The organism is Planotetraspora sp. A-T 1434, from assembly GCF_025420585.1.
Taxonomy (GTDB): domain Bacteria; phylum Actinomycetota; class Actinomycetes; order Streptosporangiales; family Streptosporangiaceae; genus JAOEGB01.
Genome location: NZ_JAOEGB010000013.1, coordinates 57,672 through 115,342 on the forward strand (window position 1 = coordinate 57,672; position 57,671 = coordinate 115,342).

General features: G+C 71.8%; 35 protein-coding genes (2 of these 35 cut by a window edge). 7 read left to right on the forward strand and 28 right to left on the reverse strand.

The genetic code is table 11. From position 1 onward, the window contains the following. Positions 1-611, forward strand: partial view of a hypothetical protein gene (locus tag N5079_RS18355; RefSeq protein WP_261585137.1) — the 3' portion only. The gene continues 274 nt to the left of window position 1, outside the view; the window shows 611 of its 885 coding nt (coding positions 275-885); its start codon lies beyond the left edge, outside the window; the stop codon is at positions 609-611. 55 nt (positions 612-666) lie between these two features. Here N5079_RS18355 and N5079_RS18360 read toward each other — a convergent pair whose 3' ends face one another. From N5079_RS18360 to N5079_RS18375, 4 genes are all read right to left on the reverse strand, one after another. Next, positions 667-1,695, reverse strand: a complete 1,029-nt coding sequence (locus N5079_RS18360; protein ID WP_261585138.1) for a universal stress protein — start codon at positions 1,693-1,695, stop codon at positions 667-669. Positions 1,696-1,994: 299 nt separating this feature from the next. After that, on the reverse strand, positions 1,995-4,520 hold the full coding sequence (locus tag N5079_RS18365) for a cation-translocating P-type ATPase (protein WP_261585139.1): 2,526 nt from the start codon (positions 4,518-4,520) through the stop codon (positions 1,995-1,997). A 104-nt stretch (positions 4,521-4,624) separates the two neighbouring features. Next, entirely contained in the window at positions 4,625-7,006 is a 2,382-nt protein-coding gene (locus N5079_RS18370; protein WP_410007806.1) for a phosphoketolase, read from the reverse strand. A gap of 47 nt (positions 7,007-7,053) precedes the next feature. After that, positions 7,054-8,853 carry a GAF domain-containing protein gene (locus N5079_RS18375; RefSeq protein WP_261585141.1) on the reverse strand — a complete coding sequence of 600 codons (1,800 nt, stop codon included), beginning with the start codon at positions 8,851-8,853 and terminating at the stop codon, positions 7,054-7,056. Between the two features lie 181 nt (positions 8,854-9,034). On the opposite strand from N5079_RS18375, the gene N5079_RS18380 reads away from it, so the two are divergent. Then, the gene (locus N5079_RS18380; RefSeq protein ID WP_261585142.1) at positions 9,035-9,952 is read left to right on the forward strand and encodes a hypothetical protein; all 918 of its coding nucleotides are present in this window, start codon (positions 9,035-9,037) and stop codon (positions 9,950-9,952) included. A gap of 36 nt (positions 9,953-9,988) precedes the next feature. Here the strand turns inward: N5079_RS18380 and N5079_RS18385 are convergent, their stop codons facing one another. The 3 genes from N5079_RS18385 to N5079_RS18395 form a co-directional block, all read right to left on the reverse strand. Further along, positions 9,989-10,987 carry an Acg family FMN-binding oxidoreductase gene (locus N5079_RS18385; RefSeq protein WP_261585143.1) on the reverse strand — a complete coding sequence of 333 codons (999 nt, stop codon included), beginning with the start codon at positions 10,985-10,987 and terminating at the stop codon, positions 9,989-9,991. 97 nt (positions 10,988-11,084) lie between these two features. Beyond that, on the reverse strand, positions 11,085-11,744 hold the full coding sequence (locus N5079_RS18390; protein ID WP_261585144.1) for a CBS domain-containing protein: 660 nt from the start codon (positions 11,742-11,744) through the stop codon (positions 11,085-11,087). Positions 11,745-12,318: 574 nt separating this feature from the next. Beyond that, entirely contained in the window at positions 12,319-12,777 is a 459-nt protein-coding gene (locus tag N5079_RS18395; protein ID WP_261585145.1) for a hypothetical protein, read from the reverse strand. Between the two features lie 789 nt (positions 12,778-13,566). On the opposite strand from N5079_RS18395, the gene N5079_RS18400 reads away from it, so the two are divergent. Further along, positions 13,567-13,818 carry a hypothetical protein gene (locus tag N5079_RS18400; protein WP_261585146.1) on the forward strand — a complete coding sequence of 84 codons (252 nt, stop codon included), beginning with the start codon at positions 13,567-13,569 and terminating at the stop codon, positions 13,816-13,818. Positions 13,819-14,163: 345 nt separating this feature from the next. On the opposite strand, the gene N5079_RS18405 is transcribed toward N5079_RS18400, so the two are convergent. The 8 genes from N5079_RS18405 to N5079_RS18445 form a co-directional block, all read right to left on the reverse strand. After that, the gene (locus N5079_RS18405) at positions 14,164-14,658 is read right to left on the reverse strand and encodes an HPP family protein (RefSeq protein WP_261585147.1); all 495 of its coding nucleotides are present in this window, start codon (positions 14,656-14,658) and stop codon (positions 14,164-14,166) included. Positions 14,659-14,788: 130 nt separating this feature from the next. Further along, on the reverse strand, positions 14,789-15,217 hold the full coding sequence (locus tag N5079_RS18410; protein ID WP_261585148.1) for a DUF4342 domain-containing protein: 429 nt from the start codon (positions 15,215-15,217) through the stop codon (positions 14,789-14,791). Positions 15,218-15,738: 521 nt separating this feature from the next. After that, the gene (locus tag N5079_RS18420; RefSeq protein ID WP_261585149.1) at positions 15,739-16,134 is read right to left on the reverse strand and encodes a DUF2809 domain-containing protein; all 396 of its coding nucleotides are present in this window, start codon (positions 16,132-16,134) and stop codon (positions 15,739-15,741) included. 177 nt (positions 16,135-16,311) lie between these two features. Then, complete coding sequence (locus N5079_RS18425) at positions 16,312-16,605, reverse strand: antibiotic biosynthesis monooxygenase family protein (protein ID WP_261585150.1); 294 nt, start codon at positions 16,603-16,605, stop codon at positions 16,312-16,314. Positions 16,606-16,895: 290 nt separating this feature from the next. Then, complete coding sequence (locus tag N5079_RS18430; RefSeq protein WP_261585151.1) at positions 16,896-18,650, reverse strand: NAD-dependent malic enzyme; 1,755 nt, start codon at positions 18,648-18,650, stop codon at positions 16,896-16,898. 77 nt (positions 18,651-18,727) lie between these two features. Continuing rightward, positions 18,728-19,003 carry a YciI family protein gene (locus tag N5079_RS18435; protein ID WP_261585152.1) on the reverse strand — a complete coding sequence of 92 codons (276 nt, stop codon included), beginning with the start codon at positions 19,001-19,003 and terminating at the stop codon, positions 18,728-18,730. Positions 19,004-19,088: 85 nt separating this feature from the next. Next, entirely contained in the window at positions 19,089-20,363 is a 1,275-nt protein-coding gene (locus tag N5079_RS18440; RefSeq protein WP_261585153.1) for an alpha/beta hydrolase, read from the reverse strand. Between the two features lie 36 nt (positions 20,364-20,399). Then, positions 20,400-21,560 (reverse strand): homogentisate 1,2-dioxygenase, encoded by a 1,161-nt coding sequence (locus N5079_RS18445; RefSeq protein WP_261585154.1) that lies wholly within the window; start codon positions 21,558-21,560, stop codon positions 20,400-20,402. Positions 21,561-22,086: 526 nt separating this feature from the next. On the opposite strand from N5079_RS18445, the gene N5079_RS18450 reads away from it, so the two are divergent. Both N5079_RS18450 and N5079_RS18455 read left to right on the forward strand, forming a co-directional pair. Then, positions 22,087-22,830 (forward strand): Asp/Glu racemase, encoded by a 744-nt coding sequence (locus N5079_RS18450; protein ID WP_315967862.1) that lies wholly within the window; start codon positions 22,087-22,089, stop codon positions 22,828-22,830. 342 nt (positions 22,831-23,172) lie between these two features. Then, the gene (locus N5079_RS18455; protein WP_261585155.1) at positions 23,173-24,111 is read left to right on the forward strand and encodes an alpha/beta hydrolase; all 939 of its coding nucleotides are present in this window, start codon (positions 23,173-23,175) and stop codon (positions 24,109-24,111) included. On the opposite strand, the gene N5079_RS18460 is transcribed toward N5079_RS18455, so the two are convergent. The 8 genes from N5079_RS18460 to N5079_RS18495 all read right to left on the reverse strand — a co-directional run bounded on the left by N5079_RS18460 (position 24,096) and on the right by N5079_RS18495 (position 46,815). Next, a complete protein-coding gene (locus tag N5079_RS18460) occupies positions 24,096-25,013 on the reverse strand; it encodes a helix-turn-helix transcriptional regulator (RefSeq protein WP_315967863.1) in 918 nt (305 codons plus the stop codon). The genes N5079_RS18455 and N5079_RS18460 overlap by 16 nt on opposite strands. A gap of 441 nt (positions 25,014-25,454) precedes the next feature. Further along, a complete protein-coding gene (locus N5079_RS18465) occupies positions 25,455-26,744 on the reverse strand; it encodes a diaminobutyrate--2-oxoglutarate transaminase (RefSeq protein WP_261585157.1) in 1,290 nt (429 codons plus the stop codon). A 20-nt stretch (positions 26,745-26,764) separates the two neighbouring features. Continuing rightward, the gene (locus N5079_RS18470) at positions 26,765-32,872 is read right to left on the reverse strand and encodes a non-ribosomal peptide synthetase (RefSeq protein ID WP_261585158.1); all 6,108 of its coding nucleotides are present in this window, start codon (positions 32,870-32,872) and stop codon (positions 26,765-26,767) included. After that, positions 32,869-39,429 (reverse strand): non-ribosomal peptide synthetase, encoded by a 6,561-nt coding sequence (locus N5079_RS18475; protein ID WP_261585160.1) that lies wholly within the window; start codon positions 39,427-39,429, stop codon positions 32,869-32,871. Before N5079_RS18475 ends, N5079_RS18470 begins: the two co-directional genes overlap by 4 nt. Positions 39,430-39,432: 3 nt before the next feature. Then, positions 39,433-40,185 (reverse strand): thioesterase II family protein, encoded by a 753-nt coding sequence (locus tag N5079_RS18480; protein WP_261585161.1) that lies wholly within the window; start codon positions 40,183-40,185, stop codon positions 39,433-39,435. Further along, the gene (locus N5079_RS18485) at positions 40,182-41,210 is read right to left on the reverse strand and encodes an LLM class flavin-dependent oxidoreductase (RefSeq protein WP_261585162.1); all 1,029 of its coding nucleotides are present in this window, start codon (positions 41,208-41,210) and stop codon (positions 40,182-40,184) included. The genes N5079_RS18480 and N5079_RS18485 overlap by 4 nt, the downstream gene beginning before the upstream one ends. After that, complete coding sequence (locus N5079_RS18490; RefSeq protein ID WP_261585163.1) at positions 41,207-41,413, reverse strand: MbtH family protein; 207 nt, start codon at positions 41,411-41,413, stop codon at positions 41,207-41,209. The genes N5079_RS18485 and N5079_RS18490 overlap by 4 nt, the downstream gene beginning before the upstream one ends. Beyond that, the gene (locus tag N5079_RS18495; protein ID WP_261585164.1) at positions 41,413-46,815 is read right to left on the reverse strand and encodes a type I polyketide synthase; all 5,403 of its coding nucleotides are present in this window, start codon (positions 46,813-46,815) and stop codon (positions 41,413-41,415) included. The genes N5079_RS18490 and N5079_RS18495 overlap by 1 nt, the downstream gene beginning before the upstream one ends. Before the next feature lie 101 nt (positions 46,816-46,916). Between N5079_RS18495 and N5079_RS18500 the strand changes: the two genes are divergently transcribed. Further along, positions 46,917-48,020, forward strand: coding sequence for a cysteine synthase family protein (locus N5079_RS18500; RefSeq protein WP_261585165.1), 1,104 nt, complete (start codon positions 46,917-46,919; stop codon positions 48,018-48,020). Positions 48,021-48,088: 68 nt separating this feature from the next. After that, the gene (locus tag N5079_RS18505; RefSeq protein ID WP_261585167.1) at positions 48,089-49,165 is read left to right on the forward strand and encodes an ornithine cyclodeaminase; all 1,077 of its coding nucleotides are present in this window, start codon (positions 48,089-48,091) and stop codon (positions 49,163-49,165) included. 21 nt (positions 49,166-49,186) lie between these two features. Here N5079_RS18505 and N5079_RS18510 read toward each other — a convergent pair whose 3' ends face one another. The 5 genes in view from N5079_RS18510 to N5079_RS18530 are tightly spaced (at most 56 nt apart) and all read right to left on the reverse strand, a layout consistent with a single transcriptional unit that may run on beyond the window. Further along, positions 49,187-49,990, reverse strand: coding sequence for an ABC transporter permease (locus tag N5079_RS18510; protein WP_261585168.1), 804 nt, complete (start codon positions 49,988-49,990; stop codon positions 49,187-49,189). Then, positions 49,987-50,754 carry an ABC transporter permease gene (locus N5079_RS18515; protein WP_261585169.1) on the reverse strand — a complete coding sequence of 256 codons (768 nt, stop codon included), beginning with the start codon at positions 50,752-50,754 and terminating at the stop codon, positions 49,987-49,989. Before N5079_RS18515 ends, N5079_RS18510 begins: the two co-directional genes overlap by 4 nt. Next, a complete protein-coding gene (locus tag N5079_RS18520) occupies positions 50,751-51,734 on the reverse strand; it encodes an ABC transporter ATP-binding protein (protein ID WP_261585170.1) in 984 nt (327 codons plus the stop codon). The genes N5079_RS18515 and N5079_RS18520 overlap by 4 nt, the downstream gene beginning before the upstream one ends. Beyond that, positions 51,731-53,965 carry a lantibiotic dehydratase family protein gene (locus N5079_RS18525; RefSeq protein WP_261585171.1) on the reverse strand — a complete coding sequence of 745 codons (2,235 nt, stop codon included), beginning with the start codon at positions 53,963-53,965 and terminating at the stop codon, positions 51,731-51,733. The genes N5079_RS18520 and N5079_RS18525 overlap by 4 nt, the downstream gene beginning before the upstream one ends. A gap of 56 nt (positions 53,966-54,021) precedes the next feature. Continuing rightward, on the reverse strand, positions 54,022-57,671 hold the 3' portion of the coding sequence (locus tag N5079_RS18530) for a type I polyketide synthase (RefSeq protein ID WP_261585173.1). 1,999 nt of this gene lie beyond the right edge of the window; the window shows 3,650 of its 5,649 coding nt (coding positions 2,000-5,649); its start codon lies off the right edge, out of view — the gene reads right to left on this strand; its stop codon occupies positions 54,022-54,024.

Here is a 57,671-nt window from a genome sequence, read left to right on the forward strand (position 1 = left end):
TGTGGCTCGGCGGCCTGGCCTTCACGACGTACAACTACGTCATCTACACGATGTCGGTGCACGTCGGGCCGCTGTTCCTGGTCTGGATCGCCGTCCTCGGGCTGTCGGCGTTCTCCCTCATCGGCGGCCTGGCCGCGCTCGACGCCGGGGCGGTCGGGGACCGCTTCGGCCATGCGCCGCAGCGGCTGGCGGGATGGTTTCTCATCGCCGTCGCCGCGCTGTTCACGCTGCTGTGGCTGAAGGACATCGTGCCGGCGATTCTGGACGGCCGCGCACCCCAGAGCGTGAGCGAACTGGCGCTGCCGTCGAGCCCGGTGCACGTGCTGGACCTATCGTTCTTCCTCCCCGCCGCCTTCGCCACCGGGGTGCTCCTGCTCCGGGGACGGCCCTGGTCCTACACCACCGCTCCCGGCCTGCTCGTCTTCCTGGCTCTGACCGGGCTGCCGATCATCGTCACGCCGTTCGTCGCCGAGGCGCGCGGCGACGAACCCGCGTGGGCCGTGCTCCCGCCGATCGGGGTGATCACCATCGCCTGCCTCGCCGTACTGGCCCGCTTGACGCATGGCGCCACACCGCCGAGGCGGTCAGACGAAGTCCGTACGCCTGCCTAATGCCCGACTGTCTAATGGCCGACGTCAAATGGCCGACTGTCTAATGGCCGACTGTCTAATGGCCCGTCGCCGTGACCGGTGGCTTCACCACGGCGACGGAGCAGGCGGCGTGATGCAGCAGGCCCTGGCTGACCGAGCCGAGCAGCCGGGCGCGGACGCCCCCGGCCCCGCGTGACCCAACGACGATCAGCCGTGCCTCGCCCCTATAAGAGAGCAGGGCGGGCAGCGGCCGTTCCCTGACGACACACGCCGTGATGGCGATGCGCGACCGGCGACCGGCCCCCCGCGATGCGGCAAGGCCCGGTACGGCCGGCCCCGGTAGGGCAGGCCGCGATTCGGCAGGCCATGATTCGGCCAGCCACGGCTCGACGAGCTCCGCCAGCATCCGCTCCGCTTCGGCGACGCGGTCAGCGCAGGCCCCGTCAGCACGGGCCCCGTCAGCACGGGCCCGGTCCGCATCGAGCCGGTCGGCGTCCCGCCGGTGAGCATGAAGAAGGGCGGCCTCGGGGCGGTCGGCGGTGGGGGCGCCGGTTGCCTCCCCCAAGGCGTGCACCACTCGCAAGGGCAGGCCGCGTCCAGCGGCGGTCCGGGCGGCGAACTCCATGGCGGCGCGCGAAGAGGGGGACGAGTCGACCCCCACCACCACGCCGCCCCGTGGGTCGTCCACGCCTCCACCGGCCCGCACGACGACGACCGGGCAGCTCGCGTGCGCGGCGGCGTGGGCGCTCACCGATCCGAGCACCAGCCCGGCGACTCCGCCCAGCCCCCGGTGGCCGACCACCAGCGCCGAGGCGTCCCGGCTCAGCGAGATGAGCTCCTCTCTGGGGTCTCCACGGAGCAGGACAGGGCGAATCTCCCTGCCGGGTAGCAGCCGCTCGGCCAGTGCGACGCCCTCGGCCAGGCAACGGCTCGCCAGGCGGCGTTCCCCGATGGCGGTCGCTTCCGCCCACGACGCGTAGGGCCCGGCCCATATCTGGCAGATGGTCAGCCGGGTCCGCTCGGCCCTGCACTGCTCGGCCGCCCACTCCACGGCGGCACGGCCTGGTGGCGATCCGTCGTAGCCGACGATGACTTCCCGATTCATGCCGCGACTTCCCGATCTATGCCGCTCACGTGCCCAGGCACCGGATCACCTGCCCGGCGCGCTTTCCCCGGCACGACGTCCCCCGGTCGGTTCCGGCACCACATCGACATACTGTATGCGCCGCCACCAGGCGCGACGGTCGCCCGTGCCACTCTGCGTCACGCCATGTCAGCCCGTGTCACAACCTGTCACCTGCTATTACCCCTCGTCGCCGTCCCGCCTGGTGGCGTCAAGAAAGTGCGCATGATCACGTGCGGCAAAGCCGGAGGCATCCCGGGTTTCCGGGAAAGTGCGCATGATCACGGCACGAGAGGGGCAGGGCGGGCCGTACGGAGCCGGAGCAGGTCGCTCACCAGGACGGTGAACAGGGCCGCGCCGAGTGCCATCGCCCAGCCGAGCGGCGGCACCGGCACGAGGGCGAGCAGGGCGCCGAGCGGGGGGACCGTCGTCACAAGAGCCTGCAGGGCGGCCGTGGCTGTGACCGCCACGAGTACGGCACGCCCGCGCCACCAGCCGGGCTCGAACGTCCAGCGGCGGGCCCTGACCACATACGCCAGGGTCAGGCGGGCGAAGACGAGGGCGAGCACGGCCTCGCTCCGCACCTGCTCCTCGCTCCAGCCGAGGCGGCGGGCCACCTCGACCGCGGCGAAGACGAGCACGCCCACGACGAGCGCGCGGAGCGCGACCCGGCGCAGCACCCGCCAGGACAGCAGGCCGTCCCGGCGCGGGCTGACGGAGAGGGGATCGCCCAGGGGACTGTCGACGCCGAGCGCGATGGCGGGGATGCCGTCCAGCACCAGGTTGATCCAGAGCAGGTGCACGGGAAGCAGCGGAACGACCAGGTCCGGCCACAGAAGCAGGCCGGCGAGAACGATGAGGATCTCCGCGAGGTTGCCGGTGAGCAGGTAGCCGATCATCGAGGCCACGTTGTGGTGCAGGCGGCGGCCCTCGCGGACGCCGGTGACGATCGTGCCGAGTTCGCCGTTCGTGACGACGACGGCGGCGGCCTCCCGGGCGACGTCGGTGCCCTCGTCTCCGGCCATGGCGACGCCCACGTCGGCGTGGCGCAGCGCCGGGGCGTCGTTGACACCGTCGCCGGTCATCGCCACCACCTCGCCGTTTCCCCGCAAGGCGTGGACCAGATCGAGCTTGGTCGCCGGATCCACCCGGGCCAGGACGGCGGCCTCGCGCAGCCGGGCCGCCCTGTCGGGGCCGTCGAGCGCGGAGCCGGTCACCACAGGTTCGGGGTGGATGCCCACCTCCTCGGCGACCGCGCGGGCGGTGTCGGCGTGGTCGCCGGTGACCATGACGACGCGGATGCCGGCGGCGCGGCAGTCGGCGACCGCCCGGCGGGCGGAGGCGCGGATCTCGTCCCGCAGCGCGACGAGGCCGACCGGTCGGAGCCCGTCCGCGTCGAGGTCGCCGGTGTCCTTCTCGGCGAGCGCCAGCACCCGCAGACCCCTCCGGGCGAGGTCCGGTACGGCTCCCGCCAGCCGGTCGGCCTCCTCTCCGGGGGCGCATCGGGCCAGCACCACCTCGGGGGCGCCCTTGAGCGTGAGCAGCGGCACCGTGCTCATTTCTGCGCTTGTTTCCCCGCCGCTCACTTCTCCGCCGGCCCCGTCCAGGGCGGCCGTCGTGATCACCGCCATCGAACGGGTGTCGGCGTCGAAAGGGCGCAGGGCCAGCCGCGACTCGCCGGGTGCGAGCCGTACGCCGTGGTTCTCGGCGGCGGTGGCGAGCGCCACGTCGACCGCGTCGCCGAGCCCGTCGCGGGCGTCGTTGCAGCGCAGCGCGGCCCGCCACAGGTCGGCCCCGGGCACGGCCACCTGGTCGATCACCGTCAGATGTCCCGTGGTGAGCGTGCCGGTCTTGTCGGTGGCGATGACCGTGGTCGCCCCGAGGGCCTGGATGGCGGACAGCCGCCGGACGATCACGCCGAGCTTGGCCATGCGCTGCGACCCCAGGGCCAGGGCCGTGGTGACCGCCGCGGCCATGCTCTCCGGAACGGCGGCGATGGCCAGCGCGACTCCCGCCAGGATGATGTCGGCAAGCGCGGCCTCGTCCCGGCTGACCCGGGTCAGGCCTATCAGGATCATCACGCATCCCGCGGCGACGGCCAGGACGCCGATGCGCCGCGACACCTTGGCCAGCTCCAGCTCCAGTGGCCCCTTGACGCCGCCATGCAGGGCGGTGGCGATCCGGCCCATCTCGGTGCGGGCGCCGGTCCGCTCGACCTCGGCCACGCCGGAGCCCCGGACGACCAGCGTCCCGGAGAACAGCTCTCCCCTGCGATCCCCCAGAGGCGTGCCGGGGTCGGCGGGGCCGGTGACCCGCTTGTCGGCGGACAGCGACTCCCCGGTGAGCATCGCCTCGTCGACGGCCAGCGCGCTCGCCTCGACCACGCGGGCGTCGGCCGGGACGCGGTCTCCGGCCGCGATCTCGATGACGTCCCCCGGGACGATCTCGGCCGCGGGCACTCTCCGCACGACGCCGTCCCGGCGGACCTTGGCCATGGGCGCGGTGAGGGTCCGCAACGCCCGCACGGCCCGGTCCGCCCTGGACTCCTGGCTCACCCCGATGACCACGTTGACCAGCAGGATGGCCAGGATCGCGGCTCCTTCGGGAACCTCTCCGAGCACGACCAGGGTGACCAGGCCCGCGATGAGCAACAGGATGGACATGGGGTCGGCGAGCTGACGCGCGGCCCGTGCCCGCAGGCTCGGCGGCGCGGGCTGCGGAAGCTCGTTGGGGCCGTGTCGGCCCAGTAGCCGCGAGGCGGTCTCCTCCGAGAGACCGGGCAGGGTCGGCACAGCGGTGGTGTCCATGCCGTCAGCAGATCATGTGATAGATGGGCGGATCTTCGGGCGAAGGCCCCGCCTCGACGGGACCTTCGGCGCGACCGATTGAGGGACCTTCGGTCCTGCGCGGCCTACCACGGCCACTTCCAGTCGCGGATCTCGGCGGGGTCCTCGCCGTGCTCGCGGGTGTGCGCCCGGGCGCGGAGGCGGGCGTCGGCCATGTGCTGCCGGAGCCCCGCCGCCCTGGTCGCCAGGCCGGGGACGCGGTCGATGACGTCCATGACGAGGTGGAACCGGTCGATGTCGTTGAGCATCGCCATGTCGAAGGGCGTGGTGGTGGTGCCCTCCTCCTTGTAACCCCGCACATGGAGGTTGTCGTGGCCGTTCCGCCGATAGGTCAGCCGGTGGATCAGCCAGGGGTAGCCGTGGAAGTTGAAGATCACCGGCCGATCCGTAGTGAACACCATGTCGTATTCGGTGTCACTCATCCCGTGCGGGTGCTCCGACGGCGGCTGGAGCCGCATCAGGTCGACGACGTTGACCACGCGGACCTTCAACTCGGGCAGATGCTCACGCAGCAGCGCGGCGGCGGCGAGCGTCTCCAGGGCCGGCACGTCACCCGCGCACGCCAGAACGACGTCCGGCTCCTGACCCTCGTCGGTGGAGGCCCAGCCGATGATGCCCAGACCACGCGTGCAGTGGGCGATCGCCTCGTCCATCGTGAACAGATCGAGCACCGGCTGCTTGCCCGCCACCACCACGTTGACGTAGTCACGGGAGCGCAGGCAGTGGTCGGCCACCGACAGCAGCGTGTTCGCGTCCGGCGGCAGATAGACCCGCACGACCTCGGCCTTCTTGTTCACCACCACATCCAGGAAACCCGGATCCTGATGGCTGAAACCGTTGTGATCCTGCCGCCACACATGCGAGGACAACAGATAGTTCAGCGACGCCACCGGCCGCCGCCACGCGATCCTCCGGCTGGCCTCCAGCCACTTGGCGTGCTGGTTGAACATCGCATCCACGATATGGATGAACGCCTCGTAACAGTTGAACAACCCGTGGCGGCCGGTCAGCAGATAACCCTCCAGCCACCCCTGGCACAGGTGCTCACTCAGCACCTCCATCACCCGGCCACCCCGGGCCAGGTTCTCGTCGGTAGGCTCGATCCCGGCGTTCCAGGCGCGATCGGTGACCTCGAACACCGCCGAAAGCCGATTCGACGCGGTCTCATCCGGGCCCATCAACCGAAAAATACCCGGATTGGCCGCGATCACATCCCGCAGGAAACCGCCCAGCACACGCGTCGGCTCCGTGAACGCCGACGCCGGCGACTTGACCTCCACCGCATGATCACGAAAGTTCGGCAACTCGAGCGGCCGCAGCAACTCACCACCATTGGCATGCGGGTTCGCGCTCATCCGCCGCCGACCCTCCGGCACCGTACCCAGGATCTCGCCCTTCGGCCTCCCGCCGGCGTCGAACAACTCCTGCGGCCGGTAGGACCGCATCCACTCCTCCAGCGTCACCCGATGCCCCGCATCGTCCCGGACCCCCGCCAACGGCACCTGATGCGCCCGCCACGTCCCCTCCACCGGCACACCGTCCACCTCACGCGGCCCGGTCCACCCCTTCGGCGTACGAAGAACAACCATAGGAAGACGACGCTCCCCGCCCCGCTTGTACTCGGCGATCTCATCGAAGACCCCGTCCAGGGTCTCGGCCATCAACCGGTGCATCACCCCGGGATCGTCCCCGGCCACGATATGCGGGCGATACCCGTACCCCTCGATGAGCTTGACCAACTCCTCCTCCGGGATCCTGGCAAGGACCGCCGGGTTGGCGATCTTGTACCCATTCAGGTGCAGGATCGGCAGCACGACACCATCCCGCCCCGGATCGAGGAACTTGTTCGAATGCCAGCTCGCGGCCAGCGGGCCCGTCTCCGCCTCACCGTCACCGATGACACACGCCACCACAAGACCCGGATTGTCATAGGCCGCGCCGTAGGCGTGGGCGAGCGCGTACCCCAACTCCCCGCCCTCATGGATCGACCCCGGCGTCTCCGGAGCCACATGACTCGGAATGCCGCCCGGGAAGGAGAACTGCCGAAACAGCCGCCGCATCCCCTCGGCGTCCTGGCTGACGTGGGGATAGCGCTCGGAGTAGGTCCCCTCCAGCCAGGCGTGCGCGACCGCCGCCGGACCGCCGTGCCCCGGACCACAGACGTAGATCATTTCCTGGTCGCGCTCCCGGATCACCCGGTTCAGATGCGCGAAGCAGAAGTTGAGGCCGGGGGTGGTCCCCCAGTGGCCGAGCAGCCGCGGCTTGATGTGCTCCGGCCGCAGCGGCTCACCCAGCAGCGGGTTGTCCAGCAGATAGATCTGCCCGACCGCCAGATAGTTCGCGGCCCGCCAGTACGCGTCGACGCTCTTGAGTTCATCCATGGAGCTGAGCCTTCCCCCTGATGCGCTTCGTCGGCTAGGGACCTTCGTCCCCGGCGGGCGGGTCACAAGGTGCTCGGCGGGATCCGCCCCAGCGGCCGCTACGAGGGGAACGGCTAGCGGACCGGCACGCTCCACCGCAGCCGGGTGCCCCCGGACTCGGGAGAGGCGAGCTCGAAGGAGCCGCCGAGCCGCTCCGCGCGCTCTTCGAGGTTGCGCAGGCCGCTGCGCCGTCCCTCGTCCGGAATCCCGACCCCGTTGTCCGTCACGATCAGGGTGAGCCACCCGTCCTCGATGCGCGCCGTCACATCGGCCCGCGACGCCTTGGCATGGCGGACCAGGTTGGACAGTGCCTCGCGGAGTACGGCCAGCAGTTGCTCGGCGACCTCCTGGGGGACGTCGTTGTCGAGCTGCCCCTCCATGCTGAGCCCCGGCATGAACCCCAGGTGACCCCGGGCGCCCTCCACCAGGTCGACCACCTGCGCCCGCAGGCTGGGCGCGCTGGCCTCCTGCGGCGCCTGGAGGGCGAAGATGGTCGAGCGGATCTGCCGGATGGTGCCGTCCAGCTCGTCGATGGCGCTCTGCAGCCTCGACGAGGCCTCCGGCCGCTCCACGAGGCGGACCGCGCTCATGAGGGTCATGGCCACGGCGAACAGGCGCTGGATGACGACGTCGTGCAGGTCCTTGGCGATGCGGTCGCGGTCCTCCAGCAGGCCGAGCCGCTCCGCGTCCTTGCGGGTCTCGGCCAGTTCGAGCGCGACCGCGGCCTGCCCGGCGAACGCGTGCAGGGTGCGCAGTTCCGAGTTGCTGAACGGCACGCGTCCCGAGCGCTTTCCCAGTGACAGCACGCCGCGTACGGCCCCCGCCGCGCCGAGCGGAACGACGGCCAGCGGACCGACCGGGAAGTGCTCGGCGAAGACCTGCGGTCCGTCGCTCTCGGCGGGGTCGTTGACCATCAGCGGGTCGCCGCTCAGGAAGGCCCGGCCCGCGAGCGAGTCGGTGACGGGCACCTCGGTCCCGGTGAGATGCTCGTCCCCCAGCCCGTCCTCGATCACGACCCGGAGAGTCCCACCGGCATCACCGGAACCACTGGGCTTGCCGGAACCACTGGGCTTGCCGGAACCACTGGGCTTATCGGAACCACTGGGCTTATCGGAACCACTGGGCTTATCGGAACCACTGGGGAGCAGGATCGCCACGACGTCGGCGTCGGCCATCTCCCGGGCCCGCCGCGCCATCAGCGTGAGCACCTCGAACGGCTCGGCTCCGGACAGCAGGCGGGTGGTGATGTCCGACGACGCCTGGAGCCAGGTCTCACGGCGCCGGGTGTCCTCGTACAGCCGGGCGTTCTCGATGGCGACACCGGCCGCGGTGGCCAGGGCGACGACGATCGCCTCGTCCTCCTCGTCGAACTCTCCTCCCCCGCGCTTCTCGGTGAGGTAGAGGTTGCCGAAGACCTCGTCCCGGACCCGGACCGGCACCCCGAGGAAGCTCCCCATGGGCGGGTGGCCGGGCGGGAAGCCGTACGACTCCGGATGCTGGGAGATGTGCGCCAGCCGCAGCGTCTGGGGCTCCTTGATGAGCAGCCCGAGCAGGCCGAGGCCGTGCGGCCAGTGCTCGATCTTGGCGATCTCCTCCTCGGTCAGCCCCACGGGGACGAACTGGACGAGCGTGTTCTCCTCGCCGATCAGGCCCATGGCGCCGTAGCTGGCGTCGACCAGGGTGGTCGCGGTCCCGACGATCCGGCGGAGCACGGTCTCCAGGTCCAGGTCGCTGCCGACCGAGACGACCGCCTCCAGCAGCGCGTGCACGCGGTCACGGGTGGCCAGCACGGTTTCCAGCCGCGTCTGCAGCTCCGACAGCAGGTCGTCGAGGCGCATCTGGGGGATCAGCGGACGGGGCTCGTTCTCGCTCATAGCGGGAGTTTCGCATTGCGGCCGCCCACACGCCCACCCCGCCCCGGGGACGTGACTCCGGGACGAACGACTCTGCCCACTTGGGGACAGGGACACCCTGCTCTCCCCCGGCACCCGGCCGGGCCGCCGGCCCGGTCGAGCGTCACCGGGAAGGGACAAACAAGGTCTATGCTCGTGCCCCGTGATTAATCAGGAAATAGCCCCAGAAGATACCTACAGTCCCCCTGTCCCCCAGGTTGCGCCTCCTACGGAGGAAGAAGAAGACCGCGGAAGTGTCCTGGCTCTGATCGAGCGCATCGGCTCGGTTGTCGTCCCGATCGGAGTCGCGCTCTACGCCGTGCTCTACATCGGCGTCGAGCAGATTTACGGGACCTTCGGCATCAGCCCACAGCAGGCGGGGATCGACCAGTCGGTCCTTCTGGGCAGGCTCATGGGCACGCTGGTCTTGCTGATAATGGCGATCATCCCGGCCGTCGGGCTGGTCGTCGGGATCTGCTGGCTGATCAATAAGATCACTTTTGGCGCGCTCGGCAGACTGGTGCAGGCCGTCCGGCGGCGGCCCTGGATAGCCGCTTCGATCGCCGCACTCTGGTGTGGCGCCACCTATTGGGGCTTCTTCAACCTCGGTGTCGACCTGAACGCCGCGGTCATGGTCGTCATCGCCGTGGGGCTGGGCGTGGTGACCTTCCTGGTGCCGTTCCGTCTGCTGCGCCGCAAGCCGGTCGGTCGCGCGGGATTGAAGGTGCTGGTCGCCGCCCTGACGGGGCTTGGCCTCGGATTCCTCCTGATCCTGCAACTCGCCGACGGAGCGGCCGAGGTGCAGAAGACCGGACAGTCCAGCGACCTGCTCAGCTACGTCGGCTTCCAGGACCAGTGGGCCATACTGAGAAACGCCGACGACGACAAGCCTCTCTATGACAGCCGCTGGATGATGCTGCTGGGCGAGAGCGACGGCACGTACATCTTCTACGACTGCGACAAGCACGAGACTTTCCGCCGTCCGATGGACCACACCAATCTCTGGGACATCCAGCTCGCCCCTGAGCGGGAAAAGGGCTTCGCCTGCGGCAGCCTCGCCGGCGACAAGTCCGCCAAGTGACGATTCCCGACATCGGCGAGCAGGGCGGGAAGGTGGTCAGTCCTCCTCCAGCACGTCCGAGGATGGGCGGCGGATGCTACCGGTCTCGTCCAGGGCGAAGCCCAGCCTCATGATCATCTGAGGGTGGGCGCCCGCGCACAGGTTCCGCCTGATGAACTCCCTCAGGTCGTGCATCTCCAGCGCCTGAGTGTGGAACGCCGCGCTCAGGCCGTACGCGGAGGCGTGGAGGAGGACGCGCTGCAGCGCCTGACCCGCCGCCAGCCAGTCCTCTCGGCAGTCGCCGAGCGTGGTCAGCACGGCGACGAGGCCCGTGGCGGTGGACACCGGCAGGTCATCGGCCTGGCTGCCCCACGCCTGGCCCCGGGCGTAGTCCCGCTGCGCGAAGTGCTGCGGGGAGGTGCGCCTCGGGGCGGCCGGGTAGCTGCGGGCCGGCACGCCGTCGCGCCGGGCGCTGCCGGGAGGCCTGCTCCAGCGCATCACCTCCAGGGCGAACGCGCGGTCCTGGGACTGAACGTCCTGCGCCGCGTTGGTGAGCGCCGCGAGCACGCGCACACCGGCCTCGGACTCGATCGTCACGAGATCGGCCCGCTCGGCGCCGGCCTGCGCGGTCAGCGCCTCGATCACGTGCTCCGGCGCGGGCAGGGCAGCGAAGCCGGCCCGATGGGTGCGGCGGCGCTCGACCTCGGCGTGCAGCAGCCGGGTGTGCTCGCCGGGCTCCACTCGCGCTCCCGGCCGGATGGTGGCGAGCAGCAGCGGACGGTCGGCGTCCGGTAGCGCCCGGACCTCGGGTTCGTATCCCAGCGCGCTCAGCGTGAGCCGTACGTTGAAGAGGGCCGCGCCACAGCTGATCAGCATCTGCCGGCCCTCGGGGTCGGCGACGTGCAATCGCCTGTCGGGATCCGCGCGCAGGGCGATCTCGTCGCCGGACACGGCGAAGGACCAGGGCTGGGTGTTGTGCACGGAAGGGGCCCAGACGGCGGCCTCGACGGCGGTGTGCACCGCGTCGGCGACCGCTCCGGATACGCGAGTGTTCATTGTCTTCCCTCTCCGTGAACATCCCGGCTGCGTGGGATTGCGGACCGTGCATGACCGTGATGGGCGCCCAGCCCGTCCAGGCCGCCGTGTGTACGGCTCACAGCAGCGGCGGCGGGACGAGCAGGTCGTCGACCACGGAGCCCAGATCCGCCTCGACCTCGACGACGCCGTCCACGCCCCGGACGGCATGGAGGAACGGCCTGACCTGCGAACGCCGCGGGACCCAGCCCCGGAGCGTGACCACGCCCCCCTCGACGGCGACCCGGAGCTGGGCCATGTCGACGCCGAACCGCTCCGCGGTCTCCTCGATCTCGTTCCGGATGTCCGCGGCGGGCCGCGTGAAGACCCTCAGCAGGTCGCCCTGGTGGACGGACCCGATGATGCGGCCCGTCGCGGGGTCGATCACGGGGAGCTGCTTGACCCTGTTCCGGTGCATGAGCCTGGCCGCGTCCCTCACCGGGGTGGCCCCGGTCACGGTGATCGCGGGAGTGGTCATGATCTCGCCTGCGGTAGTGCCCGCCGCCTTGCGGTGCTCCTCCCGCTTTCTCCGGCTCTCAAAGATGCGCTTGCCGGCGTCCGTCTCCCTGAGGAGCATGTCGTCCTCGGACACCACTCCCACCGGCCGCCGGTCGGCGTCGATCACGGTGACCGCGCCCACCTTGAACCGCCGCATGATGTCGACGAGGTCGGCGAACGACGCGTCCATCCGGGCCGCGATGGCCACCTTCCCCATGACATCCTTCACCTGCGTCGCCATGACGACCCTCCTGTCTGCCTCGACACCAGCGTGCCTGGTGGCCGTCTTGCCTGGTCAGCGGTGAAGGTCCTGACTGCCGGGGGACTTTCGGCCGGAACTTTCCCGCCGATGGGCGGGCCGGGAGGACGCGAAGCGCGCTCGCCCACGCCGGCGGCTCTCGTCGCCCTCTTGCCGGGCCTGCCGGCTCTTTCGGCCTCTCATCGGCGCGACGACAAAGAGCCGGTAATCGTCTTCGCCGGGGATGACCGGGAATGGGAGCCACCCCCGATCGCTGGGTATAGAGGCCGACGTCGGTTATGTCAGCAAACGCAAGTGCCGCCACCGAATGAGCCGAAGGGCGGGTGCGCAACCAAATGTTTCGCCACTGTGCGGAGAATCCGCACGTCAGTACGGTCGCCACCATGCGCCGGCTGGCACTGATCACGCTCGCGATCGTCATATCGGGGGCGATCGCGTCGCTTCCGTCGAGCGCGAACGCGACGGTAATTCACCCGGGATCGTGGGTGCGCGCGGGCCACGGTGGCGACCACGGACATAACGTCTTGAAGGGAAACAATAACAAAAAGGTTGGAAACTACGCGCCGTCGAACATCGTAGACAGCCCCACCATCATCAAGGGCACCCAGCACGTGAACAGCGTCAGCCAGAACACGAGCACGCAGTCGGCTTCCTGCAAGAAGAAGCGCATCTGCAAGATTTCCCAGAACATGTGGGCAAAGACCGACAACTGACATGAACCGAAGAGCAGGTGCGTGAACCAGTGTTTCATCAACGTGAGGAGAGTCCGGGGGCCGGTGTGGTCGTCACCATGCGACAGCTGGCACTGGTGACGCTCGCGATCACCCTGTCCGGGTCGATCGCGTCGCACCCGTCGAGCGCCAATGCGGCGGGAACGGTCCGCCAGGGAGCGAGGGCGCCCGCCGGGCACGGTGGGCACGGTGGGCACGGTGCCGATGACGGAGAGAGCGCCCACAGTGCCCAGGGCAGCGAGGGTGGCCAGGGTGGCCCGGGTGGGGGCGGTGACGGTGCTCATGGAGGGCATGTTGACCATGGCGGGCATGGCGGGCATGGCGGGCATGGCGGGCATGGCGGGCATGGTCACCACGACGGCCACGGCCACAACGTTCTGGTACTGAACAACAACAAGAAGATCGGGAGCTACTCGCCGGTCAACATCGTGGACAGCGCCACCGTCGTCGAGGGCATGTGGCACGTCAACGCCGTAAGCCAGAACACAAGCACGCAGTCAGGCGTCTGCAAGAACAAGCATGTTTGCGGGGTCTCCCAGAACATGCGGGCGGATACCCACAACTGACCCTGACTACCGAAAAGGCGACGTTCTCACCGATTTGCCTGAATTATCGTGGGATTGGCACTCTTAGTCGACAACCAACGGCAATGATGTGGCAATGACGTGCGCCACGCCGACCGCGAACCCGATCACCGCCCTGATGGAAACTATTCTGACAAAGGGGTCCGGATAGGGGACCTTCTGCCCGGAGATCGATCCAGCAGGGGGCGGCAGAGTATGATTTGTCAGCATGACGGAATAGCGGTGAGTGCAAAGAGCCTGGCCGTGTGCTTTCTCGTCGGCACTTCCGCTTCGGCCGTGTTCTTCGGGGCCGTCACACCATCCGCGGCAAGCGCCACGGAGCGCCCCCAGACGCACCGGAAGGAATTGAGCCTCGGTCATTCGGCTGACCGGGATCCCGCCCCTGGCGGAAAAGGTGCACGTGACCGGACGACATACGTCGGAGGGGGCAGCACCGACAATCACGGCTATCAGCACACCTCTACTACCTCCGAGGACGGCGCGACCAGCGTGCAGAACGCGCTGTGCAGGCGTACCAGGGTGTGCAACATCACCCAGAAGGTCACGGTCGTGATGGCGGACAAGCCCGCTCAGCAGACGGCGAGCACCCCGCAGAAGGCCGATGCTCCCGCACCGGTAGCGAGTGCGACGCCCGCCGCCTCCCCCACCCCGACAGCCTGTGCCGTCCCCACGCTGGGCCTGGGTGCGTTCCTGGATCTGAACGCGACCGTCAACGCGGGTGCCGGCCTTCTCGGGGGATAAACGCCCCAACCTCCTCCGCGCTTCCGCTAGGGGCCGGTGCCGATCTGCCGGCAGTTGTCCCGGCCGCCGGGTTCGAAGGCCCACCGGAGAGCTTCGCGGCCTTCAGCGCTACTGCCGTCATCGGCCACACCTCCATGCGGGGATACGTGGCCGAGCACGATGGCGTACCCGTGGCCACCTCCTTCGGCGTTCAAATCGCTGTCCCTCCGCTGCACCGGCGGCGTGGGTACGGCCGGCAGGGCGGCGACGACCGCCGTCCTGCGCGACGCCTACGCGGACGGGAGCGCGTACCGCTTTCCTGCACGGCAGCGCGATGGGCATGCGGCGTCCGCGACGGGTGCCTGCTCAGGCGTCGTCGAAGGGGCGGGACGGCTTCGGCGGGAGGACCGGCTCCAGCCGGAAGAGCCCCGTCGCCACCTCGGTGTCCCCGGTCGACGGCATGCAACGCCCGGCCACCGCGCGAAGCACATCGGTGGCGGTGACGAGGCCTTGCAGCATCTTGGAAGGGCCGATGACCGGGACCACGTCGACATCGGAGTCGATCATCACGGCGGCGATGCCGGCGACCGGCATGTCAGCGGCCACATGCGGGCATCTCCGCCCGCCCAGCAGCTTCTGGACCTCTCCGCTGGACTGATCGGCGGGCCCGCCAGACCAGTGCACGGCGACGTCCTCGCGCCTCAGGACACCGAGCACGCGGGACTTGTCGTCGACCACCGGGAGGTGATGGACGCCTCCCCGCCGCATGAGCTCCCAGGCCATGAGAGGCGACTCGTCCGGCTTCACGGTGACGATCACCCGCGTCATGACGTCGGCCGCGGTCAGAGTCTCGATATTCATGGTCTCTCCTGTGGTTCTCGCCCGACCTCCATGAGACGGGTGACAACGGACGGCGGGGCGGACGGCGGCACCGGCCGGGACGCGGGCATGAGTACGGCTCGGCGGAGACCGGTCACCGCTGTCACAAGAGTCATCCGGCGGGAGGAGCCTGCTGCCCGTCTTCGGCGCTGGGCAGCGCTTCGGGCCGCACCGCTTCAGCGCCGGGCACCTCTTCAGCACTGGCCACCTCTCCAGCGCCGGCCGCCGCTGCGGCCGTGGGCACCTCTTCGGCGCCGCGCAGCACCTCGATGCCGTCCAGTGCCGCGGGGCCGGCCTGCGGCTCTTCGCGCTCGACCTGGATCGACCACTCCGCGGCCAGGGCGGCAAGGGCGGCCGCGGCGGTGGCGACGGGTGCCGCGATGAACGCGACCACGCCCAGTGTCACAGGGATCTCCATCACGGTGTGCCCGTGGGAGTTCTTGACGATGATCCGGCGGACATTGCCCTCGTGGATGATCTGCTTGATCCTGTCGGCGAGCTCGGTCCCGTGAACCCGCACTTCTTCCCTGGTGACGGCCATCTCGCTGGTCCCTTCTCTGATCGTGCTTCCAGCATGCCGGGCCCTCGCTCGGGAAGGGCCCGCCGAAGGTCCCGCCGTACGCCGCAGAAGACCCTTTTCCGTCGCGCGCCGCCGGGCGGTGACCGTCCGGCCGGCGTCGGACGTTCCGCCGGAAGCGACCTTCCTGGGTGACAACCTGATGGCCCCGGGCGCGCTCGATGAGATCCGGAAGCGGGGTTCCGGATCCCTGACGACATCGCCCTGGCCTCGTTCGACGACGTGCCGTGGTTCGCCCACGTCAACCCGCCGATCATGGCGATCATGGCGATCACGGCGATCACGTCGGCCAGGTCGTCGATGGCGCACCGCCCGCCTGCCGAGCTCGGCCGTCGGCTTCGCGGTCAGGGGCGGCGCGGCGACCGTGCGGAAGCTCAAGGGACCGCCTCGGAGACCTGGCCTACGTCCCCCACGAGCGTCTCAAGCGGCGGAGCCACTCCGTAGGCTGATCGCCCGCACCGGCGAGGCCCGGCCGTACGCCAACGTCATCCTCCGCTGCGGCGTCCCGTTCTGAGGTACGGCGAAGCCGCGCGGTGCACGGCCCACCCGACGCAGGCCCCCACGGCGTACCAGAGCAGATCGGGCGCGTTGAAGGTCGATCCGAGCACCAGCCGGGCCACCGTACTCCGGGCGGACAACTCCGCCGGGATCGGCGTGAGCTGGGCGAACTCGACGAGCCAGCTGAGACCGAGCGCGACGGCCGCGGCCGTGACCGGACGCGTCCGCGGCGCCACCACGATGATCAGGGCGTAGACGAGAACCGTGTAGAGCAGGTCCCCCGCGTATTTGGCCACCGGCCCCTCGAACGCCGCCCGGACCCCCAGCCCCACGGCGACCACGATCACGGCGGCGACGACCGCCGTAAACCGGTAACGCGACATCCGGAGACCTTACCGCGCGACTGACGGCCCGGCATCCGGCGCCCTACAGTACGACCGACTACGATCTGCCCTGTCCACCGTCATGCAATTGTCCGGTCAGCGACTCCGAGACATCCATTGCGGTCCGCTCATGATTCCTCCCGCAACGGCTGGCCTGCGCTGCTTACTCAGAAACCGTCAAATCACGGTGCTCACGTGGAACACCTCAGGAGGCGCGACGAAGAAGGGCCCCACGGCGCTGGACAACTTGATGAACGCCTCGGTCTTGACGAACACCTCGGTGTGGTGCTCCAACGTCTCCCACAGGGCGCACATCAGGAACACGCCCTCCTTGTCAATGGCTCGGAACAGCTTCACGTCCAAACAGCCATCGGCCTTCGTGAGGAGCGACAGATTCGACCGGACAACGGATTCGAACTCATCTTGCTTGCCCTTGGCGACCACTAGCTGAGCCACTTCCCAAACAGCCATGTTCTTACCTCCTGAGTTGAATTTCTCTCTCGACTCGAACGCCGCCGTCTGCTTCTCCGACGGAAGGGGCAAGGGCAGACTGTGCTTCACCTGCTGGGCCGTGAACAGCCAGCGTCCCTCGATCCCGCGAGGATTCGTGGCGCCCGATCATTTGTCACTCCTGGACTCTGTCTCTTTCTGCTCTGTTCGACCGCTCGCCATGAAGGTATGCGCCACGTACCCGGCGGTGGAACGCCGTGCGGATACTCCGTACTCACGGGGAGAGGCTGCCGCTCCTTTGGGGCAGGCGATCAGATCGGCCGCACCTCCTGGTAGTCGGGCTGCCACATGGCGGCCCTGACGCGGTCGTCGATGTCGTCGCCGATGGGGGCCCTGGCCACCTCGTCACGTTGCGCCGCTCGGGCGACCGCGACGGCGACGGCGGCCGAGGTGTCCCGCAGATCTTCGATCCTGGGCAGGATGGACGCGCCCGGGACGGCCGGCTCGGCAAGCGCCGCGATCTGCTCGGCCGCGGCCTGGAGCATGCCGTCCGTGATCCTGCGCGCGCCGGCCACCACGGCTCCCAGCCCCAGGCCGGGAAAGACGAGCGCGTTGTTGGCCTGCCCGATCGTGTACGTGATCCCGTCGTGCAGGACTGGGGGAAAGGGACTGCCGGTGGCCACGAGCGCCCTGCCGTCGGTCCACCGGATCAGGTCGCCGGGCTGGGCCTCCGACAAGTGCGTGGGGTTGGACATGGGCAGGATGACAGGCCGTTCGGTGTGTGCCGCCATCTCCCGCACGATCTCTTCCGTGAAGGCGCCGCCGCGGCCGGAGGTTCCGATCAGGACGGTGGGGTGGATGCGGCGCACCACCTCGTCCAGGCCGATTCCGCCGAGTTCACGGTCGTGGTGCCATCCGGCGACCTCGTCGGCCGGCCGGGCATAGGGCGTCTGGTAGTCGCGCAGGGCGGCCGAGGTGTCCGTCAGCAGGCCGTTACGCCCCAGAGCCCAGAACCGCCGCCCTGCCGTCCGCGGATCGAGTCCGCGCGAGATCATCGCGCTGCGCAACTGGTCGGCGATGCCGACGCCGGCCGTTCCCGCACCGAAGACGACCACGCGTTGCTCGTGCAGTGGCGTGCCGGTGGCGCGCAGGGCGGACAGCACGGCGGCGAGGTTCACCGCACCTGTTCCCTGGATGTCGTCATTGAACGTGAGCACCGTGTCGCCGTAGCGGCCCATGATGCGGCGGGCGTTGTCGGCCGCGAAGTCCTCCCAGTGCAGCAGCGCGTTGGGAAAGACGTCGGCCACCGCGACGACGAACCTGTCGATGAACGCGTCGTAGGTCGCCCGGTCCACGCGAGTATGCCGGTTTCCCAAGTAGAGGGGATCGTTGATCAGGCTCTGCCGGTTCGTGCCGACGTCGAGAGCGACGGGGATGACGCGGGCCGGGTCGATTCCGGCGGCGGCGGTGTAAACGGCCAGCTTGCCGATGGATATCTCCATTCCGCCGACGCCCCAGTCGCCGATGCCCAGGATCGCTTCACCGTCGGTGGCGACGATCAGGTCAACGTCATCGGCTCCGAGACCGCTCGCGCGCAGGGACCGTTCGATGTCGCCGGGGGCGTCCACGGACAGGTAGATTCCCCTCGGCCGCCGGTATTGGTGGCTGTAGTGCTCGATCGCCGTCCCGACCGTGGGTGTGTAGACGATGGGGAGCATCTCACTGAGATGCTCGCCCAGCAGCCGGTAGAAGAGCACCTCGTTGCGATCCTGCAAGGAGCGCAGATAGACGTTCTTGTCCAGGTCGGTCGGTTTCGCCGAGTACTGGGCGTAGGCGCGCGACACCTGTTGCGGAAGCGACAACACCTGCGAGGGGACCAGCCCCGTCAGACCCAGACCGGATCGCTCCTCCTGGGTGAAGGCCGTGCCCTTGTTGAGCCGTGGATCGGCCAGAACCGAGCGCCCCCGGGCGAGCGTCTCCCACACTCCGGTCGCCGGATTCCACCGGCTCGTCACCGCCGGTCCGGGCGACGGCAGGACTGCGTCGCCGTGCGTGTTCGCCTTCATCAACGTTTCCTTCCGGCTCCGCGAGAGATCGCGAGCCCTTGATTCGATCAAGCACCGGAACGACCAGCGGTGGAGGCTTACCGCTGGATCGACCCGATCAGGACGTTCCATTCGCGCAGCTCGAAGGTCACGTGGCCGGAGCGGACGATGGGACTCTCCCGATAGATCTCCCGCGCCTGCTCGAGAGAGTCAAAGCGCAGGAGGGCCATACCACCGGCGCCGTCGTTGAATGGGCCCGAGGCGATTAGGGCACCTTCGCCGTACAGCTTGTCCAGGAACGCTTTCTGCGCCGCACTGACCTCCTGGTCCGGTAGTCCGTTGACGAATGCGAGCGTCACAACGTATGCCTTCACACCGTTCTCCTCATTGAAAGTCCCTTTATGCCGCTTGGCCGGTGTGGTGATGGCGCGCCGGCACCACACCGGCCAAGTGAATCGATCAGCGGTTCTTCGCCGCGGGGAAGCGCGGAGCGAGCCACTCGACGATGTACTGCAGGGCCTTCTCCCGCTCGGGAAGGGGGTAGCCGAAGTGCTCGGCGTCGAGGAACCGCAGCGTCTTGTCTTCGGACGGGGCGGCGTCGAAGTGGGCCTTGCTCTCGTCGCTGAAGGCGAGGCTGTCCGCGGTGAAGTTGATCACGAGGAGCGGCTCGTGAACGGACTTCACCGACTTGAGCAGGTCGGCCCGGGTCGACAGTCCCGACCAGGTGCTCAGCCATGCTCGCGGTGTGACGAGCCGTCCGAATCCAGCGGGGGCGTAGTTGGTCTGATCCGGCCGGGGTCCGAGAATCGAGGCAGGCTTCCGGGTGGACTTCAAGGCGTGCAGGCTCAGGTCCAGGTACGCCGGGTCGGCCTCGGTCCGGTGGACGACCATGTAGTTTCCGACCACCGCGCGGCGGGTGATGTAGGCGCGCTCCTCCAGCGGCAGGTCCGCGAACCACGGCTCCTGCGTCTTCTGCTTGTAGCGCCGCTGCTCGGCGATCAACGCGCGGGCCTTGGCGTCCAGCCGGGCCACCCGGGCCCGCTGCGCCGCCCGGTACCGCTCCAGAAACTCCGCGGAGTACGTGCTGGGCTCCGGGGGCTCGCGGAATCCGTTGGCCGGGTGGTACATGTCCAGCTCCGGATCCACCGACAGCGGGTCGTCTTCGTCGATGACCGACGGGTCGATGGCGGTCAGCATGAACGTTCCCTGGCCGGGATGCGCGGCGAGCAGGACGACGCCGTCCGCGCTGGGCATGTCAACCGCGTTGAGGTCCAGCGGATCCCCGGACGCGGTGTCCGTCAGCCTGCCCGGCGGTGTCGTCGTCGCCTGCTGCTGGTAAAACGCGAGCAACGACCCGCCGCCGCTGTTGCCCAGCAAGACGATCTTTTCGAAGCCATGCTCGTTCTTCAGATGGCTCAGCCCCGCCGCGAGATCGAGCAGCAGTCTCTCGTGCTCGCAGTCGACGTCGTTGTTCAGGCTCCGGGGCTGGTGGGCGTAGAACGCGTACCCCGCCTCCAGGAGCGCCGGAGCGGCGTAATGGCGGCTCATGTCGCCTCGGGGATGCGACACCACCACGACCGTACGCTCGTCGCCCCGGGTGTAGAGCACACCGCGGGAGGCGCCGCCGTCGGAGGCGCTGACCGGGATGACCGTCGTCTCGGTCCCCGGCGGCAGCTCCGCGAAATCGATGATGCCGACGCCCGCGGTGCTGACCTTCGGTCGCTGCTCAGCCATTGTCCGTCAACCTCGATTCACCCTCGTTCCTGACTGTCACTGGGCCGCGACCCCCTCGCGCAGCTGGTCCCCCGCACGCTTCTGGGCCAGGGCCTCGGGCGTGGCAACCAGCGAGTGCGCCCAGTCCACGAAGATGAACTCGAAGTCGGCGACGGTGCCCGGCTTGATGCCCTTGCGAAGCTCCTCCTCGACCTTGGCCGGAAGGCCGTGGTGCAGACCCCGCGGAGTGAGCGCGAAGCTCGCCGGGGGCATGGGCACACCGAGAGCCGTCCCGGCGTGAGTGAACAGGAACTCGTCGTAGTCCATGTTGCGGTGGATCGGCGGGAACGGCTCCGCGTCCGGAGCGGACTCGAGGGGACGGGGAAGGTAATTGCCCACGACGACGGTCGATGTGGCGAAAACGGCGTGCCCGCTCGGCATGATGTGGATGCGGTCGCTGGTGATCGGCCGGAAGTCCCTGATGTTGAGCTTGAACGGGAACAGGTCGCCCGACCACCCAATGGCGTCGATCGGATCGAAGTCGTAGTACGCCGTGGTGAACCCGCCCTGGTACTTGACCCGCACCGGCCACTCGCCGTCCTGGTTGCGGCCGTCACCCAGGTCGTCCAGCTCCGGGGAGGGCACGTACAGCAGTCCCGGGTCGAACGGAGCACGGCGACCGTGTGGGCCGATGTCGGCGAAGCCGAGCTCCTCGGTCGTCTCGATGATCATAAAGTAGTTGTCCGGACCGGTCGGGCGGATCCGGTAGGTCACGCCCTTCGGCAACAGCACATAGTCACCGGGCTCGTAGGGGATCGGGCCGAACTCGGTGTAGAAGGTGCCGGTGCCCTTGTGCACGAAGTACAGCTCGTCCCCGTCGGCGTTACGCGCCGAATAGGTCATGTTCGCGCTGCGCCGGCTCACCGAAACGGCCCCGTCGGGGTTGTAGAACAGCCGCAGCGGGTTACCACCGGCGTCCGTCAGGTCGGTGGGCTCCAGCAGCCGCCCATCGAGGTCGAGGTGGATCCCGGCCCCTTCGGCGCGCTTCCAGGCGGTCGACTCGTGGCGCCGGTACAGGTACGCGTCACGGCCCTCGAAGCCATGCCGCGTGAGCATGTCCTCATACACGCCGGGCATGGCGCTCCGTCCCACCCCGCCCTGCCGCAGGACCTCGCCCCTGCGGTGGTGAATCCAGGATCGCATCGGCCTGATTTCCATCGGGCTGTCTCCTTCGCCTTGTTTCAACCGTTGGTCATGACGATGTACGCCGAATGTCGTCGGTAGAACACCGTGCGAATACTCCGTACTCGCGGGGAGAGGCTGCCGCTCCGCCGGCGCCCGTAGCGTGTCGCCGAGCGATGCCAACCGATCTTCGTGCGTGAACGGGCCAGGCGACGTATGTGACGCGCATGGCTGGGACCTCGTGGGGCCGCGGGCGAGGTGGCGACTCCCAGCGAAGCGACCGGCTCGCTTGAAGGAGCCTCGCCCTGCGAGTACGGAGTATCCGCAGGGCGTTCCACACCCGGTACGTGAAGCGCATTGTCATGGTGAGCGGTCGAACAGCGCGGAAGGAGACAGTCCGGCGACCGAGGGGTCCGGGAATGGATCCACACCCTCGGAACCCAACGTCTCGTCCGAGCTTGAGTCGCCGGCGACCACGCCGTCCAATGGGCGGCGCTGCTCGTGCGCCGAAGACGCAGACCGCCTGTGACCGACTCGAATGTGTTACGAGAGGTGAGTATCGATGAGTTCGTACCGCGTGGGCCTGTTGGTGCCGAGTTCCAACACGACGATGGAGACCGAGGTTCCCGAGGTGCTGCGCCGGGTGGCGGCGGCGACGGGCGACCGGTTCACGTTCCACTCCAGCCGGATGCGGATGAAGACCGTGAGTGCGGAGGAACTGTCCGCGATGAACGCGGACGCCGATCGGGCGGCGGTGGAGCTGGCTGACGCGGCGGTAGATGTGATGGCGTATGCCTGCCTGGTCGCGATCATGTCTCAGGGGCGCGGGGCGCATTATGAGATTGAGAAGCGGCTGACCAAGACGGCGGCGGATGCGGGCGACCCGGTGGACGTGGTGTCGAGCGCGGGGGCTCTCGTCGCCGGCTTGCACCACCTCGGCGCCCGCAAGGTCTCACTGGTGACCCCGTATATGAAGCCTTTGACCGCGCGGGTGGTCGATTACATCGAGGCAGAGGGCATCGAGGTCCAGGACGCGATCAGTCTGGAGGTGGACGACAACCTCGCCGTCGGACGCCTCGACCAGGGAAAGCTGCCGGAGATCGCGGGCCGGCTCGACACGCGCGGGGCCGACGCGGTGGTGTTGAGTGCGTGCGTGCAGATGCCGTCCCTGGAGGCGATCCCGGCGGCCGAAGCCGTCGTGGGCCTGCCGGTCGTCACCGCATCGACCGCCACGTCCTGGCAGGTGCTGTCCGCGCTCGGGGCATACGCCCCGGTTCCTGGGAATGGCGCACTGTTCAAGGGCTGAGGCCGGGGACTCGTCAAGGTCACCTGACACGGCTGAACTGCCGCGGAGCACGCCTTCTCAACTGCTCGGCACCGACGCCGAGTTCTTCACCGATACGCCGGCGCACAGAGCTGTACGGCCGTACGTGCGGGACAGTCCCACACCTGGTACGCGGGCGCGTCGCTTCTCATATCCAAGAAAGAGCCAACCGTGACAGCTGAAAGTGCTACAGAGTTTCGTAACGGCGCCGCGGGGCGCCTCGGCGCCTCTGAGCGGTCGCTCAAGACCGACCCCCGGACTCATCCAGGTCTCGTAGCCGCGCTTGCACCGGTCGGGCTCGGCGATCTGTCGTCGGCGCCATCGGTGAGTTTCCGTTCCCCGCGTGCGGAGCTTCTGGAGTTCGCCGCCGCTGTCGAGTCCGGCTCCGAGCCATTGTTCGAGGCGCTGAACGCTGGACTGCCCGAGGTCGAGGGGGTCGCGTCCGAGACGCACACCGTCACGGGTCCGGATGGCCACGAGATCAAGCTCTACGTGACCCGCCCGGAGGGCGTGCAGGGCCCGCTGCCGGCCGTTTACTACATTCACGGCGGCGGCATGGTCATTTCGGAGGCCGCGGGCGCCGGCTACGATCGCTGGCGGCGGGAACTCGCCGCTACCGGCCTGGTCGTCATCGGCGTCGAGTTCCGCAACGGCGCGGGCAAGCTCGGTCCGCATCCGTACCCGGCCGGGCTGGAGGACTGCGCGACCGGCCTGCGGTGGGCTGCGGCGCACGCCACCGAGCTGGGTGTGTCGAACATCGTGGTGTCGGGCGAGTCAGGCGGCGCCAACCTCGCTCTCGCGCTGGCCATCAAGGCCAAACGGGAGGGCTTCCTGTCCACGATCTCCGGGGTGTACGCGCAATGCCCATACATCTACGGCAAGTGGGCCCTTGACGGCGAGGGGCTGCCATCGCTGGCCGAGAACGACGGCTACGTCCTCAATCGCGACACGATGCAGGTACTCGCCGAGATTTACGACCCGGGTTCGGCGAACATCGACGAGGCGACCTGCTGGCCCTCCCGGGCCACGACCGCCGACCTGGAGGGGCTTCCGCCGCACGTGATTACAGTCAACGAGGTCGATCCGCTGCGCGACGAGGGACTCGACTATTACCGCAAGCTGCTCGCGGCGGGCGTCCCGACGGCCGGCTGGATGAACATGGGGCTGTCCCACATCGCGGAGACCCTCGTCCGCGCGGCGCTGCCCGACGTCTACGCCGCGAACGTCCGCGGCATCAGCGGCTTCGCTCACTCCCTGCGGTGACCCGGCGTCACGACAGATGAGGAACTCCGATTCCCGGCTTCCCGGGATGGGGAGAGGAGGGCATCTATGGCGTGCTCGGTCTTTTCATCGTGGGGCAGCCACAACTGGAGCCAGTGGCCGGCCTCTCCGACGAGAAGAACCTCGAGAGTGACGTGGAGGATCCCGGCATCGGGATGAAAGAGACGCTTGACGCCTGGCCGTCTGTACGCGACCGGGTGGGCGGCCCATCGCTCCGCGAACTCGGGAACCGCGCTCAGGTCGTCGACCAGGGCGCGGAACTCGTCGTCGGAACCCCAGTCCTGTTGGGCGGACCGCAGCCAGCCGACCACCTCGTCGGCTGTGGCCGCCCAATCGTCATCATCGAATAGCCGGTGCGTCGCGGGGTTCAGGAAGTGGTGACGAATGAAGTTGGGCGGCTCCCCATCCGGCGTTCCCAGCGGCCTGGACACCGTTTCCCATGCTTTGTTCCATGCCACAACGTTGTAGATGGGCCCGAGCAAGCACGCCGGCGTGGGATCGAGACGGTCCAGCAGCGCAAGCACGGTGGGTCGTGGCTCATCGCTGACCGGGCGGGGCGCCGGGAAGAGCGCGGCGCTGTGCCGTTTCATGGCCAGCATCGCAAGGTGCCGCTTGTCGTCATCGGAGAGCCGCAGCGCCTCGGCGAGCGCGGCGAGCACCGCGACGGAGGGATTGGTGTCTCGGCCCTGCTCCAGCCGTTCCAGATACTCGACGCTCAAGCCGGCGAGCGTAGCGAGCTCTTCTCGCCGCAACCCGGGGGTTCGCCGCCGAGCAGAGGAGGACAAACCCACTTGCTCGGGTTTCAGTTGCTCCCGGCGCGATCGCAGAAACGCCGCAAGATCGCCTTCGTCGGTCGTCACCCCACGTTGCCCTCTAGTCGGCACGCAGCCTCTCCCTCGGGTATCAGGACTTACCGGACCTCTGCCGACGGGTGCCCACGGCGCATGTCGGGAACTGGAAAGCCGAACAGAGCCAAAGGCTGACGACGGCGACCGGCCCCCGAGACAACTGATGGCGCTCGGTGAAAATTCCTAGCCCGCCGACCCCACCTTTGGCGACTCCTTGCCGGAGATCGCTCCGGTCACGAGCGGGACGCTGGGCGCGATCAAGCTCCTCGGGCCAAGGCCCGCACGGACGTGAAGGTGGCCGGCTTCGACGGCATCCCCGACGGTCTCAAGGCGGTCGAGGCCGGGGCGCCGGCGGCCGACGTCCCCCCGCGTCCCTCGCGTCCCTCGCGGCTCACGCGGCTCACGCGGCTCGGGGGTCGGGCGGGTCGCGCGGGTCGGGCGGCGCCGGGAGACGAGACCGCGCCGCCGCGCGGGAGGTCAGGAGGCCGCCTTGGCGGTGGCGTCAACGGCCTGCCGCAGGATCGCCAGGCCGGCCGACAGGCGGGAGGAGTCGATAGTGAGCGGCGGCATCACCTTGATTACGGACTCCTCCCGTCCGCACCGCTCCAGGACGAGGCCGCCCTCGTAACAGTGACGCTGGACCTCCCGCGCGCGCGGGCCGCCCCCGGCCTCGGAGAGGTCGACGGCGAGCACGGCCCCCCTGACCCGGACCCGGACTCCGGGCTGGGCGCGGGCCGTGTCGGCTCCGAAGTCGGCCAGCCTGGCCGCCAGCGCCCGCAAGCCGGCCTGGAACTCGGCGCTCTCCCACAGGTCGAGGGCGGCGGTGGCCCCGATGAGGGCGAGCTGGTTTCCGCGAAAGGTGCCCGTGTGCTCGCCCGGCTCCCACACGTCGATCTCCGGCCGCATCAGCAGGATCGACAGCGGCAGGCCGTAACCACTGAGGGACTTGGAGACCGTCACCAGGTCCGGCGTGATGCCGGCCTGTTCGAAGCAGAAGAAGCTCCCCGTGCGCCCGCAGGCGGTCTGGATCTCGTCCAGGATCAGCAGGATCCCGCGGCGCTCGGTGAGGTCGCGCAGCGCCCGAAGCCAGGGACCGGAAGCGAGGTAGACGCCGCCGTCCATCTGGACGGGCTCGACGATGACCGCGGCGGGCAGGCCGACCCCGGAGCCGGGGTCGTCCAGGAGCCTGCGCAGGTAACCGATCGAGTCGAACGGGCCTGCCGGGCCGTCCTCGTAGGGCACGAACGTCACATCCTGCGGGGAGACCCCGGCCGCGCGCCGCGCGGCCAGGGCGCCGCTCACCGACAGCGCGCCCTGGGACATGCCGTGGAAGGCCCCGCCGAACGCCACCACGCCCGGTCTGCCGGTGGCCTTGCGCGCCAGCTTGAGCGCGGCCTCCACGGCGTTGGCGCCGGTCGGCCCGGTGAACTGCACGCGGTGGTCGAGGCCGCGCGGGCGCATGACGACCTCCTGGAACCGCTCGAGGAAGTCCCGCTTCGCCGTGGTGAACAGGTCGAGCCCGTGCACGACGCCGTCATCGGCCAGGTAGTCAAGCAGGCGGCGCTTGATGTGGTCGTGGTTGTGTCCGTAGTTGAGCGCGCCCGCCCCGCACAGGAAGTCCAGGAACACCCGCCCGTCCTCGGTGACGAGCTCGGCTCCCCTGGCCCGGCTGAAGATCGTGGGAAAACTCCGTGAATAGAGTCGCACCCGCGATTCCATCGCCTCGAAGACGGTGTGGCCCTGCTGCGGCGGGACGATGTCGAGCATGAGTCCTCCGGTGAGATCGGTCAGGCCGTTCCGGGGATGGATTGAATGATCTTCACGAGCTCGGTCACGTGCGGCGGCCTCAGCACGCCGACATGGCCGCCGGAGACCCGGTGCAGCTCGATCGGCGCGAGCGCCCGCCATCGGCTCAGGTAGTCGTCGTAGTCCCGGGCGCTCAGGGCGACGTGGTCGCCCTCCACGAGCTCGTCCCCGGCGACCAGGTGGACCGGACGGCCGAGCGGTGTGAAGCGGTAGGCCAGCCGGGTCTCCGCGAGGCGCCGCCACACGGTCACGGTGGCGGCCCAGGCGGCGGCCCATCCGGGATCCGGCTCCCGGTCGATCAGCGCGTGCGCCCGCTCGTCGTCGACCACCGCCCGGAGCAGCGCCGCCGCCTCGTCCCGCACCGAGGTCTCCCCGGCGGCGAGCAGTGCCAGAAGCTCCTCGCACCGGCGCAGCATGGGGAGCTGCGGGCTGGTCGCGGCTCCGGCGATGCCCTCCAGCGCGGGGTCGAGGAGGATCACGGGTCCGTGGCCGGGGCCGCGGCGCCGGGCTAGCTCCCAGGTGACCGGCGAGCCGCCGCACCAGCCGAGCAGCGCCCAGTCCCCCCGGGGCAGGGCGGCGCCGATTTCCTCCAGGTAGCGGCCCGCGAGCTCTTCGACGGTCAGGCCGGCCAGGTCCGGCTCGGCCACGGCGGGATGCTGGAGCGCCGCGACCGGCGCGTCGATCGCGTCGGCCAGCTCCCGGTACCAGTGGACGCCGCCGCCGCCCGGATGGACGACGACGAGCGGCCTGCCGCGGCCGTCCGCGCGCAGCCAGACCAGCGAGCCGCCTTCGGAGCGCCGGCGGGTCCCGGCCGCCACGGCGGCGACGGTGCGACGGCGCAGGATCTCCCGGGGCGAGATCACGATGCCGTGCTCCCTGCCCAGCCGCACGGACGCCCGCATGGCCGTCAGCGAGTGGCCGCCCAGAGCGATGAAATCGTCGTGGAGGCCGATCCGGTCGACTCCGAGAAGCTCGGCCCAGATCGCCGCGACGGCGCGCTCCACGCCGGTGGCGGCCGCCGCGCCGGTGCCGGGCGCCGGGTCGGTGCCGGGCACCGGGTTCGGGGCGGGTGCGGCGTCGCCCTGCGGCGGCCGCCCGCCCGGATGGAAGACCGGGTGCGGGGCGTGGTCCGCCACGTCCAGGCTCTGGAACACGCGCTCGGACATGCCCTCGGACATGCTCTGGAACACGCGCTCGGACATGCCCTCGGACATGCTCTGGAACACGCGCTCGGACATGCCCTCGGACATGCTCTGGAACACGCGCTCGGACATGCCCTCGGACATGCTCTGGAACATGCGCTCGGACATGCGGTCGGACATGCGGTCGGACATGCGGTCGGACATGCGGTCGGACATGCCCTCGGACATGGTCGCCACGATCGCCGCGAACGTCTCGCCGACGACCCGCGCCCAGCCCTCCCCCACCCGGCCCGTCCGGACGGTCACCTGCACGGCGCCCGGCACCACGGTCACGACGAGCGGGAACTCGTTGGGGCTGTCGTCCACGGTTTGGGCGAGATCCACCGCCTTCTGGTCGACGGTGTAGAAGTCGAGGTAGTTGAAGGTGGCCTCGATCAGCGGCTCGGTGGAGCCCCGCTGAAGCTCGGTCAGCGGATACCTGCGATGCGGCTGCAGCGCCGTCTCCTCGGCGAAGACGGCGGCCAGAAGTTCATCCCAGCCGGCCGCGGCGGGGAGGTCCGGCACGGCGAACGGCACCGTGTTGAGGTGCATGCCGGCGATCTCATCCCCGCCGCGCGTCTCCAGCCGGCCGTTCACCACCAGGCCCGCGAAGAAGCGGGGAGCGGAGGAGAACGCGGCCAGCGTCTTGAGGTAGGCGGTCAGGAAGACGGTCTTCACCGGCACCCCGGCGGCGGCCGCCCGGGCCTTCAGCGCGGCGTGCCCGCCGATGGGGATCTGCACGGTCATCATCCGGTCGTCCGGGCCGCCCCAGCCGTACGGCACGGCGAACCTGGCGCGCCCGGCCAGCCGGAGCCGCCAGAACTCCCGGCTCTCCTCCGACCGCAGCGACTCGCCCTCGGCGGCCACGAAGTCGGCGAAGCGCACGTCCGGAAGCGGGCGCGGGACCGGCGGGAGGCCCGATGCCGCCTCACGGTAGTACGCGATGAGCTCGCTAAGCAGCGAGTTGTGACTCCAGCCGTCCAGGATGGCGTGACATTCAACCACGGACAGCCACCACTGGTCGTCGGCGACCACGTGGACCCGCAGGCGCCACAGCGGGGGCCGTTCCAGGTCGAACAGCACCCGGCGCTCGGTGGCGGCAGCCCGGATGACGGCGTCGCGCTGCTCGTCCGACGGTAGGCCGCGCAGGTCGTCGATCACGACGTCCGGTGACGCCCGGCGGTGGACCAGCTGCAGCGGCTCGCCGTACGACGTCAGGTCGAAGCCGGTGCGGAGGACCTCGTGCCGGTCCACGACGGCCCGGGCGGCGGCGCGCAGCGCGGCAGGGTCGAAGGGGCCCTCCCCGCGGACGGCGTAGCACGTGACGTTGTGATACGGCCGTACGTCGCCGTCGCCGAGCATCTCAAAGAGCATGCCGGCCTGGATCCGGGAGAGGGGGTAGGCGTCCACGAGATCGTCACGGGCCCCGAGCAAGCCCCGGTCCGCGACCGAGATCAGGGAGAACGACTCGGCCCTGCGGTCGTCGGCGCGGCGCGACGGCGCGCGGGCCGCCGACGCGAGGGCCTCCAGGGTTCGGTGCCGGAACAGGTCCTGGACCGTCACCTCGATGCCGCGGTCGCGCAGCCGCCCGACCGCCCGGACGGCCCGCATGGAGTCGCCGCCCCGGTCGAAGAACCCGTCGTCGCGGCCGATGCCTCCGCCGGGGACGTCCAGCACCTCGGCCCAGACAGCGGCGACCACCTCCTCCACGGGGCCGCGCGGCGGGGTTCGTGCGGGGTCCGGCCGCTCCTCCGCGGGCGCGGGCAGCGCCTTGCGGTCCACCTTCCCGCTCGTGGTGTACGGCAGAGCGGTCAGGATGACGAAGTGCGCGGGGACCATGTAGGCGGGCAGCCGGCCCGCCAGGTGGGCGCGCAGCTCACCTGGCAGCTCACGGTCCGGCTCGCCGGGCAGCTCACCAGGCAGCTCACCGGGGGGCTCACCGGGCTCGTGCGCGCCCACGGGGACGACATGGGCCACGAGCTGAGGATCGGCGCCGGGCGGCCGGTGGACGGCGACCGCCGCCGCCGCGACGCGGGGATGGTCTCCCAGCGCCGCCTCGATCTCGCCCGGCTCGATCCGCAGGCCGCGCAGCTTCACCTGGTGGTCGGTGCGGCCGAGATACTCGATCTGACCGTCGGCTCGGCGGCGGGCCAGGTCGCCCGTCCGGTAGAGGCGCGCTCCCGGCGGCAGCCCCAGCCCCTCGGGGGCGGGCACGAAACGATCCGCGGTGAGCGCCGGCCGGCCGGCGTAGCCCACGGCCAATCCGGCTCCGCCGAGGTGGATTTCGCCCGTGACGCCGAGCGCGGTGGGACGCAGGCCGTCGTCCAGGACGTGCACGACGATGTTGTCGATCGCCCGTCCGATGGGCACCGGGTCGCCGGGGTCCGGCCCCACCGGGCAGGCGGTCACATCGACGCTCGCCTCGGTCGGGCCGTACAGGTTGTGCAGCTCGACGCCGGGCGCGCGGTCCCGGAGGCGGCGGGCGGTGACCGAGCGCAGCGCCTCGCCGCTGCAGAACACCTTCTCCACGCACCCGGGGAAGCCGTTCGCGAGGTCGAGGAAGACGTCCAGCATCGAGGGCACGAAATGCAGGTGGGTGACCCCCTGCCCGGCGACGAAGGCGGACAGCGCGGGCGGGTCGAGGTGCAGGTCCGGCGGCGCGACCACGAGGCGGGCCCCGGCGATCAGCGGCCAGAAGAACTCCCATACCGACACGTCGAAGGTGTAGGGGGTCTTCTGGACGACGCGCCCGCCGGGGGTGAGGCCGTACTCCTTCTGCATCCAGTGCAGGCGGTTGACGATGCCCCGATGCGGGATCATGACCCCTTTGGGGTGACCGGTGGAGCCGGAGGTGTAGATGACGTACGCCAGGTCCTCAGGACAGGGGCGCCCGCCCGCCTGCGGGCTCAGGGGGGCCGTCGCCGGGCGGCGGGCGATCGAGGCGGCGTCGCGGTCCAGGAGCACGGTCTCGGCCGGCGTTCCCGGCGTCGGCCTCGGCACGGTCTCCACGCCTCTTCCCGGGAGCACCGCCGCGTGGGCGGACACGCTCACGACGGCGGCCGCCCGCGCGTCGGCCAGGATGTAGCCGACCCGTGAAGCGGGATGGTCGGGATCAACCGGAAGGTAGGCGGCGCCGGTCTTGAGGATCGCCAGCAACGTGACCACCAGGTCGGCCGACCTCTTGAGGCAGACGGCCACCAGGTCGCCCCGGCGGACGCCGCGCGCCAGTAACTCGTGGCCCAGCCTGTTCGCCCGCGCGTCGAGCTCGGCATAGGTCAGCTCTTCCGTCTCCGTCGTGACCGCGACGGCGCCGGGGGCGCGGCGTACGGTCTCCTCGATCAGATCGGGGAGGGTTCTGTCCGGGAAATCAGCGGCCGTGTCGTTCCAGGCGGACAGGGCGGCGATCTCCTCGGCGGGAGGCACCGGAAGGTCGCCGAGCCGCAGCTCCGGGTCGGCCGCCACGGCGGCGAGGATGTGCACGTAGTAGCCGGCCCACCGTTCGGCGGTCGCGCGCTCGAACAGCGCCGTGGCGTACTCCAGCGCGCCGAAGAGGGAGCCGTCTCCGAGCTGCCGCAGCCCGAGCAGCAGGTCGGTCTTGACGGCCGGCGAGTCGACGGGGATCTCCCCCACCAGGACGCCCCCCATCGCCTGGGGCGGCGCCGCCGCCGCGTCCTCCACCAGGAACAGCGCGTCGACCAGCGGGTTCCTCGACAGGTCCCGCTCCAGGTCGAGTGCGGAGACGAGCCGTTCGAACGGCAGGTCCTGGTGTTCCGCGGCGGCCAGAACGGTCTCCCTGACCCTGCCGACCAGCTCGGTGAAGCTCGGATCGCCGGACAGGTCGCAGCGGAGGACCACCGTGTTGACGAAGAAGCCGACGGTGTTCTCCACCTGTGACAGCGGGCGGCCCGCCATGGGGGTTCCGACGGCCAGGTCGCGCTGCCCGGAGAGCCGGGCCAGCAGCGCGGCGAACGCCGCGAGCAGCACCATGTACGGCGTGGCGTCGCGGCTCCGGCCGATGCGGATGAGGGCGGCGCCGGTCTCGGCAGGGACGCCGAACGACACCCGCCCGCCCCGCGGATCCCGGGGAGTGACGCGCGGCCGGTCGAGGGGCAGTTCGAGGGGCGCCAGCCCGTCCAGCGCCGCTCTCCAGTAGGCCAGGCGCCGCTCCAGCGGCTCTCCGGACAGCCGGCTCCGCTGCCAGGCGGCGAAGTCGGCGTACCGCACGGCGGGCAGGGGAAGCTCCGGATCGCGCCCGGCGGCCAGCGCGTCATAGCAGAGGGCGAGCTCGCGGCCGATGATGTCGACCGACCAGCCGTCGCACGCGATGTGGTGGACGGCCAGGACGAGCACATGGACCAGCACATCGGCGGGCACATCGGCGGGCACATCGGCGGGCACATCACCGGGCACATCACCGGGCACATCACCGGGCACATCGCCGGGCATGTGGCCGCCGGCGCCGAGGCGGGCCAGCACCGCCCTGAGGACGGGACCGCGGGCGAGGTCGAACCCGGTCGCCACCGCCTCGGCGACGAGGCCGGGCAGGCGGTCCTCGGCCACCTCGACGACCCCCAGCGGGACCTCCGCCGGAGGATCGACCACCTGGACCGGCTCCCCGCCCTCGACCACGTATCGGGTTCGCAGGGTCTCGTGGCGGGCGACGACGGCGGTCAGCGCCCCCCGAAGAGCGGCCAGGTCGAGCGGCCCGGTCAGGCGCAGCACGACCGGGACGACATACTCCGCGCTGCCGGGAGCGAGCTGGTCCAGCACCCACAGCCGCTGCTGCCCGAAGGACAGCGGAAGCGGCGCGGCGCCGCCGGTCACGGGGATGCCGTCGGCGCGGGAGGACTCGCCCCGCAGCCGCCGCGCGAGGAGCGCCCGGCGGGCGGCGTCCAGGGTCCCGGTCACTGTCCCTCTCCCATCTCCGCCAGCAGCGCCGCGACCTCCTCGTCGGACAGCGCGGCGACCTCGTCCTCGACCGCCCGCGCCACGGCGGCGGCCAGGGTCTCGACCGTGGTGGCGTCGAACAGCGTCCGCAGGGGCAGCTCGACCGCGAACGACTCGCGGATGCGGGTGTGCACCCGGGTGGCCCGGAGCGAGTGGCCGCCGACGGCGAAGAAGTCGTCGTGCCGCCCGATGCCGTCCGGGTCGCAGCCGATCACTTCCGCCCAGATCGCGCGGACCCGCTCCTCGGCGGGCGTGGCCGGGGGCGCGTACCGCGCGTGCAACCGCCGCGGGGCGGGCAGGGCGCGCCGGTCCACCTTGGCGCTGGGGGTCAGCGGCAGCTCGCCCAGGACCGTCCAGTAGGCGGGGATCATGTAACCCGGCACGCGCTCGGCGAGATGGTCCCGCAGGGCGTGCGGGTCGATCTCCTCCTTGAGCACCACATAGGCGGCCAGCTCCGGCTCGCCGCCGTCGCGGTGGGCCACCACCGCCGTGGCCCTGACACAGGGATGCGCCGCCAGGGTCGCCTCGATCTCCCCCAGTTCGATGCGGAACCCCCGGATCTTGACCTGGGTGTCGAGCCGTCCGAGGAACTCCACGGCCCCGTCGGCGCGGTAGCGGACGAGGTCGCCCGTCCGGTAGAGGCGCCCTCCGGGGCCGTCGCCGAAGGGGTCGGGCACGAACCGCTCCGCGGTGAGCCCCGGCCGGTCGAGGTAGCCGCGGGCGAGCCGGACGCCGCCCAGGTAGAGCTCGCCCGGCACTCCGGGCGGCACCGGGTTGAGCGAGCCGTCGAGCACGTAGGCGCGGGTGCCGGCGACCGGGCGGCCGATCGGGATGGACTGCTCGGGCCGGCGGGCGGCGGCCTCCGCCGGGTCCACGGGGTGCAGTGTGCAGGTGACGGTGCATTCCGTGGGCCCGTAGTTGCACAGGAAGGCCCCGGGAAGCCCGGCCGCGTGCCAGCGGCGCGCGTCATCGTAGGTGACGACGTCGCTGCCGACGTTCATCAACCGCAGCGCGGCCAGGCGCGGGTCGCCGGGCGTGACGACGGCCATCACCTCGCGATAGTGCGCGGGAGTGATCTCGATGTGGGTGATCCGCTCCCTCTCCAGCCAGCCGAGCAGCGCGGCGGGCTCGTTCAGCCCCGGCTCCGCCACGACCACCGTCGCGCCCGCGAGCAGGGTGGCCATCATCTGGTCCATCGCCACGTCGAAGACCAGGGACGACAGCAGCGCCACCCGGTCACCCTCGCGGATGCCGTACGGCTCCGCGATGGCCCGGCAGTGATGCAGATAGGCCCGGTGGTCGATCATCACGCCCTTGGGCTTCCCGGTCGACCCCGACGTGTAGATCACGTAGGCGAGGTTGCCGGAGCTCGTCACCGGGTCAGGCGCGTCAGCGACGCCGGCTGACCATCCGTCCAGGTCGCCGTCACCGAGAATCACGGCGGCGCCGGCGTCGGCGAGCAGCGAGCGGCGGCGCTCGTCCGGGGACTCGGGGTCGATCGGCACATACACGCCACCGGCCTTCAGGATGGCCAGCAGGGCGACGACCACTCCGGTGCCGCGGCGGGCGCACACCGCGACGCGTGTCTCGGCTGTCACACCGCGCCGGCGCAGCCGGGCCGCCAGGGCGTTCGCGCGCCGGTCCAGCTCGGCGTAGCTCAGCTGAAAGCCGCCCTGGACCACGGCGGGCGCGTCGGGTATGACGGCCGCCACCGCCGCGAAAACCTCGTGAACGCAGGCTTCGGAGAACGGCGGCGGCGTGCCGGGCAGCGTCGGCGGGTCCTCGATCAGCCGCCGCCGCTCGGCCGGAGTCAGCAGCTCCAGCCGGCTCAGCGGCGCGGCCGGATCGGCGGCCACCCCCTCCAGGACGCGCAGGTAGTGCGCGACGAGCTGATCGACGGCGGCCTCGTCGACTATGTCCGTGGCGTACTCCACGTAGCCGAGCAGGGAGCCGTCGGCTCGCTCGGCGAGCCCCAGGGTGAGGTCGAACTTCGCCGTGCGCCACGGCATCTCCTCCCCCATCGCCTCCACCCCCGGACCGGCGGAGTCCGCGTCCGGGACCTGGCCCCCCTGTCCGGCCTGCCCCGCCTGCCCTGGGCCGAACTCGAACATGAGCTGGAACAGCGGGTTCCTGGAGGTGTCACGGCCGGGCTGCAGCACCTCGACCAGGCGCTCGAACGGCAGGTCCTGCCGGGCGTACGCGTCGAGGCACACGCCGCGCACCCGGCGCAGCAGCTCACCGAACGCGGGGTCCCCCGAGACGTCGGTGCGGAGCACCAGCGTGTTGACGAAGAAGCCGACGAGCCCCTCGGTGGCCGGGTGGGTGCGCCCCGCCACCGGGGTGCCGATGACGAGGTCGCCGGCTCCGGTGTAGCGGGCGAGCAACACCTTGAACGCGGCGAGGAACGTCATGAACGGCGTGGCGCCCGCGTCCCGGCCGAGCCGTACCAGCCGTGCGCCCAGGCTCGCGGGCACGGTGAACGTCCGGATGGCGCCGCGTCCGCTCCAGGTCCGCGGGCGCGGCCGGTCGGCGGGCAGCTCCGCCGGGACGGCCCCCGCCAGCCGGGCCTGCCAGTAGGCCAGCTGCTCCGCGATCTCCGGAGTGCCGAGGCGGGCCTGTTCCCACGAGGCGTAGTCGCCGTAGCGCACCTCCGGGGCCGGGAGATCGGCGCCCGCGTACGCGTCCCACAGGTCACGGCAGAGGATCTCCATCGACCACCCGTCGGCGGCGATGTGGTGCACGCACAGGACGAGGACGTGGTCGTCCGGTGCGAGACGCAGCAGCAGAGCCCGGAGCACGGGACCCGCCGAGAGGTCGAACGGGCGGTTGATCTCGGCGGCCACCGCCTTCTCCAGGGTCGCGGGCGTCGCGTCCGCGACGGGCAGATCCACGTCGCCGGGAGGATCGGCGACCTGCGCCGGCTCGCCGTCCAGCACCACGTAGCGGGTGCGCAGGATCTCATGGCGCGCGACCACCCGGGCGAGTGCCTGACGCAGCGCGCGCGAGTCGACGGTCCCCCTCAGCCGGGCCACGTGGGGCAGGACGTACTGCGAGGTTCCCCCCGCCGAGGAGTCAGAGTCCAGGCGGTCGAGGAACCACAGGCGGCGCTGGCCGGAGGACAGCGGCATCGGCCCGTCCCCGGGCATTCGCGTGATCGGCGCGATCTCCCGCGACCTGGCCACCAGGCGGGCCTGGTCGGCGACCGTGGTGGCCGTGAGCAGCTCGCGCAGCGCGACGTCGGTGCCGAACCGCTCGCGCAGCCGGCCCGCCAGGCGGATGACCAGCAACGAGTGGCCGCCGACCGCGAAGAAGTCGTCCGTCGTCCCCACCCGGTCCACCCCGAGGACCTCGCACCAGATCCCGGCGACCACCTGCTCGGCCGTGGTCCGAGGCGCGGTGTACGAGCCCGGCGCGACAGCGGGGGCGGCGAGCGCGTCGAGGGCCCCCCGGTCCACCTTGCCGCTGGCGTTGAGCGGCAGGGCGTCCAGCCGGAGGATCAACGCGGGCACCATCGGCGCGGGCAGGCGCTCGCGGAGGTGGGCCCGGAGCTCGTCCTGGACGGCGTCACCCGTCACGTACGCGATCAGCCGCGTGGCGCCGTGACCGTCGGGGGCCGTGACGACGGCGGCTCCCTTGACGCGGGGGTGCGCGGCGAGTGCGCTCTCGACCTCACCCGGCTCGACGCGCACGCCGTTGACCTTGACCTGCCGGTCGCGGCGGCCGAGGAACTCCAGCGTGCCGTCCGGGCGCCTCCGGGCGCGGTCGCCGGTCCGGTAGAGGCGCGAGCCGGGCGGCCCGAACGGGTCGGGAAGGAACGCCTCCGCGGTCAGAGCCGGGCGGCCGTGGTAGCCGAGGCCGACGCCGACGCCTCCGACGTACAGCTCTCCCGGCACACCGTCGGGCACCGGCTCGCACTCCCCGTCGAGCACGTGAGCGCGGATGCCGTCGATCGGCCGGCCGATGGGAATCTGCCCGCCGTCCTGCGCGGGATCGGCGTCGTGGGCGGTCACGTCGATCGCGCACTCGGTCGGGCCATAGGTGTTCACGATGTGAAGTCCCGGGCGGAGCGCGCGGACGCGCCCGCACAGCTCGGCGTGCAGCGGCTCGCCCGCCGAGAACAGCAGGCGCAGCCGCGCGCAGCCGGCCCACTCGGGATCGGCCTCGGCCAGCAGCCGGAGCACGGACGGCACGACCTGGAGCACGGTGACACGCTCCGCGGCGACCGCACGCAGCATGGCCGCCGGGTCCTCCTCCACGCCGGGAGGCGCCATCACCACCGCGCCGCCGCTGACCAGAGGAGCGAACAGCTCCCAGACGTGGGCGTCGAAGCTGATCCGCGTCTTGTGCAGCATCCGGTCGGCGGGCGCGAAGCCGTACCGCCGCACGGCCCACCGCACCCGGTTGGCGATGCCGGCGTGGGTTACGACGGCGCCCTTGGGCCGGCCAGTCGAGCCCGACGTGTAGATGATGTACGCCGGCCCTCCGGGATCGGCCATGCCGTGATGGCCAGGATGGGCGGGATCGGGAGGGCGCGCGCCGGAGCCCTGCGCCGCCTCGATGCCCTGCGCCGCCTCGATGCCCTGCGCCGCCTCGTTGCCCTGCGCCGCCTCGATCGCATCCGCGTCCAGGACGAGCCGCGCGCCGACGTCGGCGGCGATCGCGCCGGCACGGGCGGGCGGCAGCGCGGGATCAAGGGGCACGTAGACGCCGCCGCTGAGCCAGATCCCCAGCACCGCCGCCGGGAGGCCGGGCCCGCGCGGGAGCCGTACGCCGACGGGATCGCCCGGGCGCACCCCTCGCGCCCGGAGCCAGGCAGCGACGGCGTCGGCCCGCCGGACCAGCTCCGCGTAAGTGACCGCGCCCCCGTGGCCGGCGACCGCCACGGCCTCGGGGGTGGCGGCAGCCTGGGCGAGGACCAGCCCGGGAAGCGCCGGCGGGAGGTCTCTGTCCCGCGCCTCCGCCGCGCTCCCGCCTGGCGCACGCCCGCCGGCCATGCTTCCGCCGGCCACGCGCCCGTCCTCCACACGCCCGGCCTCCACACGCCCGCCAGGCATGCTCTCGCGGGCCGCGCCTCCGTCCGTCGTGCCGAGCAGCGCGGCCCGCTCCGCGGGACGGAGCAGGACCGCGCGGGCCACGGGGACGTCGGGCGCGCCGACCAGGCTCTCCAGGAGGACGAGGTACTGGTCGAGCAGGCGCCGGGCGGTGGCCTCCTCGAACAGGTCGGCCGAGTACTCGAACTGGACCCGGAACCCCTCGCCCGCCTCCGGCATGACGTGCACGGTCAGGTCGAACTGAGACCCCTCTGGGGCGATGGGCAGGTCGACGGGCGTGACCGGAAGGACCAGGTCCTGAGCCGGCATGTTGAAGCACACGGTGACCGGCGGGGCCGTCGCACCGCCCCGGCCCGGCCCGCGCAGCTCGCGCACGAGCCGCTCGTACGGGACGTTCTGGCGGCCGAACGCGTCCGAGGCGGTGCGCCGGGTCCGGGCCAGCACCTCGCGGAAGGTCGGGCGGCCGCTGAGAGACGTGCGCAGGACCACCATGTTCACGAACATCCCGAGAAGGAACCGCAGCTCGGGCCGGGTGCGGCCGGAGACGGAGGCGCCGACGACGATGTCCCGCTCGCCCGTCCAGCGGTGCAGGAGGGTCTTGAACCCGGCCAGCATGGTGATGTACGGCGTGGCGCCCTCGGCGCGGGACATGTCACGAAGCCGGGCGACGACCGGGTCCGGGACGACGGCGCTGACGGTCGCGCCGCGCAGTGTCGGCTCGCCGGTGCGGGACCGGTCGGCGGGCAGCTCCAGCGGCGGCGGGAGATCGGTGAGGCGGTCGGTCCAGTAGGCGAGCTCGTCGGCGAACGCTCCGCCTTCGACCTGCGCCCGCTGCCAGGCGGCGAAGTCGGCGAAACGGACCGGCGCCGGGGGCGAGGGCATCCCGCCGACCTCGGCGGCGAGCAGCGCCAGGGAGGTGCCGTCCAGCACGAGGTGGTGGGCGGCGAGGACCAGCATCGGCTCGCCGCGCGGCAGCCGTACGAGCTCGACCCGCCACAGCGGGGCCCGTGTGAGGTCGTAGGGGCGCTTGGCGATCTCCAATGCCGCGTCGCGGGCCAGTGCGGCCATCTCGGCGTCGGTGACCGCCGTGCGGTCGGACAGGTCGGTGACCGGGACCTCGATCGGCACTGAGGGGGCGACGCGCAGCCGGGGCTCGTCTCCGTCGGTGTCGATCGAGGCGCGCAGCGCGTCGTACCGGGGCACGACGCCGGCCAGCCGTTCCTCGATGAAGGCGGCGTCGACGTCGAACGGGCAGCGGGCGGCCATCACCAGGTGGAACAGCGGCATGCCGGAGGGGGCGAGCCGGTCGGTGAACCAGACCCGCTCCTGCGCGTACGACAGCGGGGACGGCCCGTCTCCGGCGAGCGGCGGGATCGGATCCGCCTCCTTCGCGCCACCGGTGCGCAGGCGGGCCAGCAGCGCCCGCTTGGCCGGAGACAGATCGCCGGCCCCGGCTGGTCCGCCCATCCGTCACCCCTCCTTGAGATCACACTTGAGATCGCTGGCCATGGCGGCGCCGAGCGCCCGCAGGTTCGCGGTGAAGAAGTCGTGGCCGCCGGGGAGGACCCGCAGCGTGAAGGCGCGGGAGGTGTGTTCCCGCCACTCCAGCACCTCCTCGAAGAGCACGCTCCCGTCGTCCCGCCCGGCGATCGCCGTGATCGGCACGTCGAGCGGCGGTCCGGGGGCGAACGGCGCGGTCTCGAAGACCTCGAAGTCGGCCCTGATCGCCGTCTCGAACATGCCGAACAGGGCCGGGTCGCCGAGGATGGCGGGTGGCGTGACGTTGAACTGGCGCAGGTAGTCCTTGAACTCGGCGTCCGGCATGGCGTGGACGCCGCGCCCCCGGTCCGCGGTGGCGGGCCCGCACGCGCCGCAGGCGAACAGCCGGACGGGCGCGGGCCGTCCCGTGCGGACCATGGCCCGGGCGAGCTCGATCATGAGGTAGGCGCCGGAGCAGTAGCCGAAGAGGGCCAGCGGCAGGTCCTTGTAACGGTCGAGCTCCAGGAGCAGGGTGTCGACGAGATCGTCCATCCGCCGGATCGGCGCCTCCCGCCGCCGGGTCTCCCGGCCGGGCAGGCGGAGCGCGTACAGATCGATGTCGCGGGGAAGCTCGCCGGAGAGCGGCCGGAAGGTGGCGGTGCCGCCGCCGGCCTGGGGAAGGCACACCACCCGCACGCGGGGATCCGCGACCGGGCCGAGCCGGGCCATCCAGGGGCTGGTCACCCGAGTCCTCCTCGTAGGGTGGCGGCGAACCGGTCTCTGTCGAAGTGGGCGCTGACCGTCGGCGAGATCAGCATCCGGGTCGCCCCGGCGGCGGCGTAGTCGTCCATCTTCGAGCGCAGGTCCTCCGCCGCGCCGATCGCCGTGAGGGCCCGGACCATGTCGTCGTCGGGCCGCCCGGCGCCGGCCTGCGCGCCGAATCCGCTGGCGGTGAACAGCCGCCGGTAGGTCGGCACCCGGAGGTAGGCCGACAGGTAGCGGTGGAACCCGGCCCTGTCGGCCTCGGGCTCGGGGGTGACGGCCGCGTTGAGGACGACGGCCACCTCGAATCCGGCGCCGCCCGGGTAACGGCCGTCGGCTCGGCGTCCCAGCCCCCTTCGCAGCGCGGGCACGGCGTGCTCCCGGACGTATCCGGGCGTGCACATCCACAGGATCGCGCCGTCGGCCAGCTCTCCGGCCAGCTCCAGGAGCTTCGGGCCGAAGGCGCCCAGGTGTACGGCCATGCCGTCGCGGCGTGGCCCCGTGTAGGAGGCGTGGCCGCTGAACCACTTGCCGTCCTGGCTCACCTCTCCGTCGCGGATGAGGGAGGTGGTGATCTGGAGGTACTCCCGCGTGCCGGCCAGGGCGGGCGGCGTCGTGCCCGCCCCGACCATCCACTCGCCGACGCCGCGGTGACCGAGGCCGAGGCCGAGCGTGAAGCGCCCGCCGGACAGCTCGTCGAGGGTGAGCGCGGTGTGCGCCATCACCACCGGCGGCCGTGAATACAGCGGAAGAATCGCGCTGCCGATCCCCGACCGGCCCGTCCGAGCCGCCATGGCGGCCAGCAGAACCACGCTGTCCCGCTGGTTGGGCAGCTGCACCAGCCACTGGGAGTCCACGCCCAGCTCGTCGGCGAGACCGGCCCGGGCGAGCGTCTCCGCCGGCGAGAGGTCGCGCTGCTCCAGGAGCACTCCGACCCGATGGTCCCCGGGCCGGGTCCCGGCCGGGGTCACGGCCGGGGTCACGGCCTGCGTTACGGCCTGGGTCACGGGCCTTCCATCCGCTCGCGCAGGCTTCTGGGCCGCATGTCCTGCCAGACCTCGCTGATATGCGCGAGGCACTCCGCCTTGGTCCCTCGCATGCCGACCTCGCGCCACCCGGCCGGGGGCTGCCGGTCGGCGGGCCAGATGGAGTACTGGTCCTCGTCGTTGACCACCACGCTGTACTGGCGGTCGTCGTCGTCCTCGAACATCATTCCCCTTCGAGTACCTTCAGAGCCTCGATCGCCTCTTCGTCCGACAGAGCGGCCACCTTGGCCAGGAGGTCCTCCTCGATCGCCGTGGCGAGGCCGCGGACGGTCCGCGTATCGAACAGCCGGGCCACGGAGACGTCGCTCCGGAACCGCTGGGTGATGCGGGCCACGAGTTGCACCGCTACCAGGGAGTTGCCGCCGAGGTCGAAGAAGTCGTCCTCCGCGCCGACCTGGTCGATCCCGAGCGCCTCGGCCCACAGGACGGCCAGCGCCCGCTCCGGCTCGGTGCCGGGTTCCACATAGGGCGTGTCGAGGCTGCGCGTGCCTCCCCCGCCGGCCGTGTCCGCGGTGAGCCTCTCGGCGAGCGCGGCCCTGGTGACCCTGGCCGTACGGCGCAGCCGCTCCCCCAGCCCTTCGGGGCACCAGATCAGCTGCGGTCCGAACCCGGAGGCCAGGACGAGGCGCAGCGTCTCCGCGGCCTCCGCGTTGCGGACGCCGTCCTCCGACACGGAGGGGTCCACGGCCGGGGGCCGGGCGACGGCCGCCTGGCCGACGGTCTGGCCGGCCGCCTCCGCGGCCGACACGCCGGTCCTCCCGTCCACCCGGAGGAGCGAGAACCCCTCGACGGTCACCAGCTCGCGGCCGCTCTCGTCCACCACGCTGATGTCCGCGGTGGTCACGTCGCCCGTGGTGTCGTCCAGGTGGCGCAGCACGCTCGTGACGCGCGCCGGCAGCGGCCCGTGGACGGTGATGGTGTCGTAGCCGAACGGCAGGTAGGAGCCGTCCCCGGCCACGTTCTGGCCGACGGCGACGCACGCGTCCAGCACCGACGGGTGCAGGTAGTAGTCGGCGAGGTCGGCGGCGAACTCCGCGGGCAGGCGGACGTCGATCAGCTCCAGCGGTCCTCCGGAGTGCCGCGCGCTCACGATGTGCCAGCGCGGGCCGAACCGGAGCTCGCCGATCAGCCCCTGGAACGCGGGGGTGGTGTCGTCCGGGCACCGATCCCGGAGCGCGCCGAGGTCGTGGACGGCGGGAGTCCCCTCAGGGGCCTCCTCCACGTGTCCGCGCGAGTACTCCACGCCGTCGCTTCCGGCGATCGTGACGTCGTAGCCTCGCCCGGCCGGCGTCAGGGTGAGCCGCACCACCAGTCCCTCGGCGACCATCAGCGGCGCGAGGAAGAGCAGCTTGCCGATCCGCGCCCTCGGCTGCCCGGTCACCTCGGCGAAGGCGGCGCGCACGAGCTCCACGATGCCGGTGCCCGGCATGGTGGGGACGCCGGCCAGCCGATGTTCGTCGAGCACCCACACGCCGGGGGTGAATTCGAGCTCGAACCGGATCGAGCCGTCCGCGAGCTCTCGCCGGTCGCGCAGCAGCGGGTGGGCCACCGGCGCCGCGGCGCCGGGCTCCCCTTCGTCCTTGCGCAGGCTGCCCAGGATCGAGGGCGCGTCGATCTCGAACGCCATCCCCGCCTCGGCGAAGGGCGGCCAGTTGACCGACACGGTGTGCCGTCCCCGGGCCCATCGGGACTGGGCGAAGGCGTCCAGCACGGCGTTGGCGCCGGCGTAGTCGCCCAGGCCGAAGTCGCCGGAGACCGCCGCGATCGAGGAGTAGAGCACGAGGAGCTCCGGCTCGAAGACCCGTTCCACGACGTAGGCGCCCAGCACCTTCGGGGCGAGGACCCGGGCGGCGTCGTCGCGGGACCGTGTCTCCAGCATGCCGCCTCCGGCCACGGCGGCCAGGTGGAACACCCCGTCGACGGGCCCGAACCGCTCCCGCGCGGCCCGCTTGACCGCGTTCATCGAGGACTCGTCGGTGACGTCGCCGGAGACGGCGAGAACCTCGCCCCCCGCCGCCTCGACGTCGAGCACGCCGCGGATCCGCGCGGCGACCCTGTCCCTGTCGTCCGCGCCGTCCAGGATGGACGGCCACTCCTCCCGGGGCGGCAGGCCGGTACGGCCCACCAGCACCAGACGGGCCGAGACGAGGGAGGCGAGCTGCCGGGCCACCAGCAGGCCCAGGCCACCCAGGCCACCGGTGACGAGGTAGACGCCGCGCTCCCTGAGGAGGTACGGCACGCCGTCGGGGCCGGACAGCTCCACGCCCGCGTAGCTCCACACCCAGCGCTTGCGCCCCCGGTAGGCCACCTGCTCCTCGGCCGCGTTCCCGGTGACCTCGGCCAGCAACTGGGCGGCGGCCGTGGACGGCGGCGCGGCGCCGAAGTCCACGCTCCGGCAGGTCACCGCGTCGAACTCCTTGGGGGCCAGCTTGACCAGGCCGAGAACGGCGGCCTTGGCCGGCTCCACCGCGCCGTCGCCGGTCACGTCCTGCATGTCGCGGGTCACGACGACCAGGTCCACCGCCGTTCCGGGCAGCAGCCGCGCCGCCGTCTGCAGCGCCGTGAGCGCGCTGTGGAATCCCAGGTCAAGCCAGCGAGCGGCGTGGTCCGCCTCGGAGACGTGGTCGGGGCGCGGGGCCGCGGCCAGCGCGTGCACGACGCGCACCCGCTCGGGAGCCCGTGCGGCAAGCCGCCCGAACACCTCCGCCTGGTCGTCGAGGGCCCCGGCGACCAGCACGTCCGCGCCGGCGGCGCGGGCCAGCCGGGCGAACTCCGCCGTCGCCGGGTCGGCCTCCGGGGCGAAGACCAGCCAGGGGACGTCGGGGTCGGCCGAGCCCGCGGACGGCGGCGGCGTCTCCCGCCACACGGGCACGGTGAAGGGGCCGGTGTCGGCCGGGGTGGCCGTGACCTCCTCGTCCGGGTCGATCCAGTAGCGCCGGCGCTGGTACGGGTAGGTCGGCAGGGGGACCGTGCGGCGCTCCTCGGCGGACCAGAAGGCGTCCCAGTCCACCGGCGCGCCCGCCGCCCACACCTGGCCCACGGCCTCCAGCGCCACCCTGACGTCGTCGCGGTCCTGCTGGGGATGGCGCATGGCCGGAACCACGACGGCCTCCTGGCTGTGCGCGGCCACCAGGGCGCTCAGCGTACGGCCCGGCCCGACCTCGACGAGCGCCCGGTCGCCGTCGGTCGTCAGCAGCCGCAGCGAGTCAGAGAAGCGGACGCAGCCACGCAGGTGGCGCACCCAGTAGTCCGGATCGGTGGCCTCGGCGTCGCCGACCCACGTGCCGGTCAGGTTCGACACGTACGGGATCGCGGGAGGGGACAGCTTCACCTCGGCGACCCGCTCACGGAAGCGGTCGAGGATCGGATCCATCATGCGGGAGTGGAAGGCGTGGGAGGTGTGGAGGGGCCGCGCGACGACTCCCTCCACGGCGAGGGCCTCCGTCACGTCGGCGACGGCCTCATGGGTGCCGGAGATCACGCACACGCCTGGGGCGTTGACCGCGGCGACGTCGACCTCGTCGCCCAGCATCGGCCAGAGCAGCTCCTCGGGCAGGGTGACGGCGGCCATCGCGCCCTCGCCGAGCGACTGCATCAGCGCGCCGCGCTCGGCGACCAGGCGGAGCGCGTCGTCGGGGTCGAAGACCCCGGCCAGGGCCGCGGCGACGTACTCCCCGATGCTGTGCCCCGCCATCGCGGTCGGCTCCAGGCCGTAGGACCGCAGCAGCCGGGCCAGGGCGTACTCGACGGAGAACAGCGCGGGCTGGGTGTTGGCGGTCCGGCTGAGCCGCCGCGCCGCGTCCTCGCCGGAGTCGAAGAGCAGGCCGTGCAGGTCCAGGCCGTGGGAGTCGCGCAGGGTCGCCGCGCAGTCGTCGATCACCTGGCGGAACACCGGCTCGGCGTCGTACAGGTCCCGCGCCATTCCCGGATGCTGCGCCCCCTGCCCCGGGAACAGGAACGTCACGGTCCGGTCGCCGCTCACCGCCTGCGCCCCCGAGCCGACGACCCGGGCCGCCTCCTCGTGGTCGGCGGCCACGGCGAAGCGCCGGACCCGCAGCGCCGCCCGGCCGCGGGACAGCGTGGAGGCGACGTCGGCCAGCTCTTCCGGCTGCTCAAGCTGCTGGGCCAGATGGGTGCCGAGCTGCTCGGCCGCCTCGTCGAGCGCCTGCTCGGTCCGCGCCGACAAGGTCAGGAGCTGGTACGGCCGGCGGCCCGGCCTGGTGGGGGCCGGCGCCGAGGCCTGCTCCAGAACCACGTGGGCGTTGGTGCCGCCGATGCCGAAGGAGCTGACGGACGCGAGGCGGCTCCCCGAGCCCGGATCCCAGCTCATCAGGGTCGCCGGCACGTGGAACGGGCTGCTGTCGAAGTCGATGCGAGGGTTGGGCTCGTCGAAGTTGATGGCCGGCGGCAGCAGGCCCTCCTTCAGGCAGTAGACCGCCTTGATGAACCCGGCCACTCCGGCGGCGGCGCCCAGGTGACCCACATTGGACTTCACCGAGGAGATGGCGCAGCGCGGGGCGTGTTCCGGACGCGGGCCGAACGCCTCGGCCAGCGCGCCGACCTCGATGGGGTCGCCCACGGCGGTGCCGGTGCCGTGCGCCTCCACGTAGCCGATGCGCGCCGGGTCGACCCCGGCGTCCCGCAGCGCCGCGCCGACCACCGCGACCTGGCCGTTCTTGCTCGGCGCGGCGAAGGCGAGCTTGTCGCCGCCGTCGTTGTTCACGGCCGAGCCCCGGATGACCGCGTGGATCGTGTCACGGTCGGCGAGCGCGTCGGCCAGCCGCTTGAGCACGATCGCCCCGGCTCCGCTGCCGAACACCGTGCCGCGGGCTTTGGCGTCGAAGGTCCGCACGTGCCCGTCGGGCGAGAAGATGCCGCCCTCGGAGTAGGTGTAGCCGGCGATCATGGGGAGGGCCAGCTCGACCCCGCCGGCGAGGGCGGCGTCGCACTCCCCCGCGCGCAGCGCGCGGACCGCGGTGTGAATGGCGACCAGCGAGGTGGAGCACGCGGTGACCATGCTGACCGCCGGACCGGTCAGGCCCAGGCGGTAGGCCACGCCCGTGGACAGGTAGTCCGTGTGGTTGTTGATGATCGCCATCAGGACGCCCGTCGCCCGCCACACCGCGGCGTTCCGCGTGACGTTGTCCTCCAGGTAGGCGTTGTGCCGGGAGCCCGCGTACACCCCCACGCGGCCGTCGAACCGCCGCGGGTCGAGGCCCGCGTGCTGCAGCGCCGTACCGCACGTCTCCAGGAAGAGCCGGAACTGGGGGTCGAGGATCTGCGCCTCGCGCGCGCTGACGCCGAAGAACTCGGCGTCGAACCGGTCGAAATCCTCGATGACCGGCGCGGCCCGCACGTAGTTGGGATCCCGGAGGTCCTTCTCGGGGACGCCGCCGGCGCGCAGCGCGTCCTCGTCGAAGAACGCGATCGACTCCACGCCGTCCAGGAGGTTCCCCCAGAACTCGTCGGCGTTCCGCGCGCCCGGGAAACGCCCCGCCAGGCCCACGACGGCGACGGGCTCGGGCGTCTGGGATGGGCGGACGAGACCGCGCGATAGGTCAGCCATGCCGGTCATGTTCAGCCGCCCGGCTCCGCCGGACAAGGGAAGTGGCGAGTAGTCGCCATACCCCTTCCGCGCGGGTCCGGCACCGTCCGATGCTGCTGAGCGTGCTACCGGACTGGGACGCGATAGGCGGCACTCCCGTATCGGAGGTCACCGTCGCCTTCCATGGCCGCGAACACCGCGTCCTCCTCAAACGGGAGTGGGCCAACCCGAGCGGCTCGGTCAAGGACCGGACCGCGGCGGGGCTACTGCGGGCCATGCACGCGGCGGAGCCGCTGCGGCCGGGCACGACGGTCATCGAGTCGACGTCCGGCAACCTCGGCATCGCGCTGGCGCGGTTCCTGAACGCCGCCGAATGCCGGTTCATCGCCGTGATCGACCCCAAGACTCCGGCGGAGAGCCGCCGGCTGCTCCGCGCGGCGGGAGCCGAGTTGCACCTGGTCGACGAGCCGGACGGGCACGGCGGCTACCTGCTGAGCCGCCTGCGCGTCGTGCGCGACCTGTGCGCCGCGCATCCCCACTACCGCTGGCCCGATCAGTACGCCAGCCCGTTCAACCCACTCGTCCACCAGCGGACGACCGGCCCCGAGATCGCCGCGCAGGGCGGGCCGGACCTCGACGCCGTCTACGTCGCCGTGTCGACCGGCGGAACGCTCGCCGGGATCTCGGCGTGCATCCGGCCGCTCGGCCGGCCGATCAGGCTCGTCGCCGTGGACGCCCAGTCATCGGCGGCGACGTCGTTCTCGGCGTCACCGGCGTCACCGGCGGCGGCGTCATCGGCGACCGCCGGGGCGGCCGGGGCGGCGAGGGCCCTTGCCGCCGGGGCCGGCTCGCCGTCGGCACGCCTCGTCCCCGGCATCGGCGCCGGCCGCCCGTCGTCCTTCCTCGGGCCCGCGTCGTACGACCGGGCGGTCGCCGTCCCGGACCCGGCCGCGCTGGCCATGTGCCGCATGTTCCTGGAGGACACCGGCGTCGCCCTGGGAGGCTCGAGCGGATCCGTGCTGACCGCGTGCGTCGAGGAGCTGGGCGGGCCGGACCCGCCGCGGCTCGCCCTCTGCCTCGCCGCCGACCACGGCGCGAAGTACGCCACCACCGTCTACGACGACGGCTGGCTCATCGCGAGCGGGGTGTACGGCGCGGTCAAGCACGCCTTCGACCGCTACAGAATCGACGGCCTGCGTTTCGTCCTGGAGAGCGGACCCTTCTGAAGCCGACCCGTCTGAGAGCGGACCCTTCTGAGAGCCGACATCCTGAGAGCTGATTCCGGAGAGCTGACATGTCGCTGCCCATGCCCGGCCACGATGGCACCGAGATCCTGTTCCTGAACCGCCAAGAGGTGGAGGAGGCCTGCCGCGGCATGGACCTTCCCGCCGTGGTCGGCCGGGCCCTGGTCCGCCACACGCGCGGGGAGACCGCACTGCCCGAGGAGGCCTACCTCCCCTGGACGGCCCCCGACGGCGCCGCGGCCCGCTGCCTGGCCATGCCGGGCGCGCTGCGGAACGACGGGGACGGCTGGACCTACGGCATCAAGATCATTAACGGCTGCCTGTCCAACCCCTCGCGGGGGCTGGCGCGGGCCCAGGGCGTGATCATGCTGTTCGATCCGCAGACGGCCCGGCCGGTGGCGCTGCTGGAGGCCGCCTACATCAGCGCCATGCGGACGGCGGCCGTGACCGCCGTCACGGCCGCCCGGCTCGGGGTGCCCCGGCTCGCTCGGATGGCCGTCCTCGGCTGTGGGACGCTCGCGCGCGCCCACCTCAGGCTGCTGCCGGCCGTGCTGCCCGATCTCCGGCAGATCAGCCTGTTCGACCTCGATCCGTCCGCGTGCCGGCGGCTGGGCGACGACCTCCGCGCCGGCCATCCGGACCTGAAGGTGGTCGAGGCCGAGGGGCCGCGCGAGTGCGTGGCCGGCGCCCAGCTCGTCGTCCCGGTCACCACCACCACGTCCGGGTACATCGCCTTCGACTGGCTCGCACCCGGAGCGCTGATCGCCCACGTCTCCCTCGACGACCTGCTGCCCGAGGTGGTGCAGCGGGCGGATCTCGTCCTGGTCGACGACTGGGGCCTGGTCGCCGCGGACTCACGGCGCCTGCTGGGCCGCATGTATCGCTCGGGAGACCTCCTCGCCCCCGATGGCGCCCGCTTCCACGACGCCCCCGCGAAGGCGGGGGTCCGGAGGGTGGACGGCCATCTCGGAGACGTGCTCGCCGGGGTCCACCCCGGCCGCCGTTCGGCGGAGGACATCGTGGTGAGCAACCCCTTCGGAATGGCCCTCCTCGATGTCGCGGTGGCCCACGAGGTGGTTGCGGCCGCGGCCGGGAGCGCCGCCCTCGGCCGCCCGCTCACCCTCTGACCGTCCGACGTATCCGGACCACTATCCGAAAAGGTCCAGCGTGCCGTCCGCCCGGGAGCGCGCCATGACGTCGCGGGTCAGCAGCAGCGCGAGGACGAACCAGCCGGCCGCCACCGCGAGCTCCAGGGCGGCCGCCGGGAGCACGGCGGCCAGGGACGCGCCGTCCAGCACGTCCCGGATCGCCGACAGCCCGTGCGTCAGCGGCAGGAAGCCGACGGCGTGCTCCAGCCACCCGGGCCAGAACGAGATCGGCACGTTCACCCCGCACAGCATCGCCAGGACCAGGTAGCCGAGGTTGAGCAGCACCCACATCACGGAAGGGGCGCGCAGGGCGACCGTCGCCAGGACGCAGCCGTAGGCGTAGCAGGACAGGGCGGTCAGCACGAGCAGCGGCAGCACGAGCGGCAGGCGGGACAGGTCGAGGGGGACGCCCACGACCAGCGGCACGGCCACCAGCGCCACCGTCGAGGTGAACGTGCCGGTGCACACCCATTGCAGGCCGCGCGCCATATAGACGTTGGCCGGTCCTGTCGGGGAGGCCACCAGCAGGACGAGGGTGCCCTGGGCGCGCTCCATGACCGTGGAGAGGACGACGAACATCGCCTCGAACCCGACGAGCAGGACCGCGTTGCCGATGACCATGTACCGCGCCGTGTCGCCGCCCCCGACGGAGCGCCCGACGAGGCCGAAGAAGATGACCTGGCACAGCACCCGCAGCAGCCAGCCCGTCAGCCACTCGCCGGGCGTGAACAGCGCGCGCAGCTCCGCGAAGCCGAGCGCTACGGCGTACCCGGCGATCCGGGCGCGCGCGGCGATCGTCGTCATGCGTGTCCCACCGTCCCGTCCCGCCTGATCCGCCGGACGACCAGGTTCGTCAGCAGGTGCCCGGCCATGTAGGCCGCGAGACCGAGCGTGAGAAGGGCCCCCAGCCTGTACGGCAGCGCCGCCACGGGGGCCGCGCCGGCGGCGTCCCGCAGCAGCTGCGAGCTCCAGCTCAGGAACACGACGTCGCTCACCGGCCGCAGCCACTCCGGCAGCAGCTCGACCGGGAACAGAACCGCTCCGAGGATGTAGAAGGGATAGGTCAGGACGACCTCGAACAGCACGGTGTTCCGGCTGAGCACGAAGAGCGGGGCGAGCAGGCAGGCCGTACCGGCGATCGCGACCAGGGTCGCCAGCAGGGTGACCGCGAAGATCACCGGGTGGTGGATCTCGATCGAGGCGCCGAAGACCACGGTCGCGACCAGGTAGGACTCGGCGAACGCGAGCGTGCCGATGGCGACGACCGCCGACAGCCGGCCGAGGACGATCGACGACAACGAGGCCGGCGCGGCGAGCAGCAGCTCCAGAGTTCCCTGCCATCGGTCGGTGGAGATGAGGTCGCCGGTCTGGTTGACGGTGAGCACCCACAGCCCGATCAGCCCGGCGCCCGTGATGGCGGTGACCAGGAAGTCCTCCCGGCCCGCGGCCCGTCCGACGGAGGCGAAGACGACCGACAGGAGCGGCGTCGTCATCAGTGCGATGGCGTCGATCGGCCGGCTGGCGACCATGGCCAGGTGCATCCGGGTGGCGGCGAGGACGGCCGTCATACCTTCAGCCCCCGGTCGCCGATGAAGTGCAGGTAGACCTGCTCGAGGGTCGGCTTCTGGGTCGAGATGTCGGTGATCCCGTGCTGCACGAGCCGTCCCAGGACCAGGCGCAGCCCCTCGTTCGTCGCGTGCACCCGCCAGGTCGTTCCGCCGTCCACGGCCTCGCCCGGCTCGATCGCGATCACGCCGGGCAGGTCGGCGAGCTCGGCGCTCACCCGGCCCGCGAGGGCCGCGTCAGGCGCGCCGAACTCCACCCGGTCGTGGTCGGCCACCAGCCGGCCGATCCGCTGGGGGTCCTCGGTGAACAGCGCCCGCCCGTGGTCGATCAGCGTGACCTGGTCGCACAGCTGCTCGGCCTCGACCATGTCATGCGTGGTCAGCAGGATGGTCTTGCGCTCCGCCCGCAGCTCCCCCACCAGAGCGCGCACCTCGCGCGCGGCGACGGGGTCCATACCGACGGTGGGCTCGTCCAGCACGATCACCGAGGGGTCGCCGATGAGCCCCCGCGCCAGGTGCAGACGCTGCTTCATGCCGCGGGAGAAGGTTTCCACCCGCTCGCCGGCCCTCTCGGCCAGCCCGACCCGCTCCAGCAGGGCGTCGGCACGCCTGCGGGCCCCGGCTGTGTCCAGCCCGGCGACGGCGCCCCAGAAGCGGAGGTTCTGCCGGGGGGTGAGCCTGCCGTACAGGCCCCGGTCGCCGCCGAAGACGATGCCTATCTCGCGGCGCACCCGTGCGGCGTCGCGGACGACGTCGAACCCGGCGACGGCGGCGCGGCCCGACGTGGGCAGCAGCACGGTGCACAGGATCTTGACGAGCGTGGTCTTGCCTGCGCCGTTCGGGCCCAGCAGGCCGTGCGTCCGCCCCACGTCGACCCGAAGCGAGAAGTCGTCAAGGGCCACGACCTCCGATCCGCCGCCGGCGCGCCGGAAGAGCGTGCGCCTCGGCGTGTACACCCGGCCGAGGTCACTGATCTCGATCACACCGGGGCCTCCTGTCCGTTGTGGGGAACGATGCGGGCGGACGGCCTCGTGTCCACCGCGACCATGCGGATCTCCGTCGTGTATCGCCGTCCGTCCGCGTCGGCCAGCCAGAGGTCGCCATGACCGGGCAGCATCTCGCGCAGCTCGACGTGCCCGCCGTCGGGGAGCCGCCGCCAGCTCCGCGCCAGGTTGGTGACCAGCGATGGCGAGCGCAGGTCGACGTAGAACGGTTTGGGATCGAGCGGACTGGTGGCGAAGAGGTGGCGTGGCAGCCCCGCCCCGGCGAGCCGGTCGGCCAGCACCTCCCAGCGGTAGCCGCCCCGCGTCAGCAGCCCCGTGGGGAACTCACCGGCGGTGAACCGCCAGCCGCGCCGCCGCACCACGAGGTCGTCCACTACCAGGCGGGGCTCGTACGGATCGTCGGTCCGGATCCGGAACGTGTTGACCACGAGGGCGCTGAGGAACTCGCCGAAGAACTCCAGCACCGGCAGCCGCCAGGACCCGTCACGCGGCCCGGCCAGCAGACCGCCGCCGCCGTCCTCCGTCACGACCAGGCCGGTGGCGGGCAGGGACGCGGCCCCGGCGGGAGCCCCGGTGTCGTCGCCGAAGGACCAGTAGAGGTAGCGGCCGGGGACGTGGACGGCCAGCGGCGGGTAACGCCGCGAGTCCACCGCGGGTCCGTTGGGGTAGCACGGCACGACCCGCCCGCCCGCCATGTCGGCCGCGGTCGCCGCGGCCAGCTCCCCCCGGTCGTCGCTCAGGGTGTGGAAGAACCGGCTCTCCAGCGTGTTCATCGCCACGTGCAGCTCACCGAGCACCCAGGTCAGCCCGGACGCCGTGCGGGCGAGCAGCAGGTCCGGGCTGTGGTGCCGGGCGGCGGCCCAGGGCGGCGCCGTGCCGGGATCGGGGAACATCGCCGCCACGTGGTCCGCGATGGCCGCCGCGTCCAGTCGTATCTCCTCGGGCTCGGCCCCCGGCGCCTTCCCGGCCCCGGTCGCGAGCTCGATGATCTCGGCCCAGCGCAGCCGGAAGTCGTGCGCCACCTCGTTCACGGGGCTGGCCGGACCACCCGCCAGCGGCTCCGCGGCGGCGAAGTGGAGGTCGGCCAGAGTGACCTCGTCGCTGCGGGCGCGCAGCCGGCCGTACACGCCGGCCAGCGACTCCTGGACCGCCTCGGCCGCCTGCGCGGTGAGCCACCGCGCGGAGCGCAGCAGCAGCCCGAGTGGCGGGGCGAGCCGGTCGATCAGCGGGGCGCCGATCGTGACGTCCAGGTCGCGGCGGCAGTCCGGATACACCAGAGTCCGCCCCGCGCCGACGTCCTTCCCCCGGCGCGGGGCACGCCGGGTCCGCCGGGTGAACGCCTCCTCCAGCCCGCGGAGGGCCTCGGCGAGCGGCACGGGGTCGGTCATGGCCTTGGCGGCCGCCCGCCGGGCCTCGTCCAGCTCATCCAGGCAGCCGAGCAGCTCCTCCCGCAGCGATGGCTCGGGGATCCGGGCGACCTGGTCGCGCAGCGCGTCCTCCGGCCGCTCCCCCACGGGCACCGTGAAGCCGATCCGCACGACCCCCGCGTCCCGCAGCGCCAGCAGCGTCGCCTCCGGCTCGATGAGCCCCGCCGTACGGCCCGACGCCACCTGGCCGAGGACGGCGAGCGCGGCGTCGTCGAGCTCGACGGGCGGGCGGAACGGCCGGCGGGCGAGGCGGCCCTCGACCGACACCGCGGGATGGCGGCGGACGGGCAGGTGGGGCCGCACCCGCTCGTCGGACTCGAAGGCGCGGGCTAGCAGCTCCACCGCCCAGTGCTCGAAGAAGACCTCGCCGTGCCGGATGCCGCCTCCGCCCAGCACGACCGGCTCCACCTGATCGTCGCCGGTCAGCTTGGCCCAGCCCACCGGCCCGAAGAAGCCGATGCTGTCGTTCTTGGCGCAGTATCGCTGGGCGTAGCGCGCGAGCAGGCCGGCCCGGAGGGTGGTGACCTTCTTCACGTCCGGCCCCGTGCCGCCCGAGGCGATCAGAGGGGCCATCCAGGCGGCCACCACGCCCGGGTTCTGCCAGGTGAGCGCCGAGGCGAACAGGGGATCGCCGAGCAGCCCGGCGGGGCCGTCGTGGCCGGGCGCGGTCAGCCGGTCCAGCCAGCCGGCCGGAAGCCCGGCGCCGCGGACGGCGGCCACCCGCCAGAGGGCCCAGTCGTCGAGCAGCTCGATCAGGTGGCCGTTCACCGTGCCCCCCGTCACCGATCTTTCCGTCACCGGGCCCTCTGTCACCGGGCGCTCTGTCGCCGGGACTTCTGTCACCGGGCCCCCTGCTCCCGCAGGACTCCGGCGAGGCTGTTGATCGTGGGGTAGTCGAACAGCGCCGCGATCGAGAGGTCGACGGCGAACACCGACCGTATCCTCGTCATCAGCTCGACCGCGCTCAGCGAGTTTCCGCCCAGCTCGAAGAAGTCCGCGTCGAGCGCGATCTCCGGTTCGCCCAGCGCCTCCGCCCAGACCGAGACGAGCCGCGCCTCGACGGAGCCCGGATCCGCCCCGCCACCCGGCGAGGCCGGGACCCCGGAGACAGACGAGGCCGGGGCCGCGGAGACAGGGGCCGGCGTCGCGGGCAGGCCGGCCACCGCGGGAGGGGAAGCCGTCGCGAGAGGCGCGGGAGGGGTGGGGACCGCCGGAACAGGGATGGCCGCTTCCCGTGGCGCCTTCCCCCGACCGGGGCCTGCCGCGGCGCGCCGCACCGGCCGGGCGCCGGGCTCGACCACGACCTGGCCCGGGTGGCGAGCGCGCAGCAGGGTCATGAGGAGTCTCGCCCCCTCCTCCGGCTCGATGCCGTCCTCCCCGGATGCGGGAGCCTGCGAGGGGCCGGACGTCGTGTCCGGTTCCCGCAGGAAGCTCCGGCCGTCCACCTTCCGCATGGTGTATCCGACGGCCCTGCCGAGGAGGCGGCCGTCAGGCGCGATCAGGTCGACGTCGGCGCTGATGACGCCGCCCGCGCCGGGCAGGCGCCGGATGTGGGCGAACAGCTGCGCGGGCAGCGTGTCGTGGACGACCAGCTCGTTGTAGAGGAACGGCAGGTAGAGGCCGTCCTCCGGCCGGCGCACCGATCCGGTGGCGGAGTCGAGCAGCGTGGGGTGCACCACGTGGGCGGCGACCTCCGCGGCGAGCTCGCCCTCCAGTTCGAGATGGAGCAGCATCTCGCTGGTATCGCCGCCCGGCAGCGTCCAGGTGTGGGGGTTGTTGTGCCAACGCGGGCCCAGTGAGAACAGGCGTGGGATGTCGTCCTCGTCCTCGTCGAGGTAGTGGGACAGGCGGCGGCGCAGGGCGTCCAGATCGACCTGCCCGGCCGCCGGGCGGCCGGCGGCCACCGTGCCGCTCGCGTGCTTCACCGGCTCCGCCGACGCGTCGGCGGCCGGGCGTGACCACGACTCGAATCGGCCGTCGGGATACAGCCGGATCTCCACCCGGCGGGCCTCCCGCGCCGCCATGACCTGGTGGAAGAGGATGTCCTTGAGCCGGACGGGGCCGTCGTGCCCGCTGATCGAGCGATGCGCCCGCAACACCATGTCGATGTGGCCGGTTCCCGGCAGCACCGCGACTCCGTCGACGCGGTGCTCGTCGAGCAGCGGGCAGTTCTCCACGGACAGCTCCGCCGACCAGGTCCGCACGCCGTGCTCGGCCGCCATTCCGACCCGTGCCCACGACGGCCAGTTGATCGACAGTGCGGCCACGCCCGAACGGCGCAGCACCTGGGCGCAGGCGTCCTGGAACGCGTTGGCCGCCGCGTAGTCGGCGCTGCCCACCAGGCCGTCGGTCGCGGCGCGGCTGGAGAAGCAGACGAAGAAGTCGAGCGCCGGCCGGTCGGCGAACGCCTCCGTCAGGTGCAGCGTGCCATGGGCCTTCGGAGCCAGGACGGCCCTGGCGTCCTCCTGTCCGCGGAGCTGGGCGAGGCCGTCGCCGGCGATCCCGGCCAGGTGCAGCACGCCGTTGACCGGGCCGTATCGCGCCGTGACGGAGTCGAGAACGCGGCGCAGCGCCCGCCGGTCGGTGACGTCGCAGGAGATCGCGCGCACCTCGGCGCCCAGCGACTCCAGCTCGCTCACCTGGGCGCGCAGCCGCGCGGCCCGGTCGCCGTCGCCCTCGGGGATTCCTGTACGGCCGAGCAGCACCAGCCGGAGCCGGAGGCCGGTGCCGGCGAGCTCCCGGGCGACGGCCAGGCCGAGGCCGCCCAGCCCGCCGGTGATCAGGTAGACGCCGCTCCTGCGGATCGGAGAGGGAACGGCGACGCCGGCCGTGAACGGCACCTCGGCCCGCACCCACCGGCGCGGGCCGCGCAGCGCCACCACGTCGTGCCGTTCCCACAGGGCGATCTCGGCGGCCAGCTCGTGCTCGTCCGTGCCGGGGCCGACGTCGACGAGGCGGCATCCGAGCTGGGACGCCTCCTTGACCAGCGACCGCACGAAGCCATGCAGAGCGGCGTGGACCGGGTCGATCGGTTCGGCGCCGGTGACGTCCAGGGAGCGGGAGACGAGCACGAGCAGCCCCGGCGGCCGGCCCGCACCCCGCGTGCCCGCCTGAACCAGCGCGAGAAGGCTCATGAACACCTCGTTCAGCCGGGCGTCCGCGGTCGCGGCGGTCACCGGCTCGCCCTCCGCGACGGCGACCGCGTGGACGAGCAGCCGGGGGGCGGCTCCCCGGGCGGCCAGGGCCGACAGAACCCGGGCCAAGTCGTCGCGGCTGTCCGGGCGCACCCGGAACTCCCCGGCCACCTCGGCGTAGGCGGTCCCTGGCCGGACGATCACCGGGCGCAGACCGGCCTGCTGCAGCGCGAGCACGTATCGGAGACTCTCGCCCGGGTCCGCCGGGAGCAGCGCCAGGCAGGTGCCCTCGACCGGGACGAACGGTTCCCGGTCGTGCGACTCCACCCAGGACAGCGTGGAGAACGGAGTCTCCTCGGTATCCGCAGTCTCGGTATCCGGAGTCTCCCCAGCTTCCCCGGTCTCCCTGCCCTCCCATACCCGCGCGGGCGCCGGATCGGCGACGCCCGTCAGGCTGTCGGCCGGAGCGGGGCTCGGCACGGTCGCCGAAGCCGTTTCCGTCTCGCCGGGCCGCTGGTAGGAGGCGTCCACCCAGTGGCGGCGGCGCTGATAGACCTGCCCGGGCAGCGGCACCCGGCGCAGCGGCTCACCCTGCCGCACCTCGGCCCACAGCACGTCATGGCCTTCGGCCCAGATCCGCGCCACGGCCGTGAGCGTCTGGCGCGCGTCCGCGGCCGGGTCACCCGCCTCACGTGGCAGGAGCGGTACGGCGGCGCTGGCGCCGTCCTTCACGGCGGGGTGGCGGCGGGCGAGAGTGGTGAGGATCTGGCCGGGCCCGGTCTCGACGAGGAGCCGCCGCCCGTCGCCGAACAGCGCGTCGAGCGCCCGGTCGAACCGCACCGGAGCCGCGACCTGGTCGGCCCAGAACGACGGGTCGGTCGCCTCCTCGTCCGTGACACGGCGGCCGGCCGCGGCGGAGTAGAGCGGGAGGCGGGGAGGCGACAGCCGCACCTCGTCGAATGCCTCCGCGAAGAGCGCCGCCGCGCCCGCCATGAGGGGGGTGTGAAAGGCGCCGGAGGTGGCCAGCCCGGTGCAGGCGATCTTCCGCTCGGTCAGCAGGGGGACGGCGGCGTCGACGTCTTCCGGCGTCCCGGCGAGCACCGTCTGGCGGGGGCCGTTGACCACCGCGACGGTCAGGCCCGAGGGAACGGCGGCACTCACCTCCTCGGCAGGCGCGGCCACGGCGATCATGGCGCCGGGCGGCGCGAGCGCCATGGCCCGTGCGCGCGCCGTCACGAGGGCCACCGCGTCCTCCAGGGTGAAGACCTCGGCGACGGCCGCCGCGGCGAGCTCGCCGACGCTGTGCCCGACGAGCGCCGAGGGGTGGACGCCCTTGGCCATCAGCGACCGCGCCA

Bases quoted from the DNA above. Each gene is read 5' to 3' on its own strand.
- N5079_RS18410 (WP_261585148.1), bottom strand. From the start codon at position 15,217: ATGGCCGTCACCAGGGAAGAAGTGCGGGTTCACGGGACCGAGCTCGCC.
- N5079_RS18360 (WP_261585138.1), bottom strand. From the start codon at position 1,695: ATGAATCGGGAAGTCATCGTCGGCTACGACGGATCGCCACCAGGCCGT.
- N5079_RS18430 (WP_261585151.1), bottom strand. From the start codon at position 18,650: ATGAAGGCGAACACGCACGGCGACGCAGTCCTGCCGTCGCCCGGACCG.
- N5079_RS18450 (WP_315967862.1), top strand. From the start codon at position 22,087: ATGAGTTCGTACCGCGTGGGCCTGTTGGTGCCGAGTTCCAACACGACG.
- N5079_RS18440 (WP_261585153.1), bottom strand. From the start codon at position 20,363: ATGGCTGAGCAGCGACCGAAGGTCAGCACCGCGGGCGTCGGCATCATC.
- N5079_RS18510 (WP_261585168.1), bottom strand. From the start codon at position 49,990: ATGACGACGATCGCCGCGCGCGCCCGGATCGCCGGGTACGCCGTAGCG.
- N5079_RS18445 (WP_261585154.1), bottom strand. From the start codon at position 21,560: ATGGAAATCAGGCCGATGCGATCCTGGATTCACCACCGCAGGGGCGAG.
- N5079_RS18515 (WP_261585169.1), bottom strand. From the start codon at position 50,754: ATGACGGCCGTCCTCGCCGCCACCCGGATGCACCTGGCCATGGTCGCC.
- N5079_RS18420 (WP_261585149.1), bottom strand. From the start codon at position 16,134: ATGTCGCGTTACCGGTTTACGGCGGTCGTCGCCGCCGTGATCGTGGTC.
- N5079_RS18505 (WP_261585167.1), top strand. From the start codon at position 48,089: ATGTCGCTGCCCATGCCCGGCCACGATGGCACCGAGATCCTGTTCCTG.
- N5079_RS18425 (WP_261585150.1), bottom strand. From the start codon at position 16,605: ATGGCTGTTTGGGAAGTGGCTCAGCTAGTGGTCGCCAAGGGCAAGCAA.
- N5079_RS18495 (WP_261585164.1), bottom strand. From the start codon at position 46,815: ATGGCTGACCTATCGCGCGGTCTCGTCCGCCCATCCCAGACGCCCGAG.
- N5079_RS18365 (WP_261585139.1), bottom strand. From the start codon at position 4,520: ATGGACACCACCGCTGTGCCGACCCTGCCCGGTCTCTCGGAGGAGACC.
- N5079_RS18490 (WP_261585163.1), bottom strand. From the start codon at position 41,413: ATGTTCGAGGACGACGACGACCGCCAGTACAGCGTGGTGGTCAACGAC.
- N5079_RS18405 (WP_261585147.1), bottom strand. From the start codon at position 14,658: ATGAATATCGAGACTCTGACCGCGGCCGACGTCATGACGCGGGTGATC.
- N5079_RS18390 (WP_261585144.1), bottom strand. From the start codon at position 11,744: ATGGCGACGCAGGTGAAGGATGTCATGGGGAAGGTGGCCATCGCGGCC.
- N5079_RS18465 (WP_261585157.1), bottom strand. From the start codon at position 26,744: ATGCTCGACATCGTCCCGCCGCAGCAGGGCCACACCGTCTTCGAGGCG.
- N5079_RS18395 (WP_261585145.1), bottom strand. From the start codon at position 12,777: ATGAGCACCGTCACCGCCCCCACCCGGGCCACCCTGGCCACCCTCGCT.
- N5079_RS18475 (WP_261585160.1), bottom strand. From the start codon at position 39,429: ATGGGCGGACCAGCCGGGGCCGGCGATCTGTCTCCGGCCAAGCGGGCG.
- N5079_RS18375 (WP_261585141.1), bottom strand. From the start codon at position 8,853: ATGAGCGAGAACGAGCCCCGTCCGCTGATCCCCCAGATGCGCCTCGAC.
- N5079_RS18385 (WP_261585143.1), bottom strand. From the start codon at position 10,987: ATGAACACTCGCGTATCCGGAGCGGTCGCCGACGCGGTGCACACCGCC.